35 protein-coding genes and 2 pseudogenes (1 of these 37 running past the window's edge) are annotated in these 57,671 nt (G+C 41.4%); 14 read left to right on the forward strand and 23 right to left on the reverse strand.

Features of this window, described 5'->3' with window-relative positions:
* Positions 1-60 precede the first annotated feature (60 nt).
* The 3 genes from AC5JL8_RS35630 to AC5JL8_RS35640 all read left to right on the forward strand — a co-directional run bounded on the left by AC5JL8_RS35630 (position 61) and on the right by AC5JL8_RS35640 (position 4,064).
* The gene (locus AC5JL8_RS35630; protein ID WP_495884654.1) at positions 61-576 is read left to right on the forward strand and encodes a phosphate-starvation-inducible PsiE family protein; all 516 of its coding nucleotides are present in this window, start codon (positions 61-63) and stop codon (positions 574-576) included.
* Between the two features lie 188 nt (positions 577-764).
* A complete protein-coding gene (locus AC5JL8_RS35635) occupies positions 765-2,495 on the forward strand; it encodes a diflavin flavoprotein (RefSeq protein ID WP_495884410.1) in 1,731 nt (576 codons plus the stop codon).
* Between the two features lie 1,350 nt (positions 2,496-3,845).
* Positions 3,846-4,064 carry a hypothetical protein gene (locus AC5JL8_RS35640; protein WP_495884411.1) on the forward strand — a complete coding sequence of 73 codons (219 nt, stop codon included), beginning with the start codon at positions 3,846-3,848 and terminating at the stop codon, positions 4,062-4,064.
* Positions 4,065-5,114: 1,050 nt separating this feature from the next.
* Here AC5JL8_RS35640 and AC5JL8_RS35645 read toward each other — a convergent pair.
* The 13 genes from AC5JL8_RS35645 to AC5JL8_RS35705 form a co-directional block, all read right to left on the reverse strand.
* Entirely contained in the window at positions 5,115-8,003 is a 2,889-nt protein-coding gene (locus tag AC5JL8_RS35645; RefSeq protein WP_495884412.1) for an NHLP bacteriocin export ABC transporter permease/ATPase subunit, read from the reverse strand.
* Positions 8,004-8,227: 224 nt separating this feature from the next.
* Positions 8,228-10,528, reverse strand: coding sequence for an NHLP family bacteriocin export ABC transporter peptidase/permease/ATPase subunit (locus tag AC5JL8_RS35650; protein WP_495884413.1), 2,301 nt, complete (start codon positions 10,526-10,528; stop codon positions 8,228-8,230).
* Positions 10,529-10,636: 108 nt separating this feature from the next.
* Complete coding sequence (locus tag AC5JL8_RS35655; protein ID WP_495884414.1) at positions 10,637-11,686, reverse strand: hypothetical protein; 1,050 nt, start codon at positions 11,684-11,686, stop codon at positions 10,637-10,639.
* A gap of 304 nt (positions 11,687-11,990) precedes the next feature.
* The gene (locus AC5JL8_RS35660) at positions 11,991-12,296 is read right to left on the reverse strand and encodes a Nif11-like leader peptide family natural product precursor (RefSeq protein WP_495884415.1); all 306 of its coding nucleotides are present in this window, start codon (positions 12,294-12,296) and stop codon (positions 11,991-11,993) included.
* 427 nt (positions 12,297-12,723) lie between these two features.
* On the reverse strand, positions 12,724-16,074 hold the full coding sequence (locus tag AC5JL8_RS35665) for a type 2 lanthipeptide synthetase LanM family protein (protein WP_495884416.1): 3,351 nt from the start codon (positions 16,072-16,074) through the stop codon (positions 12,724-12,726).
* A 117-nt stretch (positions 16,075-16,191) separates the two neighbouring features.
* Positions 16,192-16,611, reverse strand: a complete 420-nt coding sequence (locus tag AC5JL8_RS35670; RefSeq protein ID WP_495884417.1) for a helix-turn-helix domain-containing protein — start codon at positions 16,609-16,611, stop codon at positions 16,192-16,194.
* Between the two features lie 84 nt (positions 16,612-16,695).
* The gene (locus AC5JL8_RS35675; RefSeq protein ID WP_495884418.1) at positions 16,696-18,141 is read right to left on the reverse strand and encodes an NHLP bacteriocin system secretion protein; all 1,446 of its coding nucleotides are present in this window, start codon (positions 18,139-18,141) and stop codon (positions 16,696-16,698) included.
* 457 nt (positions 18,142-18,598) lie between these two features.
* Complete coding sequence (locus tag AC5JL8_RS35680) at positions 18,599-19,693, reverse strand: cyclic nucleotide-binding domain-containing protein (RefSeq protein ID WP_495884419.1); 1,095 nt, start codon at positions 19,691-19,693, stop codon at positions 18,599-18,601.
* 222 nt (positions 19,694-19,915) lie between these two features.
* A complete protein-coding gene (locus AC5JL8_RS35685) occupies positions 19,916-21,085 on the reverse strand; it encodes a DUF7005 family protein (RefSeq protein WP_495884420.1) in 1,170 nt (389 codons plus the stop codon).
* An 84-nt stretch (positions 21,086-21,169) separates the two neighbouring features.
* Positions 21,170-21,979 (reverse strand): MinD/ParA family ATP-binding protein, encoded by an 810-nt coding sequence (locus AC5JL8_RS35690; protein WP_495884421.1) that lies wholly within the window; start codon positions 21,977-21,979, stop codon positions 21,170-21,172.
* A gap of 68 nt (positions 21,980-22,047) precedes the next feature.
* Positions 22,048-24,654 carry an amino acid permease gene (locus tag AC5JL8_RS35695; protein WP_495884422.1) on the reverse strand — a complete coding sequence of 869 codons (2,607 nt, stop codon included), beginning with the start codon at positions 24,652-24,654 and terminating at the stop codon, positions 22,048-22,050.
* Between the two features lie 2 nt (positions 24,655-24,656).
* Positions 24,657-26,096 (reverse strand): PDC sensor domain-containing protein, encoded by a 1,440-nt coding sequence (locus tag AC5JL8_RS35700; RefSeq protein ID WP_495884423.1) that lies wholly within the window; start codon positions 26,094-26,096, stop codon positions 24,657-24,659.
* A gap of 226 nt (positions 26,097-26,322) precedes the next feature.
* Positions 26,323-29,562: a type 2 lanthipeptide synthetase LanM family protein gene (locus AC5JL8_RS35705; RefSeq protein WP_495884424.1), complete on the reverse strand. Its 3,240-nt coding sequence runs from the start codon at positions 29,560-29,562 to the stop codon at positions 26,323-26,325.
* Positions 29,563-29,925: 363 nt separating this feature from the next.
* Between AC5JL8_RS35705 and AC5JL8_RS35710 the strand changes: the two genes are divergently transcribed.
* Together AC5JL8_RS35710 and AC5JL8_RS35715 are read left to right on the forward strand one after the other, a co-directional pair.
* Positions 29,926-30,297: an NHLP leader peptide family RiPP precursor gene (locus AC5JL8_RS35710; protein WP_495884425.1), complete on the forward strand. Its 372-nt coding sequence runs from the start codon at positions 29,926-29,928 to the stop codon at positions 30,295-30,297.
* A gap of 407 nt (positions 30,298-30,704) precedes the next feature.
* The gene (locus AC5JL8_RS35715; protein WP_495884426.1) at positions 30,705-31,955 is read left to right on the forward strand and encodes a S8 family peptidase; all 1,251 of its coding nucleotides are present in this window, start codon (positions 30,705-30,707) and stop codon (positions 31,953-31,955) included.
* Between the two features lie 170 nt (positions 31,956-32,125).
* Here AC5JL8_RS35715 and AC5JL8_RS35720 read toward each other — a convergent pair whose 3' ends face one another.
* Both AC5JL8_RS35720 and AC5JL8_RS35725 read right to left on the reverse strand, forming a co-directional pair.
* A complete protein-coding gene (locus tag AC5JL8_RS35720) occupies positions 32,126-32,929 on the reverse strand; it encodes a response regulator (protein ID WP_495884427.1) in 804 nt (267 codons plus the stop codon).
* 81 nt (positions 32,930-33,010) lie between these two features.
* The gene (locus AC5JL8_RS35725) at positions 33,011-34,279 is read right to left on the reverse strand and encodes a sensor histidine kinase (protein ID WP_495884428.1); all 1,269 of its coding nucleotides are present in this window, start codon (positions 34,277-34,279) and stop codon (positions 33,011-33,013) included.
* A gap of 550 nt (positions 34,280-34,829) precedes the next feature.
* Here AC5JL8_RS35725 and AC5JL8_RS35730 point away from each other — a divergent pair.
* From AC5JL8_RS35730 to AC5JL8_RS35745, 4 genes are all read left to right on the forward strand, one after another.
* Positions 34,830-35,480, forward strand: coding sequence for a sigma-70 RNA polymerase sigma factor region 4 domain-containing protein (locus AC5JL8_RS35730; protein ID WP_495884429.1), 651 nt, complete (start codon positions 34,830-34,832; stop codon positions 35,478-35,480).
* Positions 35,481-35,495: 15 nt separating this feature from the next.
* Positions 35,496-36,455 (forward strand): DUF1822 family protein, encoded by a 960-nt coding sequence (locus tag AC5JL8_RS35735; protein ID WP_495884430.1) that lies wholly within the window; start codon positions 35,496-35,498, stop codon positions 36,453-36,455.
* Positions 36,456-36,595: 140 nt separating this feature from the next.
* Entirely contained in the window at positions 36,596-38,920 is a 2,325-nt protein-coding gene (locus tag AC5JL8_RS35740; RefSeq protein WP_495884431.1) for a CHASE2 domain-containing protein, read from the forward strand.
* Between the two features lie 40 nt (positions 38,921-38,960).
* Positions 38,961-39,878 carry a DUF928 domain-containing protein gene (locus AC5JL8_RS35745; RefSeq protein ID WP_495884432.1) on the forward strand — a complete coding sequence of 306 codons (918 nt, stop codon included), beginning with the start codon at positions 38,961-38,963 and terminating at the stop codon, positions 39,876-39,878.
* A 183-nt stretch (positions 39,879-40,061) separates the two neighbouring features.
* Here AC5JL8_RS35745 and AC5JL8_RS35750 read toward each other — a convergent pair whose 3' ends face one another.
* Together AC5JL8_RS35750 and AC5JL8_RS35755 are read right to left on the reverse strand one after the other, a co-directional pair.
* Entirely contained in the window at positions 40,062-40,319 is a 258-nt protein-coding gene (locus AC5JL8_RS35750; RefSeq protein ID WP_495884433.1) for a hypothetical protein, read from the reverse strand.
* 249 nt (positions 40,320-40,568) lie between these two features.
* The gene (locus tag AC5JL8_RS35755; protein WP_495884434.1) at positions 40,569-40,862 is read right to left on the reverse strand and encodes a hypothetical protein; all 294 of its coding nucleotides are present in this window, start codon (positions 40,860-40,862) and stop codon (positions 40,569-40,571) included.
* A 129-nt stretch (positions 40,863-40,991) separates the two neighbouring features.
* Between AC5JL8_RS35755 and AC5JL8_RS35760 the strand changes: the two genes are divergently transcribed.
* Positions 40,992-43,874: a two-partner secretion domain-containing protein gene (locus tag AC5JL8_RS35760; protein WP_495884435.1), complete on the forward strand. Its 2,883-nt coding sequence runs from the start codon at positions 40,992-40,994 to the stop codon at positions 43,872-43,874.
* A gap of 22 nt (positions 43,875-43,896) precedes the next feature.
* Here AC5JL8_RS35760 and AC5JL8_RS35765 read toward each other — a convergent pair whose 3' ends face one another.
* Both AC5JL8_RS35765 and AC5JL8_RS35770 read right to left on the reverse strand, forming a co-directional pair.
* Positions 43,897-46,560, reverse strand: a complete 2,664-nt coding sequence (locus tag AC5JL8_RS35765) for a CHAT domain-containing protein (protein WP_495884436.1) — start codon at positions 46,558-46,560, stop codon at positions 43,897-43,899.
* 112 nt (positions 46,561-46,672) lie between these two features.
* A pseudogene (locus AC5JL8_RS35770) lies at positions 46,673-47,002 on the reverse strand (sensor histidine kinase); the annotation flags it as partial.
* Positions 47,003-47,243: 241 nt separating this feature from the next.
* Here AC5JL8_RS35770 and AC5JL8_RS35775 point away from each other — a divergent pair.
* On the forward strand, positions 47,244-48,002 hold the full coding sequence (locus AC5JL8_RS35775) for an intradiol ring-cleavage dioxygenase (protein WP_495884437.1): 759 nt from the start codon (positions 47,244-47,246) through the stop codon (positions 48,000-48,002).
* A gap of 204 nt (positions 48,003-48,206) precedes the next feature.
* Here AC5JL8_RS35775 and AC5JL8_RS35780 read toward each other — a convergent pair whose 3' ends face one another.
* The 4 genes and pseudogenes from AC5JL8_RS35780 to AC5JL8_RS35795 form a co-directional block, all read right to left on the reverse strand.
* The gene (locus AC5JL8_RS35780) at positions 48,207-49,088 is read right to left on the reverse strand and encodes a DUF5331 domain-containing protein (RefSeq protein ID WP_495884438.1); all 882 of its coding nucleotides are present in this window, start codon (positions 49,086-49,088) and stop codon (positions 48,207-48,209) included.
* 55 nt (positions 49,089-49,143) lie between these two features.
* A complete protein-coding gene (locus tag AC5JL8_RS35785; RefSeq protein ID WP_495884439.1) occupies positions 49,144-49,476 on the reverse strand; it encodes a (2Fe-2S) ferredoxin domain-containing protein in 333 nt (110 codons plus the stop codon).
* Between the two features lie 63 nt (positions 49,477-49,539).
* On the reverse strand, positions 49,540-50,514 hold the full coding sequence (locus AC5JL8_RS35790; protein WP_495884440.1) for a cysteine synthase A: 975 nt from the start codon (positions 50,512-50,514) through the stop codon (positions 49,540-49,542).
* 125 nt (positions 50,515-50,639) lie between these two features.
* Positions 50,640-50,827 (reverse strand): annotated as a pseudogene (locus AC5JL8_RS35795) (Uma2 family endonuclease); the annotation flags it as partial.
* Between the two features lie 284 nt (positions 50,828-51,111).
* Here AC5JL8_RS35795 and AC5JL8_RS35800 point away from each other — a divergent pair.
* From AC5JL8_RS35800 to AC5JL8_RS35810, 3 genes are all read left to right on the forward strand, one after another.
* The gene (locus AC5JL8_RS35800) at positions 51,112-53,193 is read left to right on the forward strand and encodes a dynamin family protein (protein WP_495884441.1); all 2,082 of its coding nucleotides are present in this window, start codon (positions 51,112-51,114) and stop codon (positions 53,191-53,193) included.
* 336 nt (positions 53,194-53,529) lie between these two features.
* Positions 53,530-55,416 carry a tetratricopeptide repeat protein gene (locus tag AC5JL8_RS35805; RefSeq protein WP_495884442.1) on the forward strand — a complete coding sequence of 629 codons (1,887 nt, stop codon included), beginning with the start codon at positions 53,530-53,532 and terminating at the stop codon, positions 55,414-55,416.
* Between the two features lie 51 nt (positions 55,417-55,467).
* Positions 55,468-57,671, forward strand: the 5' portion of a protein-coding gene (locus AC5JL8_RS35810; RefSeq protein ID WP_495884443.1) for a dynamin family protein. The gene runs 34 nt beyond the window's last position; the window shows 2,204 of its 2,238 coding nt (coding positions 1-2,204); its start codon is at positions 55,468-55,470; its stop codon lies beyond the right edge, outside the window.

The following is a 57,671-nucleotide window of genomic DNA, read 5'->3' on the forward strand; positions in this document are numbered from 1 at the left end:
TCCCCAATCCCCAATCCCCAATCCCCAATCCCCAATCCCCAATCCCCAATCCCCATTTATATGTTCAAACCTGTTGCCGAAGATAGCCCAATTTCTGTTTACGAAATTAATCGGGGTCGCATTGTTCGCACCTTGGAGTTTATTCAAGATGTGATTGTGATTTCCCTATGTATCGGTTTATTTAGCTTTATGGCAATTCAGGTGTGGGATATGTTTCTCTCCCTGCTTCCTCCTTTAGATTTTCACGTTGTTACTGCCGATATCTTGTTTTTGCTGATTTTAGTTGAGTTATTTCGGCTGTTGATTATCTACCTGCAAGAACAACGCATTTCTATAGGTGTAGCAGTGGAAGTCTCCATCGTCTCTGCTTTACGAGAGGTCATTGTCAAAGGCGTACTAGAAACCAATTGGAGTCAAGTTTTAGCCACTTGTGCCTTCTTATTAGTGCTGGGAATCCTGTTAATTGTGCGAGTTTGGCTACCCCCCACTTTTGAAGGTATTGACCCAGAACAACGGATACTTAAACGCTATCAAAATCGCACTCAGCAAGAATTAGCACAAACAAATGGACGTTAGTTAACAGGCTAGGGGCTAGAAACAAACAAAGATAAGCTTACCCCGACCTGAAGGTGCGGGGCTTTAGCCTCAGATTTGAATTATCGGAAAGAGAGACAATTGCCCCCCTAATTGACAACTAAAACCCGGACTTTCAGGAAGGCTTACAGACTTCCCCAAAGCAGCATTCCCACCTTAAGGAGATGATTATGACCGTTGCCACATTCAGCCGCCCCAGAGATGTACAAGTTGCAGATATTGGCGAACATACGCTGATTTTGCGATCGCGCACTTGGGAGCGCCTAAAATTTGAAGTTGAGTATTCGCGTCAACGGGGAACTACAGCCAATTCTTACCTTATCCAGGCTGACAAAAAAGCTTTAATTGACCCTCCTGGTGAATCTTTCACGGCAATTTATCTAGAGCAACTAGCCCAACATCTCGACTTGGCAACCCTTGATTACATTATTCTTGGTCACGTCAACCCCAACCGCCGAGTTACTCTGGAAAAGTTATTTTCCCTCGCACCGCAAGCTACCTTGATTTGCTCCCGCCCGGCGGCTAATGCCCTGAAAACTGCTTTTCCTGAGTGGGAATCACGTATTCAAGCTGTCCGTTTTGAGGATACTTTGGACTTAGGACAAGGCCACCAGCTAACATTTATCACAGTGCCTACTCCTCGTTGGCCTGATGGACTTTGTACCTACGACCCTGCACCCAAAATTCTCTACACAGACAAATTTTTTGGCGCTCATATTTGCGAAGATACGTTATTTGACGAAGACTGGAAAAAATTAGACGCGGAACGTCGTTATTACTTCGACTGTCTTCATGCACCCCAAGCCAAACAAGTGGAAGCCGCTTTAGATAAATTGGCAGTGTTGGGAGCTAGATGTTATGCCGCTGGACATGGGCCAGTCGTGCGTTACAGCCTGAGTCGTTTTACCTATGATTACCGCCAGTGGTGTCAAGGGCAGAAATCTCAAGATTTAAGCGTTGCCTTGCTTTATACTTCTGCTTATGGGAATACAGGAATTTTAGCTCAGGCGATCGCTCAAGGTTTAATTGAAAATGATATCAATGTCGAGTCCATCAATTGTGAACTCGCAGAACCCGCAGAGATTACCCGTATTGTCGAAGCGTGCGATGGATTAATTATCGGTTCTCCCACCTTAGGCGGTCATGCACCAACACAAATCCAAACTGCTTTAGGTATAGTCCTTTCAACGGCGGCGAAAACTAAGTTAGCCGGAGTTTTTGGTTCCTATGGTTGGAGTGGGGAAGCCATAGATTTAATCGAAAGTAAGCTCAAAGATGCCAACTACCGTTTAGGCTTTGAAACAATTAGAGTACGCTTTAGTCCTACACCAGAAATTCTCCAACAGTGTCAAGCCGCAGGAGCTACCTTTGCCCAAACCTTAAAGAAAACTAAGAAACTGCGTACTCCCCGCCAAGTAGTTCCCGAAGCTAAAATAGACCGTACCGAACAAGCAGTAGGACGGATAATTGGTTCCTTGTGTGTAGTCACCACCCGCGACCAAGAAAGCCACAAAGGTATTTTAACTTCATGGATATCTCAAGCAACATTTAACCCACCAGGAATTATGATTGCGATCGCCCAAGAGCAAAATGCCGATTTGATGCGTCATCCTGGCGATAAATTTGTGCTGAATATCCTCAAAGAAGGCAGAAATGTCCGCCGCTATTTCTCCCGCCAAAGCACATTAGAAGATAATCCCTTTACCCATCTGGAGACAAAAACAGCTGATAATGGCTGTTTAATTCTAACTGAGGCATTAGCCTATTTAGAATGCACCGTCACAAACCAACTTGAATGCGGTGACAGATGGTTAATTTATGCCGTAATTGATAAAGGAGAAGTATTAGAAAATGATGGGGTGACTGCCGTTGAACATCGCAAATCAGGCACTCATTATTAACATCTGTTCGGTGATCTTTGTACCGTAGACATCTTCAAAGCTGTCGTATCAAGATAATGAATGGTTGTCCATCATCTCGTGTAAGAAATGTTTGTAGCTGGTGGAAACCTGCTTTTTTCTATGCTTTTAGGGCGCGTTCATTGAATGCTGCCACTGTAATGCGATCATTGTGTGAGAACTTGTAAAGCAAGCAATTAAACTGTTACTTGCATAATACTAGGTAATCACTGGCAAACAAGTTGACCAGAAAAGGACGAGGGGAGTGGGGGAATTAGGGACAACGAGCAAGAATTGTTTATAGTTCTTTCAGCTTGTCCCCTTGTCTCCTTGACCGCCCCATCCTCTTCTTTAGGACTTACGCACTGAAGTCTGAAACCCTGATCCCCCCTAACCCCCCTTAAAAAAGGGGGAACGTCTAAAGCCCCCGGGAGGGGGTTGGGGGATCTGAGTGCGTAAATTCTGTTCTTGACTAAACACGAGGGCTGAGGCCAATACGGTTCGGTTTAGAAAGTTATGTGTTGAGCCAAACAATATGCTTTAAATCGCTTGGCTCTTTAGTATGTAATCCCATCCAGGTACTGGAGCAACATGGCGAAGAGTACATAGTTTGTAACTAACAGACTAGCTATTACTATGTGTTGCGTGTTCATCAATGTAACTTTCATAAGCAATGTGATTGATTGTATTGGTTGTTATTCACTAGCGTTATGTCTGAGCATCGAATGGCAATAAATAACTTCATCAGTACCAACGCAAGCCAAGAATTAGCAATTGGCATTGATGTTAGAGACAAACCTTATGTTGGAACAACCTAACTATGTTTATGGATGTTCACATTAGAAACTCAGACAGAGCAATTGTTAACAGCGTGAGAAAAGCATTAAGTTCTTCACTCAGCTTTGATAAACAATTACCTCACAAGTTGTACATTCAAGTTTGAGGAATTAAAGCAGTAAAATTACGGAAAAAGTTAACTCATGCTCTATAAAATTTAAAGGATTGCCCAGTTAAGAAAATCGTAGATATTTGAAGCGCAACTGAGTAAACAGTAACTAGACAAAGAAAAGGGGTGGGTCATATACTCACCTCCAATGAAGAATCACTGCAAGCTATTAGTTTATCTAAATCAAACAAGGCAATTCATTGAATAAATCAATGAAAGCTATAGAAAGGCTGCAACAATCCAATTATGACTATTGTTCAGCCATTTAAATGATAGGAGCTAGCTAATTGTGAAGAAGCAAACTCAACAATAAAAAGGCCTAAACGGAATCTAATGCCTTATCCGGGTGGAACTATGAATTTCGTGAAGCAGTTTGTTGAAGTCAAGTTACATCTGGAGCTAGAACTATGAAACTTTATGCTAATAAGGTTCCCCAAAACCTACCACATTGGGCAACTGTTATATCGAAGAATGCGGATTTGATTGAACTGGAAATAAATGATGAAGACCCTAGTTTTCAATCCCTATTAGAGAAAATAGCAACGGAAATTGAGCCAGGGATTATTGGTGTTAAAGCTATTGACCTATGCTCCACGCTCAGCATTGCAATCTGGGATATTGATTAAAACGCGTACAAGCGATATTTAAATTGATAACTTACTTAAAGTCGAACTATGAACAGTTTTCAGCAGAAGGTATTGGAGTTACAAGAGCAGCTTTACCCTGATAGATACGACTTGCAGAACGGCTTCTCAAAGCATCTCAGCATTTAATAGATATCGAAAAACTCTGGTTTCACTTGGCAATTAATAGTCATTTTCAAATGAATTCTGCTTTTGTTTGAGATATTCGTTGACTTCTTCAGAATCTAACCTTCTAATTCTTGTTTGCGGACGAATTCGTTTTAAAACACCGTTCTGACTATAATAGTCAGCATTTATTTTTCTATAGATGTAAGGTGTAGTTATCCCAGAAAAAGAAAAATGTTCTCCTGTATGGAGTTGTTGAAATATCATAAAAAAGATTTGAGTGAGCAAAACATCCTACAATTGCCTTAAATTTGGGATTTTGTCAAGCTCTTTAACTTGAGTAAAAGCCCAAAAGTTACACTTGTTCTAGGGATTACTCGTTCTAGCAATTATTTAAAGAGTTACTTGACGTAAAAAATATTGATTCTATACTCACTGATATAACTGCTAACATTGATAAAAGTGATTACTGATATTAGCTAAGTTAATCAACTACTCTGTTCACAGAGCGCATGATTTTGGTGTGTTGAGGCTGATTTGAATGGTGGAATTAGCTTTAGTTAATCAATTAATTAACCATAAAACTTTTTTGCAAAAGGTCTATTGAAGATATGTTTCAGTCCCCGTGAGAGGTAATGGTTAGTTGAAACTTGTATAATAATAAGTCTTTAACCCAGACACGATATTAATCTAGGACTTACGCACCCAAGCCTGAAACCCCGATCCCCCCTAGCCCCCCTTAAAAAGGGGGAAACGTCTAAAGCCACGCCACTGAGGGAGTCGGGGAACCCGCAAGGGCGCAGGGCTGCCCCTTTTGAAGGGGGTTGGGGGATCTGAGTGCGTAAGTTCTGTAATCATATATTTGACTTGCCATAATTCGATTTAGTCTGCCAGAAAAAGGGCACAAGCAAAACAAATCACAAGCAGCTACGCCATTTGCCGAGCCATTAACTGAGCGAATAGCCCTTCAACAGCAGCTAACTCTTGAAAAGTTCCTTTTTGTACAACCCGGCCTGCTTGGAGTACATAGATGCGATGAGCATTGCGAATTGTGCTTAGTCGGTGAGCGATCGCTATTCTGGTAACTTGTAACTTATCTAAACTTTCACTGACAATTGCCTGGGTTCTGTTATCGAGCGCACTAGTAGCCTCATCGAATAACAAAATACGGGGTTTTAATGCCAAAGCACGAGCAATCAGCAACCGCTGTCGTTGTCCTCCAGAAAGATTGCCACCCCCTTCACTAATCACTGTATGCATTTCCATTGGCATCGTTGCAATATCATCAGCAAACCCAGACATTCGCGCAGCTTCCCAGGCTTCATCTAGGGTAATCTGAGCGCCACCAGCAATATTATCGAAAATCGAAGCGGCTGTTAGTTGCCCACCCTGCAAAACCACACCCAACTGTCGGCGTACAGCGTCTACATCTAAACCAGATAAGTCTTGCCCATCGTAGTAAACAGTACCAGCTTCAGGAGTTTCAAACCCTAGTAATAAGCGGAATATTGTCGATTTCCCACTTCCAGATCCCCCGACAAAAGCAATGAACTCCCCAGGTTCTGCAGAGATACTCACATCATCCAACGTTAGCGCTCCATCACTGCGGTAGCGAAATGTCACATGATCCACAACAATTCTGCCGATGAGCTTGCCTGGATCAGCTTTACTGAGATTCACTTCCGGTATGGTTGCCAAAATGGGCTGGGTGCGTTGCCACTGAGGGACAACTTGCAAAACATCAGTAACTGTATTGCTCAGGTCTGTGGCTCCCCTAATAAAGTTGCCAAAAGCTGCGTTGAAAGCTAGGAAAGTGCCAAGAGATAATCCGATCGCTCCTGAAGTCTGAGCTTCTTCAAACAAACTAATGGTAAACCAAAAAAGTATTCCAGAAGTTAGCGTGGGCATCAATGTATTGAAAAGTGCCACAAAGTCTTCAAGTTGCTGTGTACTGAGTTCAAGTTTGACTTGCCGAGAGTACTTTTTACTCCAAGAAGCAAAGGCGCGATCCTCAGCGCCAGCAACATGCAGTTTAGAAATTCCGTTGATTAACTGCACCGTCTGTCCAAAAATATCTCCCTGCAATTCCAGCAGTGGACGCACCTTACGGAGAAGGAGTATACCAGAGAGGCTAGTAACAGCGATCGCAACTACTGCTACAGCAACAGCAACTAAGGCTAATTTGAAGTTATAGTAAAACAACTGTCCCAAGTAAAATAGTGCGAACAGACTGGTAATCAAATTTATTAGAGTTTTGCCACTGAGTTGACGACGAATCGTAGTAATCGATGATACGCGAGACTGAAGGTCACCTGTCGTGTACTGACGAAAAAAGGATACAGGCTCCTTAAGCAACCGATCCCAGACAGCTGCTTGAGTGGCAGCGTCAGAAGCCGTTTCCATTCGCAGGATAGCAAAACCTTGAGTTAGCTGAAATAAAGCTATTCCCAAAGCAGCAACTAACAAGCCTAATCCAACTTGCAGCAATAGTCCCCTGTCGCTATCTGGAATTGCGTTGTCCATGATAATTGCAGTTGCTTGGGGTGTGAGCATCCCTAGTAATGTTACGGTAACGCCAGTCAATAAAATAGCAACTAGTTCCCTACTACGTCCTTGAAATGCGAACCGGAGTAAATCCCAAGCTTTGAGCGCCTTATCCGGCAAAGACCGATAAAACATATAAGCAACAGGAGCCAGTGCTGCGGCTCTACTTTCATTTACTCTCAGGCGAGTTTGCTCAACTGGGTCAAATATTTCATAGCTAGTTGCAGATATCGGTAACAGTGCAACTGGCCGGTTGTCCTGCTTGGTGTAGGCTACTAAAGGGCCAGAATCCTTCTCCCACCAGTTGTCCCGCAACAACACCCGTCGCATCCGAATGCGTGAAGCCCGGACAATTGCCTCCAATGGTTCTTTAACCCGCTTGAGGTTCTCCGAGCGAGCCGGAGGGCAGATTTTCACCCCCGAAGCCCTTCCTACCGCACCAGCAGCAACTAACAAAGGTGTGCCTTCGAGGAAAAAGTGCTCGTCTTGATAATTTAGAGTAGATGCTAGCTCCCCTAGAGCCTCCGCTGTGACTTGGCGGTTGAGGCGTTGGCGATCGCGTAAACGTTGTAGTTCATCCTCCGCTTCTTGCCGATCTAAAAGGTCAATAGAGTGTAGAAATTGAGTATGAAATTGTGACAGTCCCAAGAGTAAAGTATCCGAGTTGGAGATTTCGGAAGTAGCAACAGTGGTAAATTGAACTTCCTCTACAGCTTCTAGCCAGATTTGATCGCCCAGACAAAAAGTACCTGCTGCACTTGTCAAAGTCAAATCCTCAAACCCCAAAAAGCGGACAGTCCCTTGCTGAAGCTGTACCCAACAAACAACACCCGCTTCTGGTTGGAAAGTCTGACCAGCGATCAGAGAAAATCGTGCTTGTTCAGCCGCTTTCACCTGAATTATGGGTGTAGCGAACTGAGGTACACTACCAAGTTGCTCTAACCAATTTTCCACCCAAGCGATCGCTCTTGCATCTGCATTTGTTACTAACTCACTGAAGCATTCCTGATGTACTTGTAGCAGTTCTGTCTCTCCAACTGGTACTGCCAAAATCTGGCGGTGCTGATTGCCAGAACTAGCAGCGGTTCCAAAAAGTGCCTCCCCTGTACTACAACTGCATAAATAACGGCGAGTACCTTCGATAACACCATTTTTAACTGTGACAGCAAACAATGCGATCGAGCCAGATTGAATTACCCAAACCTTGTAGGGATCGTCCAGCAGTATCGGCTCATTGCCTGTAATTTGGTAAAGTTGCCCTTGTATCACCATAATTATTTAGTCAATTGTCAGTTGTTAGGTGAGCATCCTAATTTTTCAAAAATCCACGGTACTGACGCAAAAACTCTTTACAACTCTCTTCTATTAGCGCTCTTTGTGTTCTTCGTGGTTCGTTTCTTCATTCTCTGATTCCTGTCGTAACGCAGAATAATAGTAAATTTCAAAATTTGTCCTGTTGTCAGTTGTTACTTATCGCCATGTCTCCCCCTGCTCCCTTACCCTTCCTGCAAAGCTTCCCCTTCAGTGCAGATTAACCGCGAGTACACGCCCTCAACTTCCCACAATTGTTTATGAGTACCTCGTTGCACTACCTTTCCGCGTTCTAGGACGATGATTTCATCACAGTCTCGAATTGTGCTTAATCGGTGTGCGACAATAATGCATGTACATCCGCGCCGCCGGAGATTCTCGTCAATGTTTTTTTCCGTCTCTACATCTAGGGCACTCGTAGCTTCATCCATGACGAGTATTGAAGGGTTATTCACGAAGGCACGGGCAATTTCTAACCTTTGTCGCTGACCTCCGCTTAAATTAGCAGCCCCTTCCATCAGTTCTGCGTCGTATCCCCCAGACATTGAAAGAATTACATCGTCAATAGCCGCATCCTCACAAGCACGGATCAAATTTTTATCTGCGATCGTGGCATCCCAGAGGGTCAAATTTTCCCTTACCGTGCCGCTAAATAGCAAGATATCTTGTTCCACCATTGCGACAGAATTAGTGAGTAATTCGTGGGGAATTTGCTCTCTGGGTTTACCATCAAAGAGAATTTCTCCTGTCCAAGGTTCGTAAAGCCCACTGATGATTTTGGCAACGGTAGACTTACCAGAACCGCTTCCACCTACCAAGGCTACTCGCTGTCCAGGTTTAATTGAGAGATTAAAGTTTTCAATCAGAGGAGGTTCAAGGGGACTATAGCCAAATGAGATGTTCCGCAACTCGACATACCCCTGTAATCTTGGCAGAAGAGATGAGGAAGAATTTACTTCCCCTGCTCCCCTGCTCCCCTCAAGCTCTGCCCCTCTGCTCCCCTGCTCCCCTGCTCCCCATTTTCTCTTCTCCAATTGCGGATCTGTCGGGTTGTCTAGCACATCATCCAGACGGATCAAGTTGCCCTCTAGTTCTTGCAGGGTACTGCCGAAGTTGACAAGATTGTTCACAGGTTCCTCGAAACTCTGCATTAAACCTTGAAAGGCTATAAGCATTCCAATACTGAGGTGTCCATCCATTACCCGTAAACCACCTACAACCAACAGAAGCATCGAAGAAAGGGCAGATAGAAGCGAGGGTAATACTGAGAATGTTTGATTTGTTACGCCCAGTTCTTGCTGAGAATTGAGAGCTTTGGTGTAGTAACCTGACCACCGAGAAAAGAAATCTGACTCTAAGCCTGATGCTTTGAGGGTTTCTATATTTTGCAGAGCAGCAATCGATGCACCAGCAGCTTTACCATATTCTTGTATCAATCGCTGATTAGCATCTACGCGCTGCCGAGAAATCCACTGCAAAGTTAAAACGTTGATAGCAGCAAAGCTAACCACAACCAAGGTTAGTACCCAGTCATACTGAAACATGACCAGTGCGTAAAAAATCACCATCACCGCATCAATGACAGTAGTTGCCAAACTTCCAGAAAGGACATCGGCAACTTGGTCATTGAGACTGGTACGGTTACTGATTTCTCCCGCAAAGCGTTGGGCATAAAAGCTAACAGGTAAACGCAGAATATGCCAGAGAAAGCGGCTCGACATCCCTACAGCCAACTTAGTCTTCAAGCGACGCAGATATCGTAACCGTAGTAGCGTTAGCCACCCCTGAAGTACGGCGGCGATCGCCATTGCTAACAGCAGTGGTCGCAGCCAATCATGCCGTTGCTGTACCAAAATGTCATCTACAAACACTTGGCTAAAGACTGGTACTGCCAAACCGACTAAAGTTAAGAAAAATCCAGCAATTAAACAGTAAACTAAAGCACCAACAGCATTACCTAGCCGTGACAAAAGAGAGAGTATCATGCTAGGTTTGCGACCACCTTTGGTGAACGTTGAACCTGGTTCCAAAACCAGTACTACTCCGGTATATCCTTCGTCAAATTCCTGTAAGGATACATATCGTGGCCCTGTAGCAGGGTCATTTAGATAAACTCGCTGGTGGCGAAACCCCTCTACAACAAGGAAATGGTTAAAGTTCCAAAAGACAATATAAGGAGGACGTAGTTCTTGGAGTTGCTTTAGTTCTTTTTTAAAGCCTTTAGCCTGGAATCCATAATTTCTTGCAGCCTTCAGCATATTTGATGCCTTAGAGCCATCACGGGAAACTCCACAGTCCTGCCGCAGTTTTGGGAGTGGTACTATCCGACCATAGTAACCGAGAATAATTCCCAAAGCAGCAGCACCACATTCCACTGCCTCCATTTGCAGTAGAGTGGGTGTCTTGACGCGCATACTTCTACCTGTAAAGAGTGCTTGCAAGTCCTGTAAAGGATTAGTCGGGATTATTAGGTTAGTAGATACCACTCAAAGACCTCAAAATAAAGAATATATAAATGATGGGAGCGCGTTTTTCGACCTTAACTCGCGCTACAGTACTATCGTTCAGGTTGGAAAAGTATTGTTGTCTGACTTCTATACCGCCGCAGCATTTGCACAGTTGCAGAGTAAAGAGGAAAACTTTTGAGGCAGTTTTTCCCATGTCACCATACTACTGGCAACTTCTCGCCTGACTAATTCTGAGTCAGGTAGAGCAAACTCATCGCACAGGGTAATTAAATCAATAAGAGTTGCATACCAGAGTACGGGTGTATCAGCACGTCCAAAAGCTAGGAAGTTGGATGCACGTCCTAGAAAAGTAGCAAAATCGTTATTTAAGAATGCTTGTTTAATCAGCAACCAGAAATACGCTTGCGGGTGACAGTGGCGGTAATCATCAGTTTCTAAGTGAAAATAAGCGAAACTAACTGCAAACAAGTGACGCGCCAACTGACGGTTTTGCCCTGCTAAGATAATAGCAACTTCACTAGTGATTTCTGCAAACATAACAGCGACCAGCTCTGGGGATTGACGCGCTACAAGCTCATAGCCCCAAATACCTGGAATTGGTAATAGCTCCGATACTCCTTCAAGATAGCTGAGAATCTGACAAGCTAGTTCAAGAGCGCCTTGAAAGCACTTGCGTTGTGCATCGATTCGCACAAGATTATGAGCGAGGTGGATACGATGTAGGAAAAGAATCTCGTAGCCATATTTTTCCTCCAACACCACATCATTGGCGATCGCCTTAAATATTCGGTTACGAGCCTTGTCAAAATCACCACGGCGATAATCAAGGTAAGATTGTGACTGTTCTAGTAAAGACTCATAAAGTAAACTACCCTCCAAAGAAAATTTATTTAATTGCAAAGGTATACGCGCCTCGATAAATGCACACTCAGCCGCCATTAAGTTTCCTTGGCGTGCAGCATTCAAACCTCGCAACCGAGCATTTACAAACTTACTTATCAGCTTTTGGTCTGTTAGTGGCAAGCGAGTTGTAATTAGCTTTACTAAGTGTTCTTCTACTAAATTGTTAGCACTATTTGTTGTATTTTTTATATGTTTTTCATTGCTTCGTCGGCAAGACTCTAGTGTAGTCCGAAGGAGTTCACTGTAGAAATTAGCTCGAAAATTATATGACATACTGCACACTCTTTTTAGTTGAAAATAAGATTTTCATAAAAGCTTATTCAAGAAAGTATAGCTATTCAAAAAAATAAAATTTAAATTATTTAGTTTTTTACAATATTATTTGAATTTACTGTTATTACAAAAAATTAGATGTAACAAAATACAAAGGCTTAAACAAGTATGTCAAACTGTTATAAATTTTTTTTACTCATAATCAGACTTATCCGCAAATTAGTTTCTTAACCTTTATTTATAAGGTTTATAACTTAATTCGCGGATAAATCTCTTGTGAATTGCTTTGCTCAAGATTTAACCTTTAGCACTTACTACCCCAACAGCTGCTAATAAACACACAAAATGTGAATCTAGTATCCATTGGGCATGAACGTCCACCAGCCACAGCCTCTAGATTTTGGTCGCTAAGTTCGGCATTACCTTGCTGAACTCTTTGATTAGTAAAATCTTCAGCTTCTTGAGCCGTGAAAGAATAGCCATTTTCTTGACCTAAACGCGCAGCCATATCATAAAAGCTTTGCGGGTTATCAGCTTGTCCTAACTGCTCTTGCAATTGTTGATTATTTTCAACAACAATGTAAAATTGTTCAACGTTTTGCTTACTCATGATTGTCAATTCCTTTTGGTCAAATATTAATTTACAAAGCGGAAAAACGAAATATTTTTAAGTAGACTTTATACTTCTTTTCTGTTTTTCTGCTCATATTTTTATATTAAATACTCAATCTAATTAAAACAATCGCATTTTTTTAGTTGTTCTCAAATTGTTTTGGTTAAAAAACATAACATCTAAAAAAAGATGCCATGAAAAATTTATGTCTTTTTAAAAATCAAATAATTACATATATGTAGCTGTTCTTATCTAAAAACAAAAAAGTTTTTTTATTTTTTAGATAAGAACAAAATGCTGGATTTCAAAAATTAATCAGGAGGAAGTTGTTGCAATATCTGAGCCGCTAACTAGCGCGACGATGCAAAGCGCAAAATATGAAAGAAATAGTATTTCTTCCCTTACACCCTCACCCCTGTGTTCCTTAGTCCCAAAGCAGTACAGAAGGTAAGGCTTCTGGGAAAGCTAACCGCAACAATTGATAACCAATACCAGTAGAGCCTTGGAAGAAACAAGGGCTAAATACAGGTTTAGGCAAGTTGTCAAATAACTTATAATTTCCTGTTTGTATTGCTCGCCGCACTGTCATAGCTGCGAGTTGTTGAGCTGATTCATACCATTGAGGGTTATTAAGTTTTTGGGCTGCCACTAACATTATTTCTGCACGTCCCAAATTGCCGCAGCAGAGTTGATCTATATTCTGCCAGGCATTCTTCTGAGTAGTTTGCAAGGCCACTTCTATATCATGGAGAATTTCTGGTGTCTGATAAATCGATAAACCTCCTAATCGTCCCAAAGCAATACCAGGAGAGCCATGACACCAAGTTGTCCAAAAAACAGGTGGCGAGGCAGGGTTATAGATGGGAATGATTTCCCGCCAGTTACCAGCAGTAGGGTAGAAAAATTTGTTTTCATAGGCGATCGCACTACGAGCCGCATCTAAATAAGCACTGTCTTGTGTAACTGCATAAAGTCGCAACAGTGAATAGGCGATACCAGCCGCACCATGAGAGAAACCAGTCAAGGGTTTGGAAATTACATTTTTCAGGGTGTAGGCTTTGTGACAATACTCAAGCAAGTGCTGACCGCAGGCGATCGCTCGTTGCAAAACTTCTGGATTTTCTGTTTTTTGCTCAAGTGCTAACAGCCCTAAAATTGCTCCTGCTGCTCCTGAAATGATGTCATACTTGCGATCAAGGGCGATCGTACTAGGTGTTATCAATTTAGCAACTTGTTCAGCATCTTCACATAGATGAGGCAAGTCTAAGAATTGACTGACTTTGACCAAACAATAGATGATAGAACCAAGTCCTGTTGCGCCACCAATTCCCATATCCAAAGCAAAGTTTTGGATAGTCTGGGCATCAGATGTTTGCAAAACTTTTTGTAAAGGCTGTATAGCTTTTAAGGCTAAGTCGCCAAACTGGGTATGCTCTGTACAATGAGTTAAAGCTGCTAAAAACAAAGCAATACCACAATTACCATCGTAGAAACTATACCCCAAAGGCTGAAGTTGAAACCGCTCGGCGTTAGGAACATAGCTCAAACTAATCCAAGTGAGACTACCATCTGTACCTCTGATAGCCCGTTGCTGAATTTCGCTGGCAATGTCGAATGCCTGCCTTTCCAATTGTTCTGGTGTCAAGATTAATGGAACCGAGTTGATTAACTTCTCTGTTACAGAGCTATTGGTTTCAGCTTGCAAAGTCCGCGCTTCTCTAGCATAAAAAGCTAACTGAATAATTTCTATTTGTTGTGCTAGGTCGGTTTCATCGAGCTTTTGCAACCTAGTCAAAACCTGGGATAAACACGGTTCCTGAAAATACTCAGCTATACTTCGCTTTGACCCAAAGGTGAGGTGAGCAGAACCAGCAGAGGCACTAAAGTAAGGAACATCTAACTGCCCTATTGCTTTTAGTTCTTCTGACAAAATTGGCCAGGCTTGTGGCTTGTTATTGTTGCTCAGAAAAGACCTACTCAGGATATCTACTTGTATGCTCCAGTCCAACCCATGTCGGAGAAATTCTGGAGTCATAACTTTACTGAGAGCAATACCATAAATTCTTGTAGGGCGAAAAATGAATCGTACTTCCTGAGAGGCAAATGCAGCAAGGGGGCTATTAGGGGCTAGTAGTGCTTCTCTTTGTCTGATCAAAAAGCGATACATTTGCTCAAAACCGCTAACTAATTCATCAATATAGTTATTAGGCGACAGTGGAACCCCATTTAAAGTAGGAATATTTGCCTCAACAGGTCTGTCAATCTTTTCGTACCCTTGGTACATATTATCCGTGTTGATGTTTCTCCAGACTGGCATCGGTATTGGTACTGGCTGAACATCAACACTACCCAAACCACTAAAATCGTTGGCAATAGAGCTATCTTCATTAAATTGCCACATTGGCAATAGCCCTGTGGTCAATACTGAATCAAACAGTTGATTTGTTGCCGCTGAAGTAGCTGTTTTAGCTAAAAAACTTTCCATCAATTTTGCTTCATGGTGCATCACGGTTTCCATATCAACCAGCACCAAATGTTCAGTACAGGCAATTAAGTTTTCATTGTGACAGTCAGTTGCTCCTAGAACATATAACAGGCAAAGTAACATTCCTGCCCGTGTATAAAAACGTTTTACTGCTGTTTCATCTGCACAGGGAAGTTGTTCTATATACTCTACCCAACCATAATTTTTTTTATTTAAAACTTTGAGAGTTTTGAAGGTTAAATTAGGATAATCAAATTCCTGTTCATCCGTTGAAGTTAATTGTTGATTGCACCATTCTAAAAGTTGGCAAAATATAGCTTCTAATCCTAGATTTTTCGGTTTATATATAAGCTTAAATCCAGATTCAAATGTGAGGCAAATCACAGAGCGATTTTGATTATGTAGGTCAGACAAGCTAGATTTAATTGCTATTACTTTATTAATTGGTAATGTGCTAGATGTATTTTGAGCAAAGAAAAGCTGAATTTCTGGTAAATCAACATTCAGCCTCTCTAAAAATTCGCTAGTTGCTTCTACCCAAAAGTCAATAGTTATTGATATTAGCCTGCCTAATACAGGGTACTTTTGAAAGAATTTCAGCAGCCCGTCAGACAGCAATTTCTCAACAAAACTATGATATCTAACTTGACTAGACGTGCTTTTTGCCTTGTCTATTACTAGATTTAGTAAGTTCTGTCCCAAAGTACGAGAATGAGAAAATTCAAACTCCAAAGTTTTCCCAGTGAGATTAAACAATCTTGCGAGTAAAGCCCGTTCTAAACTCAGATAAGCGGATTCATCCAAAATTCTCAATGGTAAATCTTCTTGAGATAACGAAGTTGAACCTAACCGCTTAAGTAATTTTTGTCTCGCCACCAAAATCAGAGGTAGTAGTATATCTTCAAATGGATAAGGATCTTCTGTAATAAGTGGGTTTAGAGATATTTTTTTTAATTTAAATTCTGAAGCTGTGTGAATGATTTCAGCCAAAGTATTTGTCCAACTTGGCAAGTTTTGATTATTTAAGATAAGCTCTGTTCCTAGTATTTCACGTACTCTTTCAATATTCCATCCATCCCATTCCAAGCGTTTATTGTATTCTTCTTGATTTCCCGAACTCACAACTTTACACCAATTGATAAGGCGTGTATTAGCTTCTTTTATATTAATTGTATTAACATTTATCTCGATACGCTTATCGTTGAGACGTTCCCATATAAATGTGGCTTTACTAACAATTTGCTCTAGGTCAGATTTAGTTGCTATTGTCTGTGCTTGATCTAAGATCACGTTATGAATCCTCCAGTCTATATTTTGTCAACATTATCAATATCTAGTATTCTTATACTTATTAATGTTTCACGCATTAAAAGCTATAGATGAAAATGTGCTTCAGTTACATTTACTTTAGCTTCGTTGAGCCTTTCTCCAATTTTGAGGAGTCGTCCCGTGGTACTGACGAAACTGTCGGAAAAAATGACTTACATATTGATACCCTATTGCTTCAGCAATCTGATTCACAGATTGATCAGTTTCTAGGAGTAAAGCTCGTGCTGCTAGCATTCGACGTTCGACAATCCAATCATTGACTGTTTTTCCTGTATTACGTCGTACTAAGTCAGTTAAATAAGCTGCACAGTAATCAACAGCAACAGCAACGTCATGCAAGCTAATCGGTTGATTGTAATTTGCTTCAATAAATTGAAAGACTTGGCTAAGTTGAGGATGATTAGAAAACCGCCACAGTGGATTGGTTAGTGATTTGGCAGCATCAGTAAGGGCTTGTTCTGGAAATGCCTGAAACTGAGCAGTACAATGCTTGTTCATAAATAAGTACGTATGCTTAAAAAGTAGCCATTTTTCAATTTTTGTAAATACTGCCAGGGCTGAATCGGTGTGATTTAGGTAGAGTTAATATATACCGCTGACAGACCTCAATATTGGTAAAACAAAAGTAATAGGAGCGCGTTCTTCTACTTTGATTCGGACAACAGTTGTAGTTCCAGGAGAGATTTTCATGTGTGGCCCGGTGGAAGAAGACCACTTATAGCCGCTAGGTGTGTTGGTTTTTTTGAGGTCAGAGAATACTTGTATTACACCTTCTTGTTTGTCAGATATCAAAGCTTCCAGCACTTCTGAATTACCCACTTCTAAGGCAGCTGCTTCCTTGGTAATGGGAAAGCGTGAGATGTTGGTAACATTACCCACAATGCCACCAAAGCGTTCTCGCTTGACGGTTTGGGGAGTAACTTGTATTGTCATACCAGGTTGAATTTTTTTGCCATCTGCTACGGGAAAATAGCTAACACTAACTAACTTGCTGTTAGGATTCTCTGCTTCTATAGTTGCCAAGCGAGTACCAGCGTTAATCACCTGGCCTGGTATCAACGTAATTTCTAAAATGCGTCCACTATATTGGCTAATAATCTGGCTATTGTCGCCTAATTGCAGTTGAAGTTTGGCAATTTCTCGCTTAACCTCTTGAATTTCTTTTTTTCGGCTAGTGGCATTTTCTAAATCTTGTTGAGCCGCAGCAGCTTGTTTACTATCTAATTCTTTTATTTGAGCTTGCAAGTCAGAAATGCTGCTGAGGTTTTGACGATAATCTTTTTCTGTTTGGGTCTCCTTCAAATCTAGTTCTTTTAACTGATTTTGGATATCAGCGATTTTTTCTAAGTTCTGTAGGTATTCTTGTTCTGCCTTGAGAGCCTCATCACCGGAAATTGCTCCTTCTTTTTTGAATAACTGTTGGCGGATTTCCATTCTTTGCCGGAAAACAGGAGCCAAAGCTTGGGCTTGCCGTATACGTTCTTGTAAGCCTTGGCGTTGTTGCTCAATAGAAGTATTACCTTTAGTTTTTAAAAGAGGTGTTATGGCTCGCAGTTCCATTATCCGTTGCTGAAGATAATCACGTTGTTGTTGTTGCGATCGCTGCTCTTGTTTAAGTCTCTCTCCTTGCAATGAACCAACAGCTTTATCTTGTGACTCTAGTTCTGCAAGTTTAACTTGCTGCTGTTGTAGTTGCTTGCGTAGTTCAGCTTGGTCAATGGTTGCTAATACTTGCCCTTTTTTAATTACATCCCCAACTTTTACATTGAGAGACATTAACTGTCCTGCACTTTTTGATTGCAAGGGTACAACTTTGCTTGGGTAAATCAGTACCCCTCGACCCTCGACGGTGATCGGAATGCGCCCATAAATACTCCAGATAACAGCTACTCCAACCATTGAACCCAAGGCGACTAGTGGTAGCCAGTTTCTAGGACTGACAACTTGCATCAATTGGTCTAACTTGTCTGGAGAAGATAGTCGCTCTAGTGACTCTTTGCGGAATAGGCTGCGTTTTTGGTCTAACATTTACCTTCACCTTAATCTTCTATAAAGCTGGAAATAAATGCACTAAAAAATAAAAATTACAGTTCCCTGAATTAATACTAAAGTTATAAATAGTATTCCTAAGTTATTTGCAGAGAACCTCTTGGTTCTTCTGGCTGCACCCTCTGAGCCATAGATACAAAGCTGCTTTCGAGGAGCATTTAAGTTATTTAAAATAATATTTTATTGTTGCTGAATGATATGTAAAAATCTCACGCAGATGTATATAGCTAGAGAATTTTTATAGTCTACTCTTATTAGAATAGCCAACTATATATTTAAATACAATGCTAAAATTTTCTCTAGAACTATTAATCTTTTCTGTTTTTGTGATAAATTTACAGCTTAAGTGAAACTGGCGGCAGTCATGATTGCTAAAGCAAAGCATCGCTTGCAGCCGCCTTGAGTTGAGTCTTTGTAAAGCTATTTACAGAAAAATTCAACCACCTCTCAACTGTTCCTGTATCCATGCAAATCTTTGGCCAGCCAACGCCATACGATCTAAAGAATTAGCATCAAGTTCATCTTCATACTCAATATTTTCATTGAGTGATTGACCTTGACTATAAACGCGTCTGCCATAACCAAGGCGACTGAGCATTCCTTGAAATCTGTTTGCAAGTAAAGTGGCAATCACTTGATAAAAACGAGATGCAAATCCGACATCTTGCTGCAACTTTGTGGCCAATTGTTGTCGGGAAATAGACAAAACAATTGAGTCTTCAATTGCCTTTATGCTTGTAGCAGGTAAGCGACCATCAATGAAGGGTGTTTCTCCCATGATTTCACCTTTCGATAATTTCGCTATCTCTCGATTTGCAACTTCATTGTCCTCTATAGCAGCAAAAGCACGAGCTAAAGGATTGCGTTCATCCTCAGAAATAGAGAGTGACATTGTTCCGCTGAGTAGGATATAAAGTGCATCCACAGGCCCCTGTTCATGGATGAGTACGGTATTAGCAGCAACTTTGTGCTGAGTCCCACAAGCCATCATCCAATCGATGTCACTATCATGCAATTTTCCTAATACAAACAACACATCCTTTAGTGGTTGCCCTTGGGCTATGTTGCTACGGCCCAGTTGATTAATGATGCTTTGTATTCTATCTGAAAGCATAATCGCGATCGCTCGATAAAAGCGCGAAGCAAAACCAACATCCCGCTGCAATTTTGTTGCCAATTCTTGCTGGGAAATTGACAATACCAAGGATTTTTCTACAGCCTTAACAGTTGTAGCTGTTAAGCGAGTGTTGACGGAAGGTATTTCTCCAACAACCTCACCACTAGATAATCTCGCAATTTCTCGACTGGGAGCTTCAATACCTTCTAGAGCAGCAAAAGCACGAGTTAGAGGATTGTTGTCTGGTTCAGAAGCAGTAACTGTTAACATCCCATCTAGTAGGATATGTAAGGAATTCACAGCTTTTCCTTCTTGAATAAGTACAGTACCAGCGGCTATTTCTCTTTTATGGCCTGTAGCAATCATCCAATTAATGTCACTGTTAGTTAATTCTTTAAGTAGGACTTCTGTCATCGCTTGATTACCCTACGTTTTTTAAATGTAAATTTGTAAAAAAAACTGCCTTTCTGGTGAATCATACGGATACGCTACGCGATCGCCAGTCCCCCAAACGCTCGTTCGCGTAGCGTGTCGCAGACAAGACTCGCTAACGCTGCGCTATCGTGACGGCAAGGGAACCGCCAAGACGGGGGCTGGACTCACCAAGGCGCAGAGAACGCAGAGGAATGAGATTCTTTATACAGAAAGAAATGTCTGCAATTTTTCTAAGGTTTGTTGGATGCGGAATTTTGCTTCTTGAGAAGCCAATTCTTCTAATGTCAAATGAGTTAAGCTCATCAACATTAGAGGTTGCATATTAGCGTCTGTTAAATCTTCTGGGTAGTCAACGTGAAAGCACTGCAAATTTTCCGCGGCTGCTTTCACCAATGCCTGTAAAATCGCAAAAGCCCCATCGGAAAGTGGAGGTTGACCACGGTAGTTTTGCAGTCTACCTCCTTCTCGATAATTAGGAAATGATTCCAACCCCAGAAAGCGTAAGCACCAATCGGCTCGATAAAAGCCTGTAGCAGCAACAATACCTCTGTAGTCTGCAATTAGCTCATCGAGGATATTGTTCCGCATGGAGTTAAATAAGCGGCGTGTGAAGTAGTGCGTACATTCATGTTCTAGTCGAATTGTCAGGGATAAACGCTGCCATTGGCATTCCTCTAATTCCATGTCGCTAGCTGAAACATTGCTATAAGAACCGCCACTCAAAATAATGAACTTATCCTGATAAAGTTCTTTTTGCGGAATTAGACGCTGGAATTCTGCTTGCCAGTTATTTTGGCAGCGATTAGCAAAACTTTCAGCTTCCCATTTTTGGCGATACTTACGAATCCTGTCCCAGTTATTAAACCCGCTAACTATACAGGCTCCCATAGATGCAGGAACTGGCTGGGGTTCATTTCGCTTTGTTAAAGCTTGTACCAGAGAAACAAAGTCCTCTCGGTTGTCAGTGAACAATACTGGGATGGTTCCAGCCAAGCTTTGATGTAGTATTAATTGGAGTTTCTGAGGTTGCTGTAAAACTAAACCAGTCGCCTCTGTCATCCCATCCACTACAACACCTCTGCGAGTGGCAGCTCGATAAGTTTCCATTTGGCTGATACCCTCAACTATGGGAAATCTCAACTGAACCAGTACCCGCTTTAGTGCTTCAAATGTCCCTACAACTCTTGCAGCCACAGCGTATTCTTCCCAAACAGCCACATGAGCTTCGGGAGGAAGAGGAAACTTGATGGTATGAGCTAATGTGTTGTGATTAAAAACGTTTTGGTTGTATACCAATAGTTCCTCCGCCTGTGCAGCAGTAGCTCCAAAGTAGGCGAGGACATGAGAACGGAATGATTGTTGATCAATCATAAGCGTAGGTGTAACCCATTGTAGACATCGCCTCCAGAAATAGATGAGAGAGAATAATAACTCCTAACTCTTGTACAGACGCGATTAATTGCGTCTAAATCCTATCTCCTGTCTTTCGACGACACCAGCAATCTGCTCAGTCATCTCTTTAATTGTTTGAGTGATGGGATGCTGAGGGTAACGTAGAGAGAAAATACCATTGCTTGCTAACTGCACCACCTCTTCCGAAAGAGGCAAAATTCCAGCCACTGAGACGTTGTAAATTTTCTCTACCTGTTGTTCCAAGTCGGTAAAATTCAAGGATGGTAAAGCCTTATTAATTACCAACAACATTTTTGGTACTCTCAGTTTCCGAGCTACATCCACTGTTACAGCAGTGCCTTGGAAGTCTTGATTATCTGGACGGAGGAGGATCACTAGAACATTAGAAATACCGATGGAAAGTAAGGTTTCTTCATTCAAGCCGGGATGTGTGTCAATTAATAGGTAATCCAGTTTCAGAGTGCGGATAAGTTCTTGAAAGCCATCGTTGAGGCGGACTACATCGTAACCCTCACGTAGAACTCTGGCGATTTCACCCGCCTTAATACTAGAAGGAACTAAATAAAGGCTACCCTTGACTGTACCTGTATTTCCCTGGTCTGCAATTAGAGCATCAGTAACATCGTAAGCAGCATCTTTAATATTACAACGACCCCATAAGTAGTCATTAAGGGCGAGTTCCATTTTGTTTTCGTTAAGCCGGAAAATAACGTGAATTCCAGGCGATTGGATATCAGTATCGATAATACCTACACGTTGCCCTTGAAGCGTCATAGTAGATGCTATGTTAGCAATCAAGTTTGATTTGCCAGTGCCGCCACGGAATGAATGAACTGCGATAATTTGTGCCATAAGTTACCTCGTAGTAATTGGTCAGAGACGCGATTAATCGCGTCTGTACAATAATCTCCCCATCTCCCTCATCTCCCAGAAAATGATGGCTCTGGAAAAGTAAACTTCAACCAGCATCCATCACTAATGAGAGGAAGCAAAACTCGTCCACTAGATAAGAGTAAGTCAAACTGCATATTCTTGTTTCCACTCTGGACTTCCACAAGTGCAGGCAAACTTTTGGAGTCAATATTATTGGAATTGCTCCTGTGTGCCCATACTCTCAATTCCTGTTTGCGCTTGGTTGGTAGGCGGAAAGTAGCATACTGTAAGGATGAGAGCGATGGGATCTCGACAGTGGCAGCTTGGTGGTGTTGTTCACCCTCGGCATATCCCAATAACACTTCTGCTATTTTTGGTTGTCCGCCAGCAGTGATTGTGAATACGGATCGTCCTCCTTGGTGTTGCTCTCGCAGCTCGACTACCACACGAGAAGTGAACGCACCATAGTACTTCATTACCAAAGTTGCTCCTAAAGATAAGACAGCAATAGACAATGCACTGATACGCGCCACAGAATTTTGCCAAATGAACAGACCGTGGACGAGTAGGATAGCTAAAAATAGGCTGTATACACCGACGCTAAAAAACGGATGGTTGAGAATCTTGAAGACTACTCCGGGCACAAGCTCTCCTTTGCGTCGGCTAGAAACCAATAGTAAAACTGGGAAAATACCGCCAACAAGGGAGTTGCCAAGTACACCAGCAAAGGCGAGTACGCTGGTAAAGGATTGCGTACCAGCCAGGAACAGCCACTCAGTTAGTAAGAAGACTAGAAGTAACGGGCTGATGGATAGGAAAAAACGACGTTGGTTTAGTAGGGTTTTCCAAAATCTTTGTGTTTGACTCTGATGCTCGGAAGTAGCATTGCTAAAATCAGCTTTCAACCCTCCTTCGTAAGCCAAGAGCATGGGTGAAATGGCTTGTACACAAGCATTATCATGATTAGCCGATCGCACTTCTAAAGTCAGGCGAGTATCCCACTTACGTAAGTCTGGGAATTGATGGAGTAACTCTTTAATATTCCAACGTTCAGCGAAGGCAATTTCTACATGATGTACATTGCCACTCATCTGAATATCTAAACGAAACTTAGACTTAGCCTCTTCTAGTCCCAGGTAGGTTACACCAATATGAGGAACACAGTTAGGATCGCCACAGGGATGCAAGATTAATATTCCCTGCTGGCGGGGCAGCTTTAAAATCGGTTGGGGACGGGCAGGTAACCACTCTCTAGCTAGGTTGACTAAAAGACTGGAACTGCGGAGCCAAGCCATTCCTAACAACAAGGTGACTAACACTGCTCCCAAGACTGTGACGATCGCACCGACTTGCAGCGCCAATGGCTCTAAGGCAGTGCCTGACTGTCCAGTGAGCAAATCTGGCGAGACGGCTCCGTTAACTGCAAGCACCCAAATACAAAACAGAAGAGTTAAAAAAGCAGTTCCCGCCACGCTTCCCCAGATTAAAGATACAGCGCTAGAGTCACGGGGAAGTATTAGTTTGGCACATTCTCCTACATAGACATGACCGAAGTAAAGCATCAAGCTGACACCTAAAATCCGTTGTAGCATCCAGGGCTGGAAAGGTTGACCATCGAGAAAGGGCAAGTTTACATATAAAAGGTTTTCTATTTGGATGTGGCGGAATGCTAACAGTGAAAGAATGAGAAGCAAACTCACGTTAATGCCTGCTAGTAATACCATCAAGGCAACGGTAAAGTTTAAAGATTTACGAGATACCAAATATAATCCGGCGCAGAACAGCAACACCGCCCACAGTGCTGCTGGTATCTGGGTGAAGTTTGCCATAGTCACCGACAAACCGATATAGCAAGCTAAGGCTATGAGGAAAACACGGATGCCTACTGCTATAGAAAGTATAAATGAACCTGTATTTCCTAAATAATTAGATACTAATTGTTTGATAAAAGCATTGCCATAACGGAAATCACCGCTGCGACCAACGGCTTCTGCCATGCAAGCCATAGTTAGGATATTGATTATACCGATGATGACTATGAAAGCAATTGTAGCTAACGGGCCTATATCGGCTACGGCAATCGGCAAAGCTAAGAAGGCTTGGGGAAGACCCAAAGCTACGGTAAGAATGGAGGCTAGCCAGAAGGGTGGAAGAGACTCTAGACGCTGGGCGATCGCTGCTGTCATCCAGCGCCACTGTTCAATGAGTGGTAACTTGGATGCAAAAATAGTCAACAGTTTTTTTCTATACAAACGCAAGTAAGCCACTTGCACTGCCTTCTCATCCAAACCCAAAGTTGTGCGGATGTTAGGTACTGTTTGATAGATGAAGGTATATTTCTGGCTAAGGGCATGGGCGATCGCAGCTTTGAGTCTAGGGTTTTCCGGTACGAGAGTTGCCCACTGCTCGGCGTAACGTTCTAAGTGCTGAATGGTAGGGTGGAGTGGCGGCGCGTTTCCTAGAGCAAAGGCTTCCAGGAAAGCCAAATCGCGTTCTGATGCAGCTTGCTCTGTAAGAGAAAACTCCATCCGCGATCGCGCCACTATTTGTGCTGTCCGGCTCTCAAGCAAAAACAAAACTGTATTCGCTCGTTTCGCTGGTAAACCCGCTAGCACTTCCTCTCGTGATATCAGTTCGTCATCATCGAATGACATATCTATGCCTCACAGTTTAGCGATCGCTCTTTGAGAGATTGCACCTTAGTCTGCAATCTCTGGTAGTAATCTGTCTCCGTTTCGTTAACAGTTACTTTCTTTTCTTTGAGCTTTTGAATCTTTTGTTGTAACTGCCGAAAATGTTCGTTTTCCGTAATTTCCGCCACATTGTTGGCTCTTTTAGTCTCGTCAATCTCAATGTGCAGTTCCCGGACTTGCATTTTGAGCTTTTGATGTCGCATCCTCACTTGTTCAGCCATCCCCAAGAAAACTCGCACTAATTGGCCCATGTCATCTTGGCTACCAGCTAATTTCTCCAATTTTGGACGTAATTCCAATACCTGAGAATCAAAATCGTCCTGTTCTAATGCCTGCGCTGCGGCTGTGAGCGCATAAATTGGTCGAGAAATTCTCCGTGCTAAAAGTAGTGCAATGATGGCTGTGATTCCTCCCACAATTAGCACACTGCCGCCATGTAGCCAGATCAGGCGCTTCAATGGCTTGGTAAAATCTTTTTTCGGCTGGCTGACACCTAATACCCAAGGTTGTTCTTGCAAAGGTGCAAAGCCCACGATCCGGGGCATTTGCTGAGGTGGAAAGCGATAGGTAGCGTGACCTGCGTGTTTAGCTCTCACCATCACCTGTAACTCTGGAATGCCTAAACTCTGAATCTGATTTAGAGCGTAACGTCTATCCTGGACAACTTGTTTTAACGTCTCAGGCGGTAGGGGGACGAGGCTATGGTAGAGGAGAGATTTATTAAAATGACTGATGATCACTCCTTGTTGGTCAATCAGAAAGGTATAGCTTTGGGAACCTACTTGTAACCCATCTGCGATCGCCCAGATACCTTCTCCTTTAATTTTAAGTACTGTAACTCCTACAATTTCGCCACTAGGCGATCGCACTGGCTGGGAGAAAAACATACCTGGTCGTTTTGTCGTTTCGCCTACCAAGATGCTAGATATATAGGATTTCCCTTGAATGCTGGAACGGAAGTATTCACGGAAAGCGTAGTTTTGACCAAGGAATTTCGGATCGCTGGCAGCAACAGCACGGCCCTGTTTATCCATGACAAAGACAGCATCAAAGTCTGGGTTAGAACGGAAGACGTTTTGTAGAGTTTGTTGCAAGTCAGGGCGGAGGGCTGCTTGCTTTGAAGATGTGGAGGCTGTTAGGAAATTTACGACATTGCGATCGCTGCTAACTTGCACCACAACTCGTTGAATATCAATAATTAACTGGTCGAGGCGACTAGCGGTACTTGTGGCTAACAGTTCTAGTTTGCGGTATTCGCCAGCCTCCACACTATCTAAGCTCTGCCGCAGGTTGTAATAGGTGGTGAAGCTCATCGGTATGAGTGCAACTGACACCAACGCTGCTGATATTTTGGCAGCTATAGACCAGCCAGGCGGGTAAAGTAACCGATGTAAGCGTTTCATTTAATCCAGTGTGATAATTTAGTTGCAAAAATCTTAATTCGTGGCGAATTCTTTGTCTTGAAAAGTTGAGCCACTTGCTTGCGGGGGTTCCCCCCGTTGTGCAAAGTGGCGTTTCCTACGCCGGGAAACCCGACTCCCTTGTAACTTTTCGCTGCGTACCTTTGCGCTTACCTCTTCGCCCCTCTGCGTTAAAATTTCAACCCTCGATTGCAAAGCCGCACTAAGTTCACTCCCACAGCAAGGCCGAAGGAAGTAATTCTGGATATGCTAACCTCAGTAATTCATAACCAATTCCAGCAGTGCCTTGAAAGAAGCCAGGATTATAAACATCTGCGGAAAGTTCGGGAAATAAATAAAAAGCACCGACTTGCTTTGCTCTTGCTACAACTGTTGCTGCTTGTTTTTGGACAGTTTGTAGTAGTTCCGCACTCGACAACTTGGTTGCTCCTACTAGTAGCACTTCCATTCTGCCAAAGTTACCGCAGCAGAGATGATCGAGATTCTGTAAACCAAACTGTTGAGTTGTATTTAATGCTACTGCAATCTCTTGCCGAATTTCTGGAGTATCGAGAATTTCTAAACTCCCCAAACGACCTAAACCAATACCAGGAGCGCCATGACACCAACTGGTCATAAAAGAAGGTTTCTTCTCTCTTCCGTCTTGCCAATTTCCGGCGCTGGGAGAAAATACACTGCGTTCGTAGGCGATCGCTTCTTCTGCCGCTTCCAAGAAATTTGGATCTTGCGTGATTTTATACAATCGCAGTAAGGCGTAAGCAATACCCGCCGCACCATGAGAAAATCCCGTGACTAGCTTGCCTTCTAAGGTTGCCCAAACTCTAAATCCAGAATCGCTGTTAGTGCGGTTATTTAGTAGGTGATAACCTAAGGCTTCGGCTTGATTCAATACTGCTGAATCTGATGAAGCTTGGTACAAACTTAGTAATCCTAGTATTGTGCCAGCAGAACCGGATATTGTGTCAAAAGAGCGATCGCTTGCAATGCTTTCTTGAGTGATTAACGAGGCTGCAAGGCTGGCAATATCCAGAAGTTCCGGTTCATCAATAAACTGGCTAACCCTTACCAATGTGTAAACAATCGATCCTAATCCAGTGGCTCCACCAATACCAATTTGCTTGGTAAATTTACGCTGAAAGTTTGGGTCTATATCCTGCAAGGATTTTCTTAGGTCTTGTAATGCACTGAGTGTTAAATCTCGAAATCCCCCATCGGCTGTCATTTTTGCTAACGCTGCTAAAAATAAAGCGACACCGCAAACACCGTCGTACAAGCCATCGCTCAATGGTTGAAGTTGCATCCGTCCTGCATCAGGTAAGTATCCCATACCAATCCAGGTAATACTGCGATCGGCGGCTTGAATTGCTCGTTGTTGCAGTTCTTTGGCAATCTCAACTGCCTCCTGCACCAGTTGTGTTTGTGTTAAAGGAATTATTGCATCTAAATCTAAATCAATACTAGTAGGTGCTGCACTGGTTATTCCGCGAGTGACCCGCGAATAAAAGGAACCCCGAATTATAGAAATTTGTTGAGCTAAATCTGCATCATTAAGTTGCTTGAGACAAGAAATCATTCGGTCATAGCTAGGTTCTTTAAAATAACCCTCAATAATTAAGTCATTGACTCTCAGAGCATCACTGCTTGAATCAGCAACAAAGTAAGGAATATCCATTTGCTCTAAAGCTTGTAACTCTGCTGTTAGCAGTGGCCAGATAGAAGGTTTTGTATCAGCTTTCAAAAATGCCCGGCTTAAAACATCTAGCTGAATACTGCGGTCTACACCATACCGCAAGAATTTTGGGTTCAGAGCTTTATCCAGAACATCAGCATAGACTTGGCTATTACGAAACAAAAATCGTACTCTCTGATGGGCTAGGACTGCTAGAGGGCTATCGGTTGCCAACAGCGCTTCTTGCCGCTCTGAGAAAAACTGATACATCTGCCGGAAACCAGTTACAAGTTCATTAACGTAATTATTTGGTGATAAAGGAACATCATTAAGAAAAAGCGTATTGGCTTGAGTTGGCATAATGCCAAGTTCATACTCCAGTTTCATGCCGTCAGTATTGATGTTCTGCCACTTTTGCCTTTTAACAGGAATTTCCTCGCCAACTCCCCCCAAACCACTAATGTCTTCAGCCTTCCCTCCTGGTGCAAAGTCCCACCTCGGCAGTAGTCCAGTCCGCAGCACCGAATCGAAAAATTGTTGATTCGCTTGGTATTGCGCTCCTCCTAGTTCTTCTATTTTGGGATCAATCTCCTGGGCTATAGGCTGTAAGAGGGTTTCCAGGTCTACCAGCACCGGATGTTCGCCACTGGCAATCAGATTTTCCTGATGGCAGTCATTTCCTTGCAACAGATACAGTAGACACAAAAGCATTCCAGCACGCTGGTAGTATCGCTGGGCTGCTGCTTCGTCTTCACAAGGTAAATGTTCTACATACTCCATCCAACCATGAGTCTTGCAGTCAATAACTTTAACTAACTTGAACGGTAGTAGAACAAACTGCTGATTAAACCAAGCGAGTAACTGAAAATATGCAGTTTCTAAGCTTAAACACCTGGGTTTGTATATCAGTTTCAATCCAGAAGCAAAAGCCAAAGCTATCACTGATCGCCCTCGATTGTGAAGATCTGAGAGATTCAATTGAATGGCAACAACCTGACCTGTATTTTCCTGGAAGGTTTGCTGGATATTTCCTAAATCTAATGCTAATCGCTGGAGAAATTCCGTTTTTTCTTCTACCCATATATCTATTGCTGTTGCCATTAACCTAGCTAAGACGCTGTATTTCTGGAAAAATGACAGTAGCTTGCCTGTTTTCAAGTCTTTGACAAAAGCTTGGTACTGCTCATTAGAACCTATATCTAATCCTCGTCCCCATAAGAAGGTGAAAGCTGATTGCTTGAGCGCTTTAAATAGTGAAAATTCCACTTCTAAAGACTGGGCGCAAACAAAGGCCAACTTTAATAACAGTTGACGTTGCAAATGTATGTGAACTACTTCCGAGAGTAGTTGCCAACTAGCACCAACCTGTGTAGCAAGTTTTTGCCGCGCTACATAAACAAAGGGTAGATAAACTTCTTCAAAGGGAATTGGCTTTTCAGCATCCAGACAGTGATAGACACTTGCATAAGCTGTTTCCCAGTTAGTTTGCAAAGCTGACTGCAAAGTTTCTGCCCAAAGAGGGAGTTTTTTTGTTTCGCCAAGGCAGACAGATCCGAGAATGCTACTAACAGCGTTAAAATCGCGATCGCCCCAAGCGAGGCGTTTAGCAAATTTTTCTGAGTTACCTTGTGCCACAACCTGACACCACGCTTTCCACCGCAAACTAATCAGCTTTTCATCAACTAATGTTTTATTAGGAATAAAGTGTGCCCTCAGCCTTTCGGCTAGAGTACTAGCTTCCTCGACTATTGTGATTAAATCTTCTTGTGAAACTTCCATCTATGTGTTTGTTTAATTCATACGTAGACTTGTAGCTTAGAGGATAGCAACCTAGAATTACAATTCAATTTTTTTCGATAAAACTAATAACTTTTTAGCTTCTGTTTGTGATTGAATGCGATAATTTTCTACTTCCGGCAAGTTACTGATTGTTTATAGTTTTATTTTTTATAATTAAATGCTTGCACTTTGATTTTTATAAATTTTCTAAAAAAACCTCATTCTTATTTAAATTCTGTGTTCAAATATTCTATTTTTTTTGATTGAACGCCAAAAGAATTCAAATTGACGGTTTAGTTTTTAAATCGCTATTCTGGTTAGTGTCAATCAAAGATTGATAGAACCAATTCAGGAGAAAATCAAATGCACGAAGAAATAAAACAAGTGATTACTGAATCAATGAACGCTCGGTTCGAGATCGAGCATAAGCTAATTCAGCGAGCTTGGGAAGATGAAACATTCAAGCAAGAATTACTCAGCAATCCCAGAGCAGTTTTTGAGAGAGAGTCGGGGCAAGAAATTCCAAAATCTCTGGAAATTGAAGTAATTCAAGAAACTGCAAATAAAGTCTACTTGGTGCTTCCAACTAACCCTGCTCCAGACATTACAAATGAATTATCTGAGGAAGCTCTAGAGTCAGTTGCAGGGGGTGTATCAGGCTGTACACTTTGGAGTCGGATTAGAAAGGTTTGCATTGGCTGGAGTGCTGTTAGCAACGCTAACAGTTTAACCTAAGCTTAACAAACCAATAACTGTAACTACTTGGAACTCAAAAACATTCTAACCCAGTGAGCTTTTACAGAGAACTTTACTGTACTCGCTGGGTTTACTTTCATCAAGGTTTAAAGGATGTATTGATTTTATTTTTCTAAAAGCTTTAGATACTTTGTCTTTTTTAGTTTGTTTTTTAATAATTTAAAAAAATGTTGTTAATTATTTAGTTTGTAATCAGATATTATCATTAGCAATAATCAAGATTAATACAAGAAAGGATAAACAGTACTCCTAATTTTTATGAAATTTTCCTAAAGAATTCAAATTGACAGTTAGGTTCTGCATCAATATTCTGTTGTGACAGGCGGTATTACAGTAAATCCAATCTGCTCTAACAAGAGTGAATATTGAAAAGGTCTTTAAATGCTATGAGAGATTTGAGGTTTATCCAAAGAGTAGTTACCTCAGGGGTAATAGCCACCACTGCTGCATTTGGGAGTTTTGTTGCTGAAGTCCAGGCAGCTACATTTACCCTACCAATTGAAGCAGCAGCCAAAGCTACAGGGGTTGATGTTTTGCGCGATCGCTACGGTTTAGATGGTACAGGAATTACTATCGGAGTGATATCTGATAGCTTTAGCACAGCAACAACCTTTGACACCTCTGGCAAACTGGATACTTATGCGACCAACATAGCCAATGGCTACTTACCATCTGGCGTTAACGTACTCAAAGACTTCTCTGATCCTAATGCCAGCGATGAAGGTCGTGCCATAGCGCAGCTCATCCATGCTGTGGCTCCAGGGGCTAAGTTGATGTTTCACACAGGTGTGGGCAGTGTGAATGTCTTTGGTGAAAGCATTCAGGCTCTAACCGCTGCTGGGGCAAATATTATCGTAGATGATGTCCGCTACAATCCCCAAGATATCCCTGATGTACCTTTAGACTTCATAGATCAGGAGCCTCCAAATGGGCCTATTAACCAAGCAATTAATACAGTATTTAACCAAGGGATTTCTTACTTCACTGACGCTGGTAATAATTTTCCTGAGATCCCAATATATGGACACGCGAATAACGCAAATGCACTAACCGTTGGAGCTGTGTACTACGGGAACGCCGAATCTTACTCAAATAATGCCTACGGCGTTGTGGTAGAGCAGGGGGAACTCGAACCCTTCTCTTCAGAAGGCAACCCAAATTCTCTAAAGACTGATGTTGTGGCTCCAGACGGGCTGCCAATTTCCTTCAATTTAGGTGGAAATGCTCCTAATATTGGCGATCCTGAATTCTTCGACTTTTTTGGTACGTCTGCTGCGGCACCATACACAGCAGCAGTAGCAGCGCTTTTACTGCAAGCAGACCCAAGCGCAACACCCACTGAGGTATATAACGCATTGAGAGAAACAGCTGACAGCCCTGCATCTGGTTTTAACTCCAGACTTGGCTTTGGTTTGATTCGGGGAGATAAAGCGATCGCGTCGCTGAACCTGCAACCCGAACCAGTACCCGAACCTTCGGCAGTTCCTGTCTTTCTGGTCGCCAGTGTTCTGATTGTTGGCTTAACATTGAAACGCACTCAGCGGAAGTCTAAGATCATAGTTCAGCCCAGCAGGAGCCTCGCACTGGTTCATTCAGGATGTACACAATTGTCCGAAGAACCATTGCCCGATGTCTAAGGGCGGGGCTACTCGAACAAAGGCTGCTTGAGTAGCCTCAACTTATTTTTCTAGACGAGTCGCGATCGCACTTAACTAAGCGTCGAGTATATGCGATCGCGAGTAATATTTTCCCTTATCCACAGCAACGCTTGGTGGCGGTCACAGTTCTGACATTCGTGAGATCGAATCTAACTCGCGCTCGACTGAATGCGTTGCGCTTTTCGCCAGACTTGAGGAGTCATTCCAAAGCTGATGCGAAACTGACGAAAGAAACATCCCGCATAACGATAACCCACTGCCTCAGCAATTTGCTCAATTGATTGGTTAGTTTCTAAAAGCAAGGAACACGCTGCTGCCATCCGGCGCTTGGCAATCCATTGATGCACAGTCTGCCCCGTTTGGCGTCGTACTAGGTCAGTTAGGTAGGCTGCTGAGTAACCAACGGCTTGAGCTACGTCAGTTAAGCCCACTGGTTGATGGTAATTTGCTTCAATGAACTGGAAAACCTCACGAAAATGAGGGTCAGAAGGCAAGAGTGACTGGGGGTTTAGCGATTTTGCAGTCTTAGCACTCTTTGGCTTTGGAACTTGCTGGGACTCAACAGTGTACAACTGCTTTTGGGTTGCTCGTTTTTCCAGTTGAGCAGCGATCGCTTCTAATAATTCCTCTACTGTAGAGGGCTTAGTAAGATAGTCATCCGCTCCCAGATTCATACCTTGCCTAACCTCAGTTTTAGTAGACTTGGCACTAAGAAAAATGAAGGGAATCGTTGCTGTCACAGAGTTTTGGCGCAACGTGGTGAGGACACTGTAACCATCAAGTTCCGGCATTATAATGTCGCAAAGTACCAAATCAGGCAAGTGTTCTTGTGCCTGCTGAATGCCGACAAGACCGTTTTGGGCAGCGATCGCTTCAAACCCTTCTGCCTCTAAACTGTCTAGAAAGATATCTCGGCTTTCTGCCTCATCTTCAATCACTAAAATCTTTGTCATAGTGTCCTCTTGAAGTTTAGTTATTTGTCAGGTGAATGCTAAATTTTTATCGTCTGTCCGGCTGTGCTGTTGCAGAAATTGTCATACCAGCGGAAGAGAAATTGTAAAGGTAGTACCCACCCCAACTTCACTAGCGACGGTGATTTGGCCTCCATGTAGATCTACAAGCTTTTTGACAAGTGCTAAACCCAATCCATTACCTGGGATGTTGCTGACATTCGCACCCCGATGAAATGGCTTAAACAAGCGTTGTTGATCTGCTACCGAAATGCCAATTCCCCGATCCTTTATCTGGAAAATCACTTCTTTAGCCTGGCAAGAAACTACTAAATCAATCGTGCTGTCACTCGGAGAATACTTGACCGCATTCGAGAGCAAATTCTTGAGAATGGGCTGTAACAATGTTTTATCTACGCAGACTGTACAATCATCTCCACTAGATGAACTGCCGAAAGGGTCTCCTAGCATAGAGCAAGTAACAATGCTTTCGTTCAAATTCATTTGTGCCAATATTTCACGGCAGAATTGAATTATGTTAAGTGGTTTTGGCTCAAACTTGAGCTTTTCTGCTTCTGCTCTACTGTTGATAAAAATTTCATCCATCAATTGGCTGATTTGTTCAACTCCTGTTTGCAGGCGCTGCAAATACTGTAGTTTTTTCTCGTCATTCCAACGGTGAAGATGACGTTTAAGTAAACTAGTGGAGAGTGAAATAATGTTCAGGGGAGTACGAAATTCATGAGAGATTATAGAGAAAAAGTGCGCTTTGTGTTTAGTGAATAGTTTTTCTTGTTCTAAAGCCGTTTCTGCGCGCTGGCGCAAAACTTTTTCGCAGCATAATTGTTTATTAGCGTCCCTTAATTCAGCCAAAAGTTGTTGCACTTTGCACTCTAGTTCTTGATTAACCTTTTGTAAGGCGGTAGATAGTTGCTGACGTTGGCTGATATCGCGGATCAAGATACAGCCATACTCCCTAGAGTTGTATTCTAAATAGGTCATAGTGATTTCCACCGGAAAGCTCTGACCTTCATTAGTTCTATGTATAGTTTCAAAGTATAAATAGCCCTGCTGTTTAATAGTTCTCCAATACTTTGACCAATCTTTTGGCAAAAAGTCTGGTTTGACGTCATGCATACTCATAGAGAGTAATTCCTGACGGGAATACCTAAGCAAACTGCACGCTGCATCATTGGCGTAGAGAAAATGCGCGTCTGGCTTGACCCAGAAAACTGCATCTGCCATACAATCGATCACGGGTTTAGTATGCTGCAACTTTTCTTCTTGCAAAAGTTTGATTTTAAAGTTACATTGCTCTAAAATGCGGTTGCCAAAAACCATAGTTATACTCATTGCAATTACTGAATGGGCTTCTAAAAATTACTCATCATCACTAAGTTGTTTGTTCCGTCTGGTATCATGCAACTTTTGCCGACTTTAATCAGGAATTGCCACTTTCTGCAAAGCTATGAAACCATGTAAATCCTCTAAGCCACACTTTTCTATCTCGAAGTTATCGCAATCTTTATTTTGCTGAAACACTTAGATACAGCACTTCTCATACTCTGTTGACCCACATCACAAATTGATTGGGTTCATACTTATATTCATCTCATATTGATACAATCCCCAAAGCAACTAATGCGTTGCTCTACTTATTTCTCTTGCTACTACAACTTTTTTTATGCAAAATTTCGGATTATTATTACAAAACTTTACTTACAATTTTAAGTAACAGTCGGCTTGTTCTTTGTTGTCGCCTGTATAACGGTTCTTCCTTAACTTCAACCTCTAAATATAAACATTCGTAACGAAAATAATTGTTTGGCATAAAATTTCGCTCAGGAGAGCGAGAGAAAAATAGAGATTCACTTGCGCTTATTAATCAGGTTTGGAGTCTCAGATGAATCATCCTGAACAAGATGAACTAGATTCACATTTACTACAGTTGGCTTTTTTAGCTCAACAACACCCACCGCGATCGCCAGGAAGACAGATCGCTTTAACAAAGTTAGTTAATGGCATTATGCGCTCTGGTAGACTTTGCCATCCGCAAAAAAGTCAATATCCAGTAGCTGTATATGAAAATATTTATGATGAGGCACGCCAAGAACTTTTGCTTTATATTTGTGAAAAGATTGATAAGTACGATGCAGAACGCGGTAGCGTCATGGCATGGGTTAATGTACTTTTTGAGCGGCGATTTTTTAAAGATGCTATTAGGAAAATACAGACTCAGCAAGGAATACAAAGAATAAATGTTGCTGACCTGGATAATGTTATCGCCTTACCTCAAGAGCCAAAAACCCTCACAGATATTTTGAAAGAATGTATAGAATCAGATCCAGAAGATATCTTCAAAAATGAACATATAGAAAAATGTCCTCAAGCTAACTTTCAAGCATTAGCAACGCGACGAATGTTGGGAAAATCCTGGAAAGAGATTTCTGCGGAATTTGAAATAAAAATTCCCACAGTCAGTAGCTTTTATTACCGCTGTGTAAATAAGTTTTCCTCAAAGTTAAAAGAGTACTGTGTAAACGATGTAAATTAAGCAAGAGAGTAAAAAATGATGAAAAATTTGTCAGAATCTTTAACTTTTACCGTACCGATAAGCTTATCAGATCGCGTACTGGCAGAAGAGTTTTGCTCTCAGCATAGCAATTTAGTAAAAGCTAAACAGGTTTATCTCAATACTCTAGCGGTGTCTGCGGTAAAATTCTACCTACGTTGCATGGGAATTGAAACGAAGTGGTCAGCAAGTTTAAGTTGGAACCCGGTGATTCAAACAGTAATGGATATCGCTGATTTAGAAGTAATAGGTAAAGGTAGGCTAGAGTGTCTTCCGGTGTTACCAAACGAAAAGATAATTCATATTTCGCCAGAAGTTTGCTCAGATAGAATTGCTTATGTAGCTGTACAGTTTGACGAATCGCTAAGACAAGCAACTTTGTTAGGATTTGTGAAAACTGTGAGCGAATCTAATTCGGTACTCATAAGCGAATTGCGATCGCTTGAAGAATTCATCTTACAACTAAGCGAAACCCCTGAAAAAGTCAAACAACCAATTCACCTGAGTAAGTGGTTAATGAATGTTGTTGATGTCGGTTGGCAAACGGTTGAATCGCTTTTGAGTCCGCAATCAGCTGAACTAGCTTTTAGATTTAGATCTGCTGAACAAACGTTAGCTCAAAACCCAGATAATTTAACTATTAGTGTGCAAAAAGGTACACTCCTGAACTTAGGACGACAATCAGAAAGTAAACCCATTGCTTTAGTGGTTGGAATTATACCTGTTTCCGAACAAGAAATAAACATCTGTGTGAAAGTATGCCCAGTTGATGGTCAAAAGTATCTGCCAGAAGAGCTTGAAATAATGGTGTTAGATGATTTAGGCACCGTAGTTATGCAAGCTACTGCAAGAGATACCAAGAGTATTCAACTAACCTTTAGTACTGAACTTGGAGAGCATTTTAGCATTAAAATTGTTTTGGGGGATGTCAACTTTACAGAGTTTTTTACAGTTTAAAGTTTAGTACACGAAAATGCTGTTACTTCTTATAACGAACAGTCAATAAATATTATCATAAATAATCAGCGTTGTAAAAAAGTTTCAGTATTTGCTAGTGTTAATTTGATTATCCAAAATCCCTAATTTGAAATAGGTATATGGCAAAGTTAGTTGTTCTGAAGCTGGATGGTAATTTATCAGAACACGGGTGCCGGGTGACATTAGAAATTGGAGCAGAAAATGCTCGCCCAAAAATAGAAGTTTCTGGCAATTTACCTGTATCCCCCGAATTAGCTACTTATTTCAACCAGTGGCAGGATAAATATCGCAGTTTAGGAATACCTAGCCGCATCAAACCTCAAGAAATTATTTATGATGGCTCTATCAAAAGTAGAATTGAAAAATGTAGCCAGTCTGGTAAATTATTGAGCGATCGCCTGCAAACATGGCTTGATTCTCAGGAATTTCGTCACATTAATAATACACTACGCGAAGAATTAAACCGAGATGAAACAATTCGAGTATTAATTCGCACAGATAATAGTCAATTACAAAGGCTTCCTTGGCATTTGTGGGATTTTTTTAAGAGATACTCACAAGCAGAATTTGCCTTAAGTGCAACAGTATCAGAAACACCACCGACGCCACCGCATAAACCCAAGGTAAGAATTTTAGCAATTTTGGGAAATAGTGCTGGAATTAATATTCAACTAGACCGTCAGTTATTAACAAATTTACCAAATGCCGAAACAGTTTTTCTAGTGGAGCCGCAACGCGACGAGCTAAATAATTATTTGTGGCAGCAATGGGATATTTTGTTTTTTGCGGGGCATAGTGAAACTTCTAATGGTACTGGCCGTATTTACATTAATAAAAGTGATAGCCTAACAATTGACGAGTTAAATAATGGTTTAAAAAGTGCGATCTCCCAAGGTTTGCAACTAGCAATTTTTAACTCTTGTGATGGTTTGGGATTAGCATGGCAACTAGCAACTTTAAACATTCCGCAAATGATTGTGATGCGGGAACCAGTCCCAGATGAGGTAGCACAGGAATTTTTAAAACATTTTCTAGTAGCTTTTTCGAGAGGTAAATCTCTTTATTTAGCATCGCGGGAAGCGAGGGAAAAGCTGCAAGGCTTGGAGAATAAATTTCCCAATGCCACTTGGTTGCCAGTAATTTTTCAGAACCCTGGAGTTTTACCGCCCACTTGGAAACAGTTATGCTCTCCAAAGATTGAGTTGAAACGTATTTTTCTAACTGTGTTGCTGGTGAGTGTACTGATTACAACCTTAGTCATGGGAGTGCGCTATTTGGGGATGTTGCAACAAAGTGAATTGCAGGCTTACGACCATTTGATGCAAATGCGATCGCCTTTGGAAAGGTCAGATCCACGCCTGTTAATAGTTACTGTTGGGGAGGCTGATATACATTATCAAAACCAGAAGCGGATGAATGGCATAGGGTCGCTTTCAGATCAGGCACTCGCTCAACTCTTGCAAAAATTAGAGCAGTATCAACCAACAACAATCGGTATAGATATTTATCGAGATTTCCCTGTAGACCCAGATTATCCAGATTTAACCACTCGCTTACAGCAGGATCACCGCATTTTTACAGTGTGCAAAGTTTCTGCTAATTTAGATGGCGAACCTGATGGTATTCACTCCCCCGATGAAGTCCCAAAAGAACGCCAAAGTTTTAGCGATTTTGTGATAGACAACGATGAAATTCCTCGCCGCCAATTGTTGCATTTAACTCCTCCCATAGAATCGCCGTGTGCCGCCGAAGATGCTTTCAGCCTTCAGCTTGCACGTCACTACTTACTTTCCAAAAATATCAACGCAGACATCACAACCGAAGGAGACTTGCAAATTGGCAACGTTGTATTTAAGCCATTAAAAGAACACTCTAGCGGCTACCAAAAAATTGATGCATCGGGTTATCAAGTGTTGCTCAATTATCGTTCTCTGCGGCTTGGAGAAAAAATTGCCGAGACCGTATCTCTCAAAGATGTTTTAAACGACAAAATCAATCGAGAGTTAGTAGAATCATTAAAGAATCGTATCGTTCTCATTGGCGTTACCGCCCCCAGCACTAAAGCTGACTATTGGAAAATCCCCACCAAAGAAAAGAAAATACAAGGATTGCTCGTGCAGGCGCACATGGTGAGCCAGATTCTTAGTGCTGTTCTGGATCGTAGACCTTTGTTGTGGTGGTGGTCTGGATGGATTGAAGCTGTTTGGATTTGGGGATGGTCATTAGTGGGAGGTATCATAGCATGGCGCTGCTTAAAGCCGTTATACCTTGGGCTAGCAATAGCAACGACGCTGTTGACACTATTTGGGATTTGCTTTGGCATTTTTACACAGGCGGGGTGGATACCACTTATCCCGCCTGTATTGGCATTGGTATTGACGGCTATGGTTGTTATGTGGATGTTACGCAGGGAAAATTTTGTTTCGCAGGCTTCCCGTTTCTAATTCAGAAATAGCAAAAATATTTTGACATTGACACTGAATTATGACCAGGAATAAACTACCTCAAAACCTAATGAAACAAGTAATTCATCAACCAAAAACTGAAGTTGGAGAATTGTGGGCGCAGCCTGATGACGGTTTTGTAGCCATTGGTTCAGGGCTAAAGCATTTACTACAAACTTGCTTTATCCCTTTAATATTGCTCAATATTGTAAGTTATCCGCTACAAGTACACGCACAAGTTACTACCCAACCTGTCAAAAAAGCTGTATCTAACACACAAAACCGCCTTGCCCAATTAAAATTTCCACGTAACGGCGCACCCATTGGTCGCCGCCAAGGAGGGGCAAGGCGTACTGGAACTCAATGTCCAGACCTAAAAACGCCTATTACTGCCTTGGTGCCTGGTGAAGAAACTTTAAATGAATCGGAATCTTTCTTAGCATTAACAGTCTCCGAGTATCCCACCTTTTGGGTTTATGTACCACACCTACCCACAAACTTACGCACTGGAGAGTTTGTATTTCAGGATGAAAAAGGCAAAGACATCTACCGTACACCTTTAACGCTGGCTGACAAGCCTGGTGTTATTGGCATCAGCCTACCGCCAAGTCCGCAATATGCTCTCAAGCAAGGCTCTAAGTATCAATGGTACTTCAAAGTTTATTGTGGCGCTCCGCAAACCACATCTGAGTATTTTTACGTTAAAGCATGGGTGCAACGGATAGCGCTAACGAGCGAACTGAAAACTCAGTTGAATACGTCAAAACCAGGAGAGTACGTTGCCTATGCTGTCAATTATATTTGGCAGGATGCTGTAACTAATTTAGCCCAGATGCACCGCACTAATTCAAGTTCCCGCGTAGTTGCTGAGGATTGGACTAATTTATTAACAAGCGTTGGCTTGTCAGAATTTGCCTCTGCGCCGATTGTTGCGCGTTATGGCTCAGAAAAATTGTGATTTAACCATTAAGTGGCCGCCAAAGGATTGCGGGAATGCTTATTATTGCGTTGTTCAGAATTTTAAAGCGATCGCCCCTACGGTGGCAAAAGCGATCGCATTCAAATATCTCAAACTTCTTTAAGTATTAAGTTCTGCCCTGCGGCCACTAATGGTTAAAAAACGACCACATTATGCTTGACGTTACAAAAGGATTTGTGTTTTTTGAATATGACAGGGAGGACAAGGAGGGTCAGGCAGAGGCTCTATATCTGAGCAATTGATGTCTTTTATACCAAGTGGTTTTAAGGACTTATTAAGGCTGGCGCTGAGAGATGATATTACACTTCCACTTGATTTTCCTCCTACAATTTTTGCAGCCTCGACATCTGTAATGTCCTGCTCAAAAATTGATTGATTATGGTTTAAATCCAGGATTTTTATTTTAAAGGAATAATGCATTGTAATCACCCAATTGATTGTTTTTCCTTAGGTATAAAGCCACCTCTGTTTAGTAATCATTTTGCCGCATCAATTTTTCTGCCAAGTGTGCGATTTATTCACAAAAGTTTATAACTTATAGCCCTGATCATTTCTGTTGTTAAGGGAAATTCATCAAATGACTGGAAACTTAAGCGGTTCGTGCTGGTTATTAAGGTTAATGATTTCCTTAGCTATTAACAGCTATTTTTAAAGCTTCAGCCGCAGTTTTTACATGGGAGGGCAATAAGGGTCATCCATAGGAGGTATACATGAGTCAGTGCCTTTTTTATTCTTTTCAATAATCACTACTTTTGAGACTTCTTCTATTTCTACATTTTTTTTAGCCTTTATAATACCCACTACTGGTGAGATTTTATTTCCTCCTACAATTTTTTCAGCTTCCACATCTGTGATGTCCTGCTCAAAAATTGATTCATTCCGGTCTAAATCTAAGATGTTTATTTGAAAGGAATGATGCATAGCAATACCCAATTGATTGTTTTTCCTTAGGTGTAAAGTCACCTCTGTTTAGTAATCATTTTGCGGCATAAATTTTTCTAGCAATTATGTAATTTGTTCATAAAGATTTACATTTTGTACTGGCAGCACAAAAAGCCCCACTCATTACTGTTGTTAAAGGAAATTCATCAAATGACTGAAAATTTACGCGGTTCGTGCTGGCTTTTAAGGCTAATGATTTCTTTAGCTATTAATGGTGCATATGCATTCTCTTTTAATTATGCTGTTGCCCAAATTACGCCTGATGGAACTCTACCGAATAATTCTGTCGTTACTCAACAGGGGAACACTTTTGACATCACTGGCGGAACCCAAGCTGGCGGTAACTTGTTCCACAGCTTCCAACAGTTTTCTGTGCCGAATGGCACAGAGGCAAACTTTAATAATGCTCTTGATATTCAAAACATTATCAGTCGGGTAACAGGTGGCTCAGTTTCTGACATTAATGGATTAATCAAAGCCAACGGTACAGCTAACCTGTTTGTGATTAATCCATCAGGAATTATTTTTGGGCCTAATGCCCAATTGGACATCAAGGGTTCGTTCATCGCAACTACAGCAAACCGCCTCAAATTTGCAGATGGCGCTCTATTTAGCGCGACAACTCCCCAAAACCCACCTCTACTAACGATAAGTGTTCCCATTGGCTTGCAATTTGAGGGAACAGCAGGAGATATTCGTGTAGAAGGATCTGCCCTAAAAGTGCAACCTGGTAAAACTTTAGCACTGGTGGGTGGTAATGTGACGTTGCAGGGAGGTGAGCGAGCAGCTTTAAAACAACCGAATTTGGCAGTTCCAGGAGGACGTATTGAGCTAGGTAGTGTGGCTGGTGCTGGAGAAGTGAGCTTGAACCAGCAAGATAACGATTGGGTATTGGGGTACAGTTCTGTCAATAATTTTGGCGATATTCGGCTGCAAGACAAAGCATACGTTGATGTTAGTGGTGCCAGCGGTGGTGATGTTCAAATCCAGAGCAATAATTTGGCTTTAATTCAAGGCTCACGGATTTATGCCGACACACAAGGTATAGAGGCTGGTGGACAGGTGCTTGTCCGCACAACAAAGACGGTGACTCTCACTGAGGAGTCACGGATTACAGCCGATGTTTTACCAGAAGCGACTGGAACCGGGGGAAACGTGACGATTGAAACTGGACAGTTGAGTATCCAAGGCCGCTCATTGATTAGAGCTGGCACCTTTGGCAAGGGACGGGGCGGAGACCTTACTATTCGCGCCTCCGAGTTTGTAGAACTAGCAGGAACAACAAATAGCGGCTTGTTCACTCAAACTTCAGGTGCTGGAGATGCTGGCAACTTAACAATTACAACTCGACGGTTAAGTTCTCAAAATGGAGCGCGAGTATCAGCTTCTACTTTGGGCAAGGGACAGGGGGGGGATTTGACTGTAACTGCCACCGATGCTGTGGAACTAATTGGTACTGGTAGCGGCTTATCTACTCAAACTCTAGGTGCTAAAGCTGCTGGTAACTTGACAATTAATACCAAACGCTTGAGTGTCCAGGATGGAGCGCAAATATTAAGTCGTACTCTTGGTGAGGGAAAGGGGGGAAATTTGTTTGTGGCTGCTAGCGATTTGGTGGAATTGAGGGGAACAGGAATATCATCCAATGGGCAGCAAATCCCTAGCATTTTATCTACTCAAACAGAAAGTTTTGGCAATGCCGGAGACTTAACGATTATTACTAGGCAGTTAATTGTCGGAAATGGGGCACAGATATCTACTGCCTCTTTTGGTCAAGGAAAAGGTGGAAATATAGAAGTTAATGCTTCTGATGCTGTTAATGTTTTTGGAGTTGCCATTAATAGAACAGCAAGTGGAATATTTTCACGCACTACTCAAGGGGGGCAGGGAGGAAACATCATTATTAATACGAATGCTTTGCGGGTAGCAGATAATGGGGTTGTAGATGCCCGCACTCTAGGATCGGGAAATGCTGGCAATATCACGGTCAACGTGAATACTTTGGAAGCGGTTAATGGTGGACAAATTCTTGCCAATGCTTTCAGAGACAGCAGTGGGTTTGCAGGTAATATCACAGTTAATGCTACTGATAGGGTGACTATATCTGGTAGTGCTAACTTCAAACGGCTTGTCCGAAGTGTTGAGGGTTTGGTTGAGGATGAGTCGGCTAATAGTGGCTTGTTTGTTCGCTCTCAAGGATCAGGGAGTGCAGGCAAGCTTCAGGTAGGATCTCGTTTCATTCGCTTAGACAATCAAGGAGCAATCACTGCTGAAACTGCATCCGGTAATGGTGGTGATATTACACTCCACGACATAGATTTATTGTTACTAAGCGGCAACAGCCAAATATCTGCTACCGCAGGCACTAATCAACAGGGTGGAAACGGCGGCAATATTACCATCAATGCTTCTAATGGCTTCATCGTCGCCAAACCAAATGAAAATAGCGACATTACCGCTAATGCCTACAATGGTCAAGGAGGAACAGTCACAATCAACGCTACTGAGATTTTTGAAATTGCACCATTAACTCGTGAAGACCTTAAGAAGTTGTTGCGTTTTAGAGATTTAGATCCACGTCAACTTGCAACAAATGACATTACGGCAATTTCCCGAATCAGTCCTAATTTAAGTGGCACTGTCGAAATTAACACGCTAGATGTTGATCTAAATCGAGGACTAATTAACTTACCAGCTATACCAGTTGACACCGAAGTGTCTCAAGTTTGTCAAGTGCGTCCTGGTCAAAATCAAAGCAGTTTTACCATTACCGGACGCGGTGGTTTACCCCGTAACCCCAAAACCGAACCCCTCAGCAGCGATGCAGTTCAAGTAGATTGGGTAACTCTCAACCCAATGAGAGAGAACCGTGCTATTACAAATGTTTCTCCTCAAGCAACTAACCCCACGCCAGCGCCCATTATAGAAGCACAACGGTGGATAAAAAATGCTAAAGGTGAGGTAGTACTCACAGCTAATGTGCCTACAGCCACACCCCATATTTCCTGGCTTACTCCTGCTTCTTGCCCCTAAAAAATCGGGTTTTTCCTATACGTTACAGCCAATTCCCTACTAAAACATAGGGTGCCCAGAAATATGGAGCTTTCTCTTGGGCAAAAAGTGCTAGTTGGGCACGCTGGAGGGCTTCGGCTTTATTCACTCCAGTATTTAACTGTCGGTAGAATTCACTCATCACATCGGCAGTAAAGCGATCATCTACTGACCACAATGTTGCTAGTGTACTGCGTGCCCCCGCTCGCACAGCTATCCCAGCCAGCCCCAAAGCTGCTCGTTTGTCTCCCTCAGCAGTTTTACAAGCGCTGAGGACAAGTAATTCAATACTGCTAGACCTACTAGAATCGTTAACTCGCAGTAAATTATCAAAATCCTTGGCCTTAACTAATTTATTCCAGGTGAGAATAAAAGTGTTTTCTGGATCGGAACTGAATTCGCCGTGCGTTGCTAGGTGAACCACCGAGAAGGGAGTTGCCTGCAACTGATTTTGCAGGTTCGGTTCGGTAAACTTTTGATTTAACAGTTCTTCACTCTTAGGTATCTCAGACTGGACTTCTTTTAATTCTCGTGGTACATTTTCCAACTGGGGAAATTCTCTGCCTTCGATTGGGCGTTTTTCGCTGACTCCAGCAGTTAAAGCGTTTAACTGTACCTTTTGCAGAGGCTTGGGATCGAGGAGTTGTAAACCTGGGGCCAAGGCGATCGCATATTTCTCTACTAAATATTTCTGCTGCTGTTTGTCGTAGAGAACCCCCATCGGGATATTCCGCAACTCACCATCAAGAACAAACACTAAGGTTTTGATCCCACTTTTGGCTAACTCTGCTTCCGCAGGTCGAATTAACCAGTCATATATCTGTTGGGATTGCTGCTGAACCCGAACAATCCCAGTGACATCTAGTAAATTTTTTCTCAGGTCTGCTACAATCCCTTCAACTTGATCTTGGGCTATTACAGCCCTGTAGTGGCGCAATTGTTCTTGATTAGGCAATTTGAGGATAATATCTAGGCTGTTTGGCAAAATAATCGGATAGATAACTGCTGCTTGTTGGTCTTTTTTGTCAACCACTGGGTCAAGTTCCTGCGTTGGGCTTAAACAGGCTGACCGAAAGAAGTTATCCAGTTCTGCTAATTGCAGAGATTCAATTACATAACGAGCTTGCTTGAGATTGTTTTTATTGAGTGCGGGATTTTCTTCAGTTCCCAACAGCAAATCAACGAACTCTCGATACACTGGTTCGACATTTTCCCGGAAGGAAAACTGAACATCTGGATTAATCGCAACCAAATCGCTGCGGAGCGAGTTTAGCGTCTTAAACGCTACATCATAGGATGCGATCGCGCTTTTAATATCTCCCTTCTTTTTAAGTATGCGTCCTAGCTGCCATTGCCACTGATAAGCAATATCTGATGCATTAATAGTTTGCGCTATAAACAAAGATTTCTCGGTAAGGTCTTGAGCTTCAGAGAATTGCCCGGTTTTTTCATACAACTCGCCGAGAGTACCTGTAGCATAAGATTCTGCTCGCTGGTCTTGCAAGCTCTGCGCCTGTTTGATAGCGGTGGACAACTGTTGGGCAATATCCAGCCATGAAGGGGTGTCTGTGCTGGTATTTTTTAGTTGTGTGAGAATTTGGGCAAATTTAATCCGAGCATATACTGAGGTTCGGCTGGGAGGCAAGTTGCTAATTTCCGATTGAATTTGGGACGACAATGCCAATGCATCTTTCAACCCATTTTTATCTTTATTTTTCTCCAAGTTCTCCAAAAGTATGCTGAGTAGGTTTAGGTGAGCCTGGATGCGTGTTATGGCAAAAACAGATGCCGCCGCCTGCTGGTAGTACTCTGAAGCAGCTTTAATATCTTGTTGAGCGCGGGCGGTGTTGCCTAGACTCAGTTGAGCTTCAGCGATCGCACTAGAAGATTGTACTCGCTGTGCCACTGCTAGACTTTTCTCCAACACCTGCCGCGATCCGCTTAAATCACCAACGACTCGGCGGACGTTGCCAAGGCTACGCAGTCCTGTCGCTACAAGAGGTGAGTCTGGAAGGCTTGTAAGGGTTAGCTGCACCTCGTTTAAAATCTTGTTAGCCTGAAGGTAAAGCCCTAGAGCTTGCAAAGCTTGTGCAGAATTAATGCGGTTACGAGTTAACGTAGCGGTATTGCCTATTTTGTGATAAATATCAGCGGCTTTTTGCCAGGTTGTTAGTGCTGCTTCCGCTTGTCCTCGTGCTAATTGCCAGTGCCCTTGAACATCTAGAGTTTGAGCAAGGATTTGAGAACGCTCTGGAGAATTCTCTAACTTCTGTAATAAATTTAAACTTTGAGCGATCGCCTCTTGTGCTTCTGCCCACAAACCTAGCTGTTGATAGGCTAAAGACAGATTACTTAAGGTCATTGCTTGCCTTAGTCTATCTCCACTGGCATTGTAGGTTGTGACAGCTTGTTGCAATAACTTGACTGCATCATAAAACTGTTCAGCTTCGTACAAGGTTCTGCCTTGTGTTACCAAATTTTCGAGATTTTCTGAAACTTTAGTGTTTGAGTTGACTGTAACAATCTGGGCGGTACTGGGCAAAATAGCCGTCACTAAAAATAACGCCACAAGTATGATTGATCTGATGCGATATTGTAGAATCCTCTGCAAGTGCCCGGCTTTGCGTTGGACTCTTCGCCAAAATTTGTTGACTGTATTTATGTTCATTCACCAAATTAATGCTTAAGAGCAGATTCGGGCCACTACAAGTTTAATGATATAAAAGAATGTTTGAAAAGTTATCAGGTGGTTTATAACAAGCTAGATAAACAGCGATCGCTCAAGTATGTAATGTAATCGGTAAAGTCAGGGTGAATGCTGTTTGACCGGAAGAAGTTGAATCTAGGGTAAGGTCGCCACGATGTGCCCTAGCAATTTCACGAGCGAGGCTGAGTCCTAGTCCGATGCCTTCTACCTTACGGGTGCGGGCAGGATCGCTGCGATAAAAGCGGTCAAAAATGCGATCGCTTGCTGGAATATTTTTTGATGAGTTGGCGATCGTGACGTTGAGCTTTGTTTGGGTTTGATGAGCGTGAATTCTTATCCAGCCATTGGCGAGATTGTATTTGATGGCATTACTCAACAGATTTTGCAGAACTTGAATGAGGAGATCGCGATCGCCCTAATACGGCAAAATAGTTAAATCCTTGGGGCATAGGGCATGGCGCATAGAGAAAATTGCTCTTCCCAATGCCCACGAAATCAAGAGTGCTTCAGCCAGGAGATGAGCTTAATACCAATTTGAAAAAAGAATGCGACAGATACACACTCCCAAACCCTTGTTATGTCTAGCTTTTTTAATGAACAAATTTTGAATTGGTATCAGTTCCCAGTAGCATTGTAAAGACACTATGGAAAAAGATAATCGCCAACTCAGCCGGATTCTGAGCCGAAGACAGGCACTTGCTCTATTTAGAGCAGCCGGAGCTGCAATTGTTGTTGGATGTATACCTAGAAAGTCCAGTTCCACACAGGCACAATCGAGTGCAACCGTCCCAGGATCATCGTTGCCTGGGTGTGTCGTGAGACCGCAGCAGACCGAAGGGCCGTATTTTGTAGACGAGAAACTCAACCGTTCAGATATCCGTTTTGATCCCTCGGATGGTTCGGTGAAAGAAGGTGTACCACTGCAACTGACGCTGCGTGTTTCTAGGGTCAGTGGTACTAGCTGCACACCAATTGCAGGTGCGATCGCGGATATTTGGCATTGTGACGCACTTGGTGTCTATTCGGGCGTAAACGACCCAAGTTTCAGTACCGTGGGGAAAAAGTTCTTACGTGGATATCAAGTGACGGACGCGAATGGAACTGTCCAGTTCACAACCATTTATCCCGGTTGGTATCGAGGTAGAACAGTCCATATCCACTTTAAACTACGCGCAGATACCACATCAAAGCAGAGTTATGAGTTTACATCACAGCTGTACTTTGATGATGCAATTACCGATCAGGTACACGCACAGACACCATACGCCAGCAAGGGACAGCAGGCCCTAAAGAACGCACAAGATAGAATCTTTCAAGACGGTGGAGACCAATTGTTGCTCACACTTACCAAAACTAGCTTTGGTTACGCAGCAACGATTGATATTGGGCTTCAGACAGCTTGAGCAGCCCTACAATCAGGATTGCTCTGCTGTACAGGGGGTTAGCTTGAAAGTGCTGAGTGCTGAGTGCTGAGTTACAAGTAACGATTTATCCCCTTGTTTCCCCTACTCCCCATCTACCCTAGTCCCTTCTTCATGCATTAGTGATGTACAAAGTTCATAGGGAGTGCTTTTACTATCGAGCGTCAGTGAATAAAGTGAATTGCTTCAAAAGGGTGTAAATATAGCTTCTTTGGGGTCGTAATCAGCACCTTGACAAAACTCATCTACCCAAGAAGCTAAACTACGAGCATTAGTGCTGGGTGATAGCTTAACTTGATAACTCATATCTTGCAATTGTATCTTGGCTGTTTTAGCGTTGTTGGGAACCTTAATAGCCACAGCAAGTGATTGCAAATTTGTGCCATTTGCAGGAACTTTATTAGTTATTGCTAGGGATGGTAGAGTTTTGCCCATACTTGAAACTTCGGTAGCCTTTGTTAGCGATCGCTCAGGCTGGTGTAGACGTAGAAGCCCAGAGGACAATTTCTTTGCGATTAGTATTTTCTCTGAGGATTCATGCTTAACTTGGGTAGCTATTGCCACTGATGACACGGGCTGGCGATCGCGATTTACCCCGTTAGTTACAGTCAGCGATGTCACAGGTTTTACTGTGTATGTCAGAGCAGTTGGTGGCTGTTTAGAACTTGACCTGTTAATAGAAGCATCGGAAGTCATCTCCGTATGAGCAGCAACCAATGGCGCAGGCTGATCTCTATAATCAGTTTCTTCTAGAGACTCATTAGAAAAATGGTTTACAGCTATCAAATCCTCTGCGGTTATTAAATCTAACTCTTTATCAGGATTAAAGTTAAGACCCAAAGCGGCAACTATCTTATCCGGATTATTATTCAAATCGAGAATAAAAGTTAGTATCTGATCAAATTCTGGCTCTAAAACAGACAAAGTAGCCAAAATAAAACCAGATGAAGGACGACGTAGCCCTTCATAAGTACCCCAAATTCGCATTTTCACCAACCAGGGGCGATTTTGCTCGTAGTAACTCAGCCACTTCATTTTCAATGATTGACGTAGCTGCTGAATGTTCATCGGATGCCTCGCTTCAGTCAACAAAGAGTGCAGACTTATATATTTTTAAACAGCTTTATCCCTGGGGATGAAACCGATAATAAAGCATCTGCCTGACTCTTTGATCACCTAATAAGTGCTGTTCTACCAATAGAGGTACTTCGCTAGGGTGAACGCGGCTATACCAGACTGTCTCTGGCAATACCAGCACCATCGGCCCGTTACCACATTGTCCTAAACAGCCGCTAGCCGTTACCATCACACCAGGAACTGGCAAAGCGGCAAAAGCTGCTAGGACATTTGCTGCACCCTGTTTTTTACAAGTGCGATTTTGGCAAACTCGCACGCATCTCAAAGAAGCAGGTGGGTCTGTTGTTGGAGATTGTGATGGTTGAGCTGTATTTGACATTTTTTACAAACCGCAGAGGTGCTGAGAACGCACAGAAGAAGAAAAGATATAAGGAACTAATAACTAGTCTACTGAAAGTCCTTTTGAGGCTAGCCATTCACGGTTGAATATCCGCGATTGATACCGGGAACCGCTATCGCACAAGATGGTAACAATAGTATGTCCTGGGCCCAACTGCTTGGCTAGAGCAACAGCTGCACCAACATTAATACCTGTCGAACCACCCATTAACAATCCGTCTTTCCTTAGCAGTTGATAAACTACTCGCAAAGCTTCCTTGTCATCTATTTGGATAGCATCATCAGCAGGTGCGCCTTCCATATTGGCTGTAATGCGACTGTTACCAATACCTTCGGTGATCGAATTGCCTTCTGTCGTGATTTCACCTGTTTTGATGTAGCTGTAAAGTCCACTACCTAGAGGGTCAGCAACAACACATTTAATTGCTGGATTCTTTTCTTTCAGATACAGCGCTACACCAGCAAATGTACCACCAGTACCAGTCGCAGTTACCCAGCCATCAATTTTACCATCTGTTTGTGTCCAAATTTCTGGGCCTGTGGTTTCGTAATGGGCGTGGCGGTTGGCTAAATTATCAAACTGATTCGCCCAAATAGCGTTATCCAACTCAGCAGCTATTCTGCCAGAAAGCCTAACGTAGTTGTTGGGGTCTTTGTAAGGTACGGCGGGAACAGGACGAACTTCTGCACCTAGTGTTGTCAGTGCGTCTATTTTTTCTTGGGACTGGGTATCAGGAATAATAATCAGGCATTTGTAGCCTTTGGCATTGCAAATATGCGCCAATCCAATGCCAGTATTACCAGCTGTGCCTTCAACTACTGTACCACCAGGCTTAAGTAAACCTTTTTTTTCCGCATCTTCAATAATGTAAAGTGCGGCGCGGTCTTTGACGGAACCACCAGGATTGAGAAATTCTGCTTTACCAAGGATTTCGCACCCCGTTTCTTCACTAAAGCTGTTTAAGCGAATCAGAGGTGTGTTACCAACAGACCCTACAAAGCCATTTTTAATATCCATTTCTTTTCTGTACCTAAGTTCTTCTCTATAAAAATTTTGGCTTATAACGGTGGCAGTATTACTGTATTTTGTAACCGCGATCGCATTAAATAATGATGACTCCTATGGCCTCAATCACGCATCTATTACCAAACTTTGCTCATATTCAGCACGAAACCAGACATAACTAGGTCACCCTTATAGTAGCGGGATTTTCTAGATATTCCACTGGTAAACCAGGACGATAAATATAGACTTTGCACTGTTTGCGGTCAATTAACCAGCCTAGCTTTACTCCAGGCTCCCTCATGTATTCTGCCATTTTTTCCTGCAACACAATAGGTGATGAAAACATAATACCTACCTGACTGACTCTTACTTTTATTCTCACGCAACCTGTTAATTTCGTGCAGATAAATAGCGAGGATCATCAGCTAAGAGTCATTTTGACGCAAAATTACGGTTTCCTAGTTAAGGTGAATAGATAATACCCAGTAAAGTAGCGATTTTACTGAGGCATTTATAATACTAGTAAAATATAATACATTAAATATTTTGGTACTGACAAACTTTTCTTTGAATCTGCAAAAAATAATCCTTAATTAGGGTATAAATTTTATGAGTAATCAAGTTGCATCTGACAGATTTATCAATGATTTAGAGCGTGTTGCTCAAGTGCGGTCAAAAATTTCTGATTGTTTGAGCAAAATCGCTGAAACTATAAATCAAGCGGAATTAGCTGGAGAATCTTCATCAGGAAAACTCAGCCTAGAACGAGATATTGAAGATATTACAGTAGCTAGTAAAAATCTCAAGCAAGGTGTGTTCCGCCTGTTAGTTTTGGGCGATATGAAACGGGGAAAAAGCACGTTTTTAAATGCTTTAATTGGAGAAAATTTACTGCCAAGCGACGTTAATCCATGTACCGCACTATTAACAGTTTTACGCTATGGCGTCGACAAGAAAGTCACAATTCATTTTAATGATGGTAAAAATCCACAACAGTTAGATTTTCAATCTTTTAAATATAAATATACCATTGACCCTGCTGAAGCTAAAAAACTAGAGCAAGTAAAAAAGCAAGCATTTCCTGATGTTGACTATGCAGTAGTTGAGTATCCATTAACGCTATTAGAGAAAGGTATTGAAATAGTTGATAGTCCAGGATTAAATGACACGGAGGCACGGAACGAATTATCTTTAGGCTATGTTAACAATTGTCATGCAATTTTATTTGTGATGAGAGCCTCACAACCTTGCACCCTGGGTGAACGTCGCTATTTAGAAAATTACATTAAAGGTCGTGGTTTGGCAGTTTTCTTCTTAATTAATGCTTGGGATCAGGTGCGGGAATCATTGATTGATCCTGATGATACAGAAGAATTAAATGCAGCTGAAGACAGATTGCGGCAAGTATTTAAAGCTAATTTAGCAGAGTATTGTTATGTAGATGGTCAGAATGTTTATGATGAGCGCGTGTTTGAGCTTTCATCAATTCAAGCACTTAGAAAAAGGTTAAAAAATCCTCAAGCTGATTTAGAGGGAACTGGCTTTCCAAAGTTTATGGAAGCGTTAAATACTTTTCTGACTAGAGAACGTGCGATCGCAGAACTTCGGCAAGTTAGAACATTGGCCAGACAAGCCTGCAATCACACCCGCGAAGCAATTGAAAGACGCCTACCATTACTTGACCAAGATGTAAATGAGTTGAAAAACCGCATTGATTCTGTGGAACCGGAGTTTAACAAACTTACGAGTATCCGCAATCAGTTTCAAAAAGAAATTATTAGCACTAGAGATACTCAAGCAAGAACAATTTCTGAATCCTTCCGCAGCTACGTTTTAAACTTAGACAATGCCTTTGAAAACGATTTCTTACGCTATCAGCCAGAGCTAAATTTATTTGATTTTCTCAGTAGTGGAAAAAGAGATGCATTTAATGCCGCACTGCAAAAAGCCTTTGAGCAATATATCACAGATAAATTCTCTGCTTGGACTTTAAATGCTGAAAAAGATATTAATGCAGCTTTCAGAGAACTTTCACGTAGTGCTGCACAGTATGGGGCATCTTATAGCCAAGTAACAGACCAAATTACCGAAAACTTAACTGGACAGCAAGTTAAAGTCAATCCCACAACTACCACAGAAGATGATAACTCTCCTGGTTGGGCAAAATGGGCAATGGGATTGTTATCTCTGTCTAGAGGAAACTTAGCTGGTGTAGCATTAGCTAGTGCAGGATTTGATTGGAAAAATATTTTATTAAACTACTTTACTGTAATTGGTATTGGCGGCATAATTACAGCAGTAACAGGTATTTTTCTAGGGCCAATTGGATTTGCACTACTTGGTTTAGGAGTAGGCTTTTTACAAGCCGATCAAGCACGCAAAGAGTTGGTAAAAACGGCTAAGAAAGAGCTAGTAAAATACTTGCCACAAGTAGCGCATGAGCAATCTCAAACTGTATATGATGCAGTGAAAGAATGTTTCGACTCTTACGAAAGAGAAGTAAGTAAGCGGATTAACGACGATATTGCATCTCGCAAATCTGAATTAGATAATCTGCTGAAGCAGAAAGAAACACGCGAGATAAATCGTGAGAGTGAGTTAAAGCGGCTAAAAAATTTACAGGAGGATGTTATAACGCAGATGCAAAAAATTGAGGCTGCATATACTAATTTGTTAGCTTACTACAGCTAATCTATATCCATACAATCTTGTTAAATTAATCTAGAAATTACCCACAATTTTTGAAATGAATACTAATGTATTTATAATTTATTTATACTACCTTAGTATTTATAAATCACACAATCACCGCTTTAAAGCCTTAATTATTTATACTTCTTGTGGTAACCAGTGGTTTTCCGTTACGCGTCTACGCTTTTTGTGATGCGTAATTACTAATTATTTATGGATTCCTTTGTTAATTATGAGTGAAATTTAGTAATTTATAAATTTTCTTATTCTGTAACTTTTAATATTTAATTGGGAACAATAATTATAGGTTTTTATAAATAACGACGAATTTATCAAATGGAATGGACAAACTTACTCAAAGCACAGCAATTTGATTTTATTCAAAGGTTGCAATCTAAATACTTACTTAATTGTGAGATAAAAGGTCAACATAGCGAATTGACAGTTATTGGTGGTGACAGTTTAAGCCATTTACGAGACTTCTGCTGGGAAATGGTTAAAAAATATAGACCAAACGACCCTAAAAATTACTTCATTAACAATATGAAAGGAAAGTTAGGAGAGGAAGTTATAAAAACTCGTTTAGCTGAATTTGTTACTGAAGTTGACTATGAAACAAAAGTAAATGGTGACGGCAAAGTAGATTTTACACTAACATCTGATTCATCTATCGGTATCCAAGTTAAAGCAAGATATGGTAGATTTGATACTGTAAAATGGTCAATTACTCAAGAAGAAATTAGTAAAAATGCTATTTTAGTCTGTATTTTGATACAAGAAGAGATTAGTGAAGCACAACCTATATATAATCTGATATTAGCTGGTTTTATTCCGACTAATATGATTGTATTAACGGATGCTAAAGCTAGTCTAAATATAGAAAACTTGTTATATGCTGGTGGATTATATAGCTATTTAGAAAATTTAATCTCATGTAAAAAAAATTCAAAATTAGAACAAGGAGTTGAATGTCATCCTAACAAAGAAGTAGCAACCCAGGATGCTAACAGCTTTGTAAATAATTATACAAACAATCAATTTGCTAAATTAGCTATTGAATATTTCAATCTTGCTAATTCTTATCACAAACAAAAGCAATACCAAACTGCTACTACTTACTATAATCAAGCATTGGAATTGAATCCATATTTTGTAGATGGTTATTTTTGGAGAGGGCTTTCATTTTATGAAAATCAAGATTATCAATTGGCAATTCAGGATTTTGATACTGTTATTTTGATGAAACCAGATGAATATAAAGCATATAACAATAGAGGTCTTACTCTTTATGCACTAAATGACAAACAGAAAGCCATTGAAGATTTCAAATATTCTATAAGCATTCTTAAAAAAAGTTCTGCTTTAACTTATTATTATAGTGGTATTACTCGTGATGCCCTTGGAGAAATTCAAGAAGCAATTAAAGATTATACTGAGTCTATAAAATTAAATCCTCATTTTTATATATTTTACTTGGAGCGAGGTACTTCTCGTTCTAATCTTGGAGATACACAAGGAGGAATTGATGACTACAGTGAAGCGATTAGAATTCATCCAAACTGTGATAATGCTTATTATTTACGTGGTATAAAACATTTTAAAATTGGAGATAAAAATAAAGCAATTTACGACTACACTCAAGCTATTAATATAAATAACAAGAATTATGAATATTACCTTAACCGTGCTTATGCTCGTTATGCTATAGGAGATAAAGAGGGTTCCATTGCAGATTATACAGATGCTATTAGCCTAAATCCTCATCTAGCAGTAGCTTTTGCAAAGCGTGGTACAGCCCGTTACAAACTTAGAGACATCAAGGGTGCAATTAAAGATTATACTTCAGCAATAAACATTGATTATAAAGACAGCATAACATATTTTAATCGAAGTTTTGCATATTATAAAATAGGTGATATGCAAAGAGCGGTTAATGATTATAATCAAGCATTAAAACTTAATCCAAAGCTCGCTGCATCTAAACAAGCTAGGAAATTGAAAAAATTGTTATATTCATCGAATAATTTAGAGAAGATCAATAATCATCAATTAGAATCGATGATTAATCATTCCGATGAAGAAGATGAAGATGACTATGATAATTTATCAATTAATACAAATAGTTATACAGAATACTATGATAGAGACTTAGATTATGGCTATTTAGAAGATTTGGATAATGACGATTATTACTATTATTTTAAAGGTTGTAGAGAATTATAAATATTAAAAAGCTATTCAAAAAACAAAGCACAGCCACGATAATAAGTAAATATGCAGCAAGTAAATGAGAGTTACAGAGAATTAGCAGATGCACTTAAATCTGCATCTACATTATTAAATTTAGACAGCAAATCACAACTGCATCAAGATATCACTACTATCTTTAAGTATTTAGCTAATCCCAACTTTCAGATTGCAGTATTTGGGCCTTTTAATCATGGCAAGTCTACGTTGCTGAATGCCATACTGGGAAATCGTACTTTACCTATTGATTTGATTCCGACTACAGGTGCTGCGATTACTGTCAAGTATGGTACTGATATACGAACTCGCATCATGTTGGTAGATGGTACAGAAATTTATCACAGTGGCACAGAAATTTTACAACAATTTGCCATTCTTGATGGTAACAGGCAGATGCGGAAAGATGTAGCATCTGTAGAAGTTTTTTGTCCACATCCTTTTTTAGACACGGGTGTAGAATTTTTGGATTTACCAGGTACAAATGATAGAGAAGAACAAGATAGTTTAGTACGCGATCGCCTTTTAAGTGCAGATTTAGTAGTGCAATTGCTAGATTCACGCAAGTTAATGACTTTGGGTGAGCGAGAAAACTTGCGAGATTGGCTATTAGATCGGGATATTAAAACAGTTATTCTTGTTGCTAATTTTATTAACTTACTCGAATCAGAAGAACAACAGCAAGTTCATAATCGGCTGCGGTTTGTTGCTGAAAGTTTTCGCGCCGAATTACCACCGGGTTTTAGTAATTTGTATCGCGTTGATGCTTTACCTGCGTTAAGAGCAAGACTCAAAGGTGATACGGCTACAGCCACTAGTAGCGGTTTAGCTGCTTTTGAAGCAGCTTTGCAAAATATTGTGGGTATTTTACAACAAAATCGTGGGAGTGTAAGGTTGCCTAGAGTGCAGGCGATCGCCTCTCAAATTCAATTATCATTAAAAGCTAAAATTGACCCTCTCGCTAACGAAATTAATTCTTTTGATCAGAAACACAACGCCAAAATTGAAATCAAACAAAAAGCTGTCAACTTAATTCAACAAGGCTTTACTAATAGTGTTGCAGATTTACGCAATTGGCTAGATTTATCTAAACTACTTAAAAAATATCAAACTGATGCCACAGTAGCACTCGCAGAAAATAATTTTAAATCTTGGCAAACAGATACTTTAAAAAAAGACTTCATAGAGTTACATCTAGCCGTGATGAAATGGCTTTATCAAGCATACGAGTTTTTTCGAGAAGAACTACCTGAAGATTTAATAATTCCCTGGCCTAGCGAACCACAAATAACGCTACCTCCCAAGCCAAGCAATAGCAATGATTTGAGTGAAACTAGTGCAGTAGCAGTTGGTGGTGGTATTGGTTGGTTATTGGGTGGCCCTGTCGGAGCAGCTGTTGTTGGTAGTATTTCTTATTTATTGAACAAAAATATTCAAAATTCAGAAGAAAAATCAGCGAACGAATCTTATGATCAACAAGTTGCTAAAATTTGTATAGCCGCAACTGAAGATTATTTTTCTCGCTTGAGCAGTCAAGGATTATCAATTCTAGCTGAATATGAGCAAAAATCAAAAAGAATAATCCGTTTTGAAGTCAGTAAAGAGCCAATCGAAATTGCTCAAAAACGGGAATCTTTACAGCAATTACAAAGTAGTTTTAACCAATTGCTGCAAGAATTAGAAAAAGCAAAGATATCTTCAAATTATCAACCTTATCAAGAAACACCAAAATATACAGAATATTCCCCGCCAGGAAACAAAGAACAAAAAAGTTATTCAAAAGTAGAAGAGAAGGTGAATGTTTCAGGCTCATCGACATATCGCACTTCTACCAGTTCCCAAACTTCTTCCACTCACCGTGTCAACACATCTCCACCACCACCTCCCAAAGCTTCCTCTACTCCCAGCCCAGAAGAGTTGGAGGCAAAATTTCGTAATTGGGAACTTGATGAAGAAATAGCGCGGATGAAAACAGAAATGCGTTCTCCTGGTTCTCAAGCTAGTAAAAATACTACAAACCAAAACAACAAACCACCTCACCAACCCAAAAGCCAAGCAGAAAAAGACAAGATTGCTCGCGCTTATAGCTTTTTAGGATTGCAACCAAATGTGTCATTTGCTGAGATAAAACAGGCTTATCGAAATTTGGTAAAAAAATGGCATCCAGATTTATTTGTTAATCAGCCGCAATTACAAAAACAAGCTCAAGATAAAATGCGGTTGGTAAATGAAGC

Source organism: Mojavia sp., from assembly GCF_059505145.1.

Excerpts from the sequence above, each read along its gene's own strand:
- AC5JL8_RS35630 (WP_495884654.1), top strand. The coding sequence starts at position 61 with ATGTTCAAACCTGTTGCCGAAGATAGCCCAATTTCTGTTTACGAAATT.
- AC5JL8_RS35635 (WP_495884410.1), top strand. The coding sequence starts at position 765 with ATGACCGTTGCCACATTCAGCCGCCCCAGAGATGTACAAGTTGCAGAT.
- AC5JL8_RS35640 (WP_495884411.1), top strand. The coding sequence starts at position 3,846 with ATGAAACTTTATGCTAATAAGGTTCCCCAAAACCTACCACATTGGGCA.
- AC5JL8_RS35645 (WP_495884412.1), bottom strand. The coding sequence starts at position 8,003 with ATGGTGATACAAGGGCAACTTTACCAAATTACAGGCAATGAGCCGATA.
- AC5JL8_RS35655 (WP_495884414.1), bottom strand. The coding sequence starts at position 11,686 with ATGTCATATAATTTTCGAGCTAATTTCTACAGTGAACTCCTTCGGACT.
- AC5JL8_RS35660 (WP_495884415.1), bottom strand. The coding sequence starts at position 12,296 with ATGAGTAAGCAAAACGTTGAACAATTTTACATTGTTGTTGAAAATAAT.
- AC5JL8_RS35670 (WP_495884417.1), bottom strand. The coding sequence starts at position 16,611 with ATGAACAAGCATTGTACTGCTCAGTTTCAGGCATTTCCAGAACAAGCC.
- AC5JL8_RS35675 (WP_495884418.1), bottom strand. The coding sequence starts at position 18,141 with ATGTTAGACCAAAAACGCAGCCTATTCCGCAAAGAGTCACTAGAGCGA.
- AC5JL8_RS35680 (WP_495884419.1), bottom strand. The coding sequence starts at position 19,693 with ATGACAGAAGTCCTACTTAAAGAATTAACTAACAGTGACATTAATTGG.
- AC5JL8_RS35685 (WP_495884420.1), bottom strand. The coding sequence starts at position 21,085 with ATGATTGATCAACAATCATTCCGTTCTCATGTCCTCGCCTACTTTGGA.
- AC5JL8_RS35690 (WP_495884421.1), bottom strand. The coding sequence starts at position 21,979 with ATGGCACAAATTATCGCAGTTCATTCATTCCGTGGCGGCACTGGCAAA.
- AC5JL8_RS35695 (WP_495884422.1), bottom strand. The coding sequence starts at position 24,654 with ATGTCATTCGATGATGACGAACTGATATCACGAGAGGAAGTGCTAGCG.
- AC5JL8_RS35700 (WP_495884423.1), bottom strand. The coding sequence starts at position 26,096 with ATGAAACGCTTACATCGGTTACTTTACCCGCCTGGCTGGTCTATAGCT.
- AC5JL8_RS35705 (WP_495884424.1), bottom strand. The coding sequence starts at position 29,562 with ATGGAAGTTTCACAAGAAGATTTAATCACAATAGTCGAGGAAGCTAGT.
- AC5JL8_RS35710 (WP_495884425.1), top strand. The coding sequence starts at position 29,926 with ATGCACGAAGAAATAAAACAAGTGATTACTGAATCAATGAACGCTCGG.
- AC5JL8_RS35715 (WP_495884426.1), top strand. The coding sequence starts at position 30,705 with ATGAGAGATTTGAGGTTTATCCAAAGAGTAGTTACCTCAGGGGTAATA.
- AC5JL8_RS35720 (WP_495884427.1), bottom strand. The coding sequence starts at position 32,929 with ATGACAAAGATTTTAGTGATTGAAGATGAGGCAGAAAGCCGAGATATC.
- AC5JL8_RS35725 (WP_495884428.1), bottom strand. The coding sequence starts at position 34,279 with ATGAGTATAACTATGGTTTTTGGCAACCGCATTTTAGAGCAATGTAAC.
- AC5JL8_RS35730 (WP_495884429.1), top strand. The coding sequence starts at position 34,830 with ATGAATCATCCTGAACAAGATGAACTAGATTCACATTTACTACAGTTG.
- AC5JL8_RS35735 (WP_495884430.1), top strand. The coding sequence starts at position 35,496 with ATGATGAAAAATTTGTCAGAATCTTTAACTTTTACCGTACCGATAAGC.
- AC5JL8_RS35740 (WP_495884431.1), top strand. The coding sequence starts at position 36,596 with ATGGCAAAGTTAGTTGTTCTGAAGCTGGATGGTAATTTATCAGAACAC.
- AC5JL8_RS35745 (WP_495884432.1), top strand. The coding sequence starts at position 38,961 with ATGACCAGGAATAAACTACCTCAAAACCTAATGAAACAAGTAATTCAT.
- AC5JL8_RS35750 (WP_495884433.1), bottom strand. The coding sequence starts at position 40,319 with ATGCATTATTCCTTTAAAATAAAAATCCTGGATTTAAACCATAATCAA.
- AC5JL8_RS35760 (WP_495884435.1), top strand. The coding sequence starts at position 40,992 with ATGACTGAAAATTTACGCGGTTCGTGCTGGCTTTTAAGGCTAATGATT.
- AC5JL8_RS35765 (WP_495884436.1), bottom strand. The coding sequence starts at position 46,560 with ATGAACATAAATACAGTCAACAAATTTTGGCGAAGAGTCCAACGCAAA.
- AC5JL8_RS35775 (WP_495884437.1), top strand. The coding sequence starts at position 47,244 with ATGGAAAAAGATAATCGCCAACTCAGCCGGATTCTGAGCCGAAGACAG.
- AC5JL8_RS35780 (WP_495884438.1), bottom strand. The coding sequence starts at position 49,088 with ATGAACATTCAGCAGCTACGTCAATCATTGAAAATGAAGTGGCTGAGT.
- AC5JL8_RS35785 (WP_495884439.1), bottom strand. The coding sequence starts at position 49,476 with ATGTCAAATACAGCTCAACCATCACAATCTCCAACAACAGACCCACCT.
- AC5JL8_RS35790 (WP_495884440.1), bottom strand. The coding sequence starts at position 50,514 with ATGGATATTAAAAATGGCTTTGTAGGGTCTGTTGGTAACACACCTCTG.
- AC5JL8_RS35800 (WP_495884441.1), top strand. The coding sequence starts at position 51,112 with ATGAGTAATCAAGTTGCATCTGACAGATTTATCAATGATTTAGAGCGT.
- AC5JL8_RS35805 (WP_495884442.1), top strand. The coding sequence starts at position 53,530 with ATGGAATGGACAAACTTACTCAAAGCACAGCAATTTGATTTTATTCAA.